The 56358-nt window shown below is 31.8% G+C and carries 66 protein-coding genes and 1 tRNA gene (2 of these 67 running past the window's edge); 24 read left to right on the forward strand and 43 right to left on the reverse strand.

Features of this window, described 5'->3' with window-relative positions; genetic code table 11:
- Positions 1-650, reverse strand: partial view of a hypothetical protein gene (locus CLU81_RS09470; RefSeq protein WP_099709566.1) — the 5' portion only. Its footprint begins 19 nt before the window's first position; the window shows 650 of its 669 coding nt (coding positions 1-650); the start codon lies at positions 648-650; its stop codon lies beyond the left edge, outside the window.
- Positions 651-875: 225 nt separating this feature from the next.
- Here CLU81_RS09470 and CLU81_RS09475 point away from each other — a divergent pair, with 225 nt between their 5' ends.
- Positions 876-2903: a M3 family metallopeptidase gene (locus CLU81_RS09475; RefSeq protein ID WP_099709567.1), complete on the forward strand. Its 2028-nt coding sequence runs from the start codon at positions 876-878 to the stop codon at positions 2901-2903.
- A gap of 123 nt (positions 2904-3026) precedes the next feature.
- Positions 3027-3686 (forward strand): vancomycin high temperature exclusion protein, encoded by a 660-nt coding sequence (locus CLU81_RS09480; RefSeq protein ID WP_099712717.1) that lies wholly within the window; start codon positions 3027-3029, stop codon positions 3684-3686.
- A 62-nt stretch (positions 3687-3748) separates the two neighbouring features.
- Here the strand turns inward: CLU81_RS09480 and CLU81_RS09485 are convergent, their stop codons facing one another.
- The 9 genes from CLU81_RS09485 to CLU81_RS09520 all read right to left on the reverse strand — a co-directional run bounded on the left by CLU81_RS09485 (position 3749) and on the right by CLU81_RS09520 (position 11889).
- Complete coding sequence (locus tag CLU81_RS09485; RefSeq protein ID WP_099709568.1) at positions 3749-4765, reverse strand: hypothetical protein; 1017 nt, start codon at positions 4763-4765, stop codon at positions 3749-3751.
- Between the two features lie 57 nt (positions 4766-4822).
- Positions 4823-5518 carry a hypothetical protein gene (locus CLU81_RS09490; RefSeq protein WP_099709569.1) on the reverse strand — a complete coding sequence of 232 codons (696 nt, stop codon included), beginning with the start codon at positions 5516-5518 and terminating at the stop codon, positions 4823-4825.
- A gap of 169 nt (positions 5519-5687) precedes the next feature.
- A complete protein-coding gene (locus CLU81_RS09495) occupies positions 5688-6002 on the reverse strand; it encodes a hypothetical protein (RefSeq protein ID WP_099709570.1) in 315 nt (104 codons plus the stop codon).
- Between the two features lie 338 nt (positions 6003-6340).
- A complete protein-coding gene (locus CLU81_RS09500) occupies positions 6341-6967 on the reverse strand; it encodes an AraC family transcriptional regulator (RefSeq protein ID WP_233209686.1) in 627 nt (208 codons plus the stop codon).
- A 41-nt stretch (positions 6968-7008) separates the two neighbouring features.
- Entirely contained in the window at positions 7009-7149 is a 141-nt protein-coding gene (locus CLU81_RS26775) for a hypothetical protein (protein WP_158235324.1), read from the reverse strand.
- Between the two features lie 414 nt (positions 7150-7563).
- The gene (locus tag CLU81_RS09505; protein WP_099709572.1) at positions 7564-8826 is read right to left on the reverse strand and encodes a sodium:proton antiporter; all 1263 of its coding nucleotides are present in this window, start codon (positions 8824-8826) and stop codon (positions 7564-7566) included.
- Positions 8827-9063: 237 nt separating this feature from the next.
- Positions 9064-9756: a hypothetical protein gene (locus CLU81_RS09510; protein ID WP_099709573.1), complete on the reverse strand. Its 693-nt coding sequence runs from the start codon at positions 9754-9756 to the stop codon at positions 9064-9066.
- Positions 9757-9835: 79 nt separating this feature from the next.
- On the reverse strand, positions 9836-11329 hold the full coding sequence (locus CLU81_RS09515) for a hypothetical protein (protein ID WP_099709574.1): 1494 nt from the start codon (positions 11327-11329) through the stop codon (positions 9836-9838).
- Positions 11330-11475: 146 nt separating this feature from the next.
- Positions 11476-11889 (reverse strand): DUF1842 domain-containing protein, encoded by a 414-nt coding sequence (locus tag CLU81_RS09520; RefSeq protein ID WP_099709575.1) that lies wholly within the window; start codon positions 11887-11889, stop codon positions 11476-11478.
- A 348-nt stretch (positions 11890-12237) separates the two neighbouring features.
- Between CLU81_RS09520 and CLU81_RS09525 the strand changes: the two genes are divergently transcribed.
- The 7 genes from CLU81_RS09525 to CLU81_RS09560 all read left to right on the forward strand — a co-directional run bounded on the left by CLU81_RS09525 (position 12238) and on the right by CLU81_RS09560 (position 17109).
- Complete coding sequence (locus tag CLU81_RS09525) at positions 12238-12741, forward strand: GbsR/MarR family transcriptional regulator (RefSeq protein WP_099709576.1); 504 nt, start codon at positions 12238-12240, stop codon at positions 12739-12741.
- 456 nt (positions 12742-13197) lie between these two features.
- Positions 13198-13545: a hypothetical protein gene (locus CLU81_RS09535; RefSeq protein ID WP_144444489.1), complete on the forward strand. Its 348-nt coding sequence runs from the start codon at positions 13198-13200 to the stop codon at positions 13543-13545.
- Positions 13542-14282: a YqjF family protein gene (locus CLU81_RS09540; protein WP_099709579.1), complete on the forward strand. Its 741-nt coding sequence runs from the start codon at positions 13542-13544 to the stop codon at positions 14280-14282. The genes CLU81_RS09535 and CLU81_RS09540 overlap by 4 nt, the downstream gene beginning before the upstream one ends.
- Before the next feature lie 35 nt (positions 14283-14317).
- Complete coding sequence (locus CLU81_RS09545; protein ID WP_099709580.1) at positions 14318-15139, forward strand: hypothetical protein; 822 nt, start codon at positions 14318-14320, stop codon at positions 15137-15139.
- 1 nt (position 15140) lies between these two features.
- Entirely contained in the window at positions 15141-16052 is a 912-nt protein-coding gene (locus tag CLU81_RS09550; protein ID WP_099709581.1) for a TIGR01777 family oxidoreductase, read from the forward strand.
- Complete coding sequence (locus CLU81_RS09555; RefSeq protein ID WP_099709582.1) at positions 16049-16453, forward strand: hypothetical protein; 405 nt, start codon at positions 16049-16051, stop codon at positions 16451-16453. The genes CLU81_RS09550 and CLU81_RS09555 overlap by 4 nt, the downstream gene beginning before the upstream one ends.
- Positions 16454-16638: 185 nt before the next feature.
- Complete coding sequence (locus tag CLU81_RS09560; protein ID WP_099709583.1) at positions 16639-17109, forward strand: SRPBCC family protein; 471 nt, start codon at positions 16639-16641, stop codon at positions 17107-17109.
- A gap of 9 nt (positions 17110-17118) precedes the next feature.
- Here the strand turns inward: CLU81_RS09560 and CLU81_RS09565 are convergent, their stop codons facing one another.
- The 3 genes from CLU81_RS09565 to CLU81_RS09580 form a co-directional block, all read right to left on the reverse strand.
- The gene (locus CLU81_RS09565; protein ID WP_099709584.1) at positions 17119-17667 is read right to left on the reverse strand and encodes an AidA/PixA family protein; all 549 of its coding nucleotides are present in this window, start codon (positions 17665-17667) and stop codon (positions 17119-17121) included.
- An 87-nt stretch (positions 17668-17754) separates the two neighbouring features.
- On the reverse strand, positions 17755-18303 hold the full coding sequence (locus CLU81_RS09570) for an inclusion body family protein (protein WP_099709585.1): 549 nt from the start codon (positions 18301-18303) through the stop codon (positions 17755-17757).
- 702 nt (positions 18304-19005) lie between these two features.
- Positions 19006-19443, reverse strand: a complete 438-nt coding sequence (locus tag CLU81_RS09580) for a hypothetical protein (protein WP_099709586.1) — start codon at positions 19441-19443, stop codon at positions 19006-19008.
- Between the two features lie 156 nt (positions 19444-19599).
- On the opposite strand from CLU81_RS09580, the gene CLU81_RS09585 reads away from it, so the two are divergent.
- Positions 19600-19998: a DUF1090 family protein gene (locus CLU81_RS09585; protein ID WP_099709587.1), complete on the forward strand. Its 399-nt coding sequence runs from the start codon at positions 19600-19602 to the stop codon at positions 19996-19998.
- Between the two features lie 364 nt (positions 19999-20362).
- Here CLU81_RS09585 and CLU81_RS09590 read toward each other — a convergent pair whose 3' ends face one another.
- Positions 20363-21169, reverse strand: a complete 807-nt coding sequence (locus CLU81_RS09590; protein WP_099709588.1) for a hypothetical protein — start codon at positions 21167-21169, stop codon at positions 20363-20365.
- Positions 21170-21304: 135 nt separating this feature from the next.
- On the opposite strand from CLU81_RS09590, the gene gcvP reads away from it, so the two are divergent.
- The 6 genes from gcvP to CLU81_RS09620 all read left to right on the forward strand — a co-directional run bounded on the left by gcvP (position 21305) and on the right by CLU81_RS09620 (position 28815).
- Positions 21305-24154, forward strand: coding sequence for an aminomethyl-transferring glycine dehydrogenase (gene gcvP / locus CLU81_RS09595; protein ID WP_099709589.1), 2850 nt, complete (start codon positions 21305-21307; stop codon positions 24152-24154).
- A gap of 310 nt (positions 24155-24464) precedes the next feature.
- Entirely contained in the window at positions 24465-25523 is a 1059-nt protein-coding gene (locus CLU81_RS09600; protein WP_099712718.1) for a 3-oxoacyl-ACP synthase III family protein, read from the forward strand.
- A 241-nt stretch (positions 25524-25764) separates the two neighbouring features.
- Positions 25765-26292 (forward strand): methyltransferase, encoded by a 528-nt coding sequence (locus tag CLU81_RS09605; protein ID WP_099709590.1) that lies wholly within the window; start codon positions 25765-25767, stop codon positions 26290-26292.
- 86 nt (positions 26293-26378) lie between these two features.
- The gene (locus CLU81_RS09610; RefSeq protein ID WP_099709591.1) at positions 26379-27227 is read left to right on the forward strand and encodes a glycosyltransferase family 2 protein; all 849 of its coding nucleotides are present in this window, start codon (positions 26379-26381) and stop codon (positions 27225-27227) included.
- 80 nt (positions 27228-27307) lie between these two features.
- Entirely contained in the window at positions 27308-28054 is a 747-nt protein-coding gene (locus tag CLU81_RS09615) for an ABC transporter permease (RefSeq protein ID WP_089351987.1), read from the forward strand.
- Complete coding sequence (locus CLU81_RS09620) at positions 28054-28815, forward strand: ABC transporter ATP-binding protein (protein WP_099709592.1); 762 nt, start codon at positions 28054-28056, stop codon at positions 28813-28815. The genes CLU81_RS09615 and CLU81_RS09620 overlap by 1 nt, the downstream gene beginning before the upstream one ends.
- 118 nt (positions 28816-28933) lie before the next feature.
- Here CLU81_RS09620 and CLU81_RS09625 read toward each other — a convergent pair whose 3' ends face one another.
- From CLU81_RS09625 to CLU81_RS09690, 14 genes are all read right to left on the reverse strand, one after another.
- On the reverse strand, positions 28934-29527 hold the full coding sequence (locus CLU81_RS09625) for a hypothetical protein (RefSeq protein ID WP_099709593.1): 594 nt from the start codon (positions 29525-29527) through the stop codon (positions 28934-28936).
- A gap of 138 nt (positions 29528-29665) precedes the next feature.
- The gene (locus CLU81_RS09630; protein ID WP_099709594.1) at positions 29666-30268 is read right to left on the reverse strand and encodes a SprT-like domain-containing protein; all 603 of its coding nucleotides are present in this window, start codon (positions 30266-30268) and stop codon (positions 29666-29668) included.
- Between the two features lie 37 nt (positions 30269-30305).
- Positions 30306-30830 carry a hypothetical protein gene (locus CLU81_RS09635; protein WP_099709595.1) on the reverse strand — a complete coding sequence of 175 codons (525 nt, stop codon included), beginning with the start codon at positions 30828-30830 and terminating at the stop codon, positions 30306-30308.
- An 11-nt stretch (positions 30831-30841) separates the two neighbouring features.
- Positions 30842-31519, reverse strand: coding sequence for an SDR family oxidoreductase (locus CLU81_RS09640; protein WP_099709596.1), 678 nt, complete (start codon positions 31517-31519; stop codon positions 30842-30844).
- Between the two features lie 35 nt (positions 31520-31554).
- Entirely contained in the window at positions 31555-32520 is a 966-nt protein-coding gene (locus CLU81_RS09645) for a M20/M25/M40 family metallo-hydrolase (RefSeq protein WP_099709597.1), read from the reverse strand.
- 29 nt (positions 32521-32549) lie between these two features.
- Positions 32550-33206: a hypothetical protein gene (locus CLU81_RS09650; protein WP_099709598.1), complete on the reverse strand. Its 657-nt coding sequence runs from the start codon at positions 33204-33206 to the stop codon at positions 32550-32552.
- A gap of 2 nt (positions 33207-33208) precedes the next feature.
- Entirely contained in the window at positions 33209-34243 is a 1035-nt protein-coding gene (locus CLU81_RS09655; RefSeq protein ID WP_099709599.1) for a D-alanine--D-alanine ligase, read from the reverse strand.
- Positions 34244-34254: 11 nt separating this feature from the next.
- Positions 34255-34965, reverse strand: a complete 711-nt coding sequence (locus tag CLU81_RS09660; protein ID WP_099709600.1) for an NRDE family protein — start codon at positions 34963-34965, stop codon at positions 34255-34257.
- Positions 34953-35441, reverse strand: a complete 489-nt coding sequence (locus CLU81_RS09665; protein ID WP_099709601.1) for a hypothetical protein — start codon at positions 35439-35441, stop codon at positions 34953-34955. Before CLU81_RS09665 ends, CLU81_RS09660 begins: the two co-directional genes overlap by 13 nt.
- 2 nt (positions 35442-35443) lie before the next feature.
- Positions 35444-35830, reverse strand: coding sequence for a DoxX family protein (locus tag CLU81_RS09670; protein ID WP_099709602.1), 387 nt, complete (start codon positions 35828-35830; stop codon positions 35444-35446).
- 8 nt (positions 35831-35838) lie between these two features.
- Entirely contained in the window at positions 35839-36297 is a 459-nt protein-coding gene (locus tag CLU81_RS09675) for a YHS domain-containing (seleno)protein (protein ID WP_099709603.1), read from the reverse strand.
- Between the two features lie 6 nt (positions 36298-36303).
- A complete protein-coding gene (locus tag CLU81_RS09680; protein WP_099709604.1) occupies positions 36304-36900 on the reverse strand; it encodes a peroxiredoxin-like family protein in 597 nt (198 codons plus the stop codon).
- Positions 36901-36990: 90 nt separating this feature from the next.
- Complete coding sequence (locus tag CLU81_RS09685) at positions 36991-37668, reverse strand: Crp/Fnr family transcriptional regulator (protein WP_099709605.1); 678 nt, start codon at positions 37666-37668, stop codon at positions 36991-36993.
- A gap of 104 nt (positions 37669-37772) precedes the next feature.
- Positions 37773-38915, reverse strand: a complete 1143-nt coding sequence (locus tag CLU81_RS09690; protein WP_099709606.1) for an acyl-CoA dehydrogenase — start codon at positions 38913-38915, stop codon at positions 37773-37775.
- 485 nt (positions 38916-39400) lie between these two features.
- Here CLU81_RS09690 and CLU81_RS09695 point away from each other — a divergent pair, with 485 nt between their 5' ends.
- From CLU81_RS09695 to CLU81_RS09705, 3 genes are all read left to right on the forward strand, one after another.
- Complete coding sequence (locus tag CLU81_RS09695; RefSeq protein ID WP_099709607.1) at positions 39401-39976, forward strand: chalcone isomerase family protein; 576 nt, start codon at positions 39401-39403, stop codon at positions 39974-39976.
- Positions 39977-40123: 147 nt separating this feature from the next.
- Entirely contained in the window at positions 40124-41350 is a 1227-nt protein-coding gene (locus tag CLU81_RS09700) for a Glu/Leu/Phe/Val dehydrogenase dimerization domain-containing protein (protein ID WP_099709608.1), read from the forward strand.
- A 361-nt stretch (positions 41351-41711) separates the two neighbouring features.
- Positions 41712-42611 (forward strand): hypothetical protein, encoded by a 900-nt coding sequence (locus CLU81_RS09705; RefSeq protein WP_099709609.1) that lies wholly within the window; start codon positions 41712-41714, stop codon positions 42609-42611.
- Between the two features lie 152 nt (positions 42612-42763).
- Here the strand turns inward: CLU81_RS09705 and CLU81_RS09710 are convergent, their stop codons facing one another.
- The 4 genes from CLU81_RS09710 to CLU81_RS09725 form a co-directional block, all read right to left on the reverse strand.
- A complete protein-coding gene (locus CLU81_RS09710; protein ID WP_144444490.1) occupies positions 42764-43201 on the reverse strand; it encodes a hypothetical protein in 438 nt (145 codons plus the stop codon).
- Between the two features lie 391 nt (positions 43202-43592).
- Positions 43593-44327, reverse strand: a complete 735-nt coding sequence (locus tag CLU81_RS09715) for a hypothetical protein (protein ID WP_144444491.1) — start codon at positions 44325-44327, stop codon at positions 43593-43595.
- Positions 44328-44378: 51 nt separating this feature from the next.
- Positions 44379-44774, reverse strand: a complete 396-nt coding sequence (locus CLU81_RS09720) for a biopolymer transporter ExbD (protein ID WP_089352007.1) — start codon at positions 44772-44774, stop codon at positions 44379-44381.
- Positions 44775-44777: 3 nt separating this feature from the next.
- Entirely contained in the window at positions 44778-45473 is a 696-nt protein-coding gene (locus CLU81_RS09725) for a MotA/TolQ/ExbB proton channel family protein (RefSeq protein WP_099709612.1), read from the reverse strand.
- Positions 45474-45604: 131 nt separating this feature from the next.
- Here CLU81_RS09725 and CLU81_RS09730 point away from each other — a divergent pair, with 131 nt between their 5' ends.
- Entirely contained in the window at positions 45605-46831 is a 1227-nt protein-coding gene (locus tag CLU81_RS09730; RefSeq protein WP_099709613.1) for a folylpolyglutamate synthase/dihydrofolate synthase family protein, read from the forward strand.
- A 178-nt stretch (positions 46832-47009) separates the two neighbouring features.
- A tRNA-Val gene (locus tag CLU81_RS09735) sits at positions 47010-47087 on the forward strand.
- Between the two features lie 127 nt (positions 47088-47214).
- On the opposite strand, the gene CLU81_RS09740 is transcribed toward CLU81_RS09735, so the two are convergent.
- Positions 47215-47538, reverse strand: a complete 324-nt coding sequence (locus CLU81_RS09740; RefSeq protein WP_144444492.1) for a hypothetical protein — start codon at positions 47536-47538, stop codon at positions 47215-47217.
- Positions 47539-47554: 16 nt separating this feature from the next.
- Positions 47555-48526: a hypothetical protein gene (locus CLU81_RS09745; RefSeq protein ID WP_099709615.1), complete on the reverse strand. Its 972-nt coding sequence runs from the start codon at positions 48524-48526 to the stop codon at positions 47555-47557.
- A 231-nt stretch (positions 48527-48757) separates the two neighbouring features.
- On the opposite strand from CLU81_RS09745, the gene CLU81_RS09750 reads away from it, so the two are divergent.
- The gene (locus CLU81_RS09750) at positions 48758-49153 is read left to right on the forward strand and encodes a helix-turn-helix domain-containing protein (RefSeq protein WP_099709616.1); all 396 of its coding nucleotides are present in this window, start codon (positions 48758-48760) and stop codon (positions 49151-49153) included.
- A gap of 110 nt (positions 49154-49263) precedes the next feature.
- Here the strand turns inward: CLU81_RS09750 and CLU81_RS09755 are convergent, their stop codons facing one another.
- A complete protein-coding gene (locus CLU81_RS09755) occupies positions 49264-50304 on the reverse strand; it encodes a DUF6438 domain-containing protein (RefSeq protein WP_099709617.1) in 1041 nt (346 codons plus the stop codon).
- Positions 50305-50537: 233 nt separating this feature from the next.
- Here CLU81_RS09755 and CLU81_RS09760 point away from each other — a divergent pair, with 233 nt between their 5' ends.
- Entirely contained in the window at positions 50538-51119 is a 582-nt protein-coding gene (locus tag CLU81_RS09760) for an HD domain-containing protein (RefSeq protein ID WP_099709618.1), read from the forward strand.
- 86 nt (positions 51120-51205) lie between these two features.
- Here the strand turns inward: CLU81_RS09760 and CLU81_RS09765 are convergent, their stop codons facing one another.
- The 7 genes from CLU81_RS09765 to CLU81_RS09795 form a co-directional block, all read right to left on the reverse strand.
- Positions 51206-51457, reverse strand: a complete 252-nt coding sequence (locus CLU81_RS09765; RefSeq protein WP_099709619.1) for an FUSC family protein — start codon at positions 51455-51457, stop codon at positions 51206-51208.
- Between the two features lie 75 nt (positions 51458-51532).
- On the reverse strand, positions 51533-51808 hold the full coding sequence (locus tag CLU81_RS09770; RefSeq protein ID WP_099709620.1) for a hypothetical protein: 276 nt from the start codon (positions 51806-51808) through the stop codon (positions 51533-51535).
- A 33-nt stretch (positions 51809-51841) separates the two neighbouring features.
- Positions 51842-52246: a VOC family protein gene (locus tag CLU81_RS09775; protein WP_099709621.1), complete on the reverse strand. Its 405-nt coding sequence runs from the start codon at positions 52244-52246 to the stop codon at positions 51842-51844.
- A gap of 126 nt (positions 52247-52372) precedes the next feature.
- Positions 52373-52978: a bifunctional 2-polyprenyl-6-hydroxyphenol methylase/3-demethylubiquinol 3-O-methyltransferase UbiG gene (locus tag CLU81_RS09780; protein WP_099709622.1), complete on the reverse strand. Its 606-nt coding sequence runs from the start codon at positions 52976-52978 to the stop codon at positions 52373-52375.
- An 83-nt stretch (positions 52979-53061) separates the two neighbouring features.
- Positions 53062-53799 (reverse strand): SDR family NAD(P)-dependent oxidoreductase, encoded by a 738-nt coding sequence (locus CLU81_RS09785; RefSeq protein WP_099709623.1) that lies wholly within the window; start codon positions 53797-53799, stop codon positions 53062-53064.
- Between the two features lie 78 nt (positions 53800-53877).
- Positions 53878-54447: a Crp/Fnr family transcriptional regulator gene (locus CLU81_RS09790; RefSeq protein ID WP_099709624.1), complete on the reverse strand. Its 570-nt coding sequence runs from the start codon at positions 54445-54447 to the stop codon at positions 53878-53880.
- 63 nt (positions 54448-54510) lie between these two features.
- Positions 54511-55134, reverse strand: coding sequence for a Pr6Pr family membrane protein (locus tag CLU81_RS09795; protein ID WP_099709625.1), 624 nt, complete (start codon positions 55132-55134; stop codon positions 54511-54513).
- A gap of 240 nt (positions 55135-55374) precedes the next feature.
- Between CLU81_RS09795 and CLU81_RS09800 the strand changes: the two genes are divergently transcribed.
- Entirely contained in the window at positions 55375-55809 is a 435-nt protein-coding gene (locus CLU81_RS09800; RefSeq protein ID WP_099709626.1) for a PepSY-like domain-containing protein, read from the forward strand.
- Positions 55810-55859: 50 nt separating this feature from the next.
- Here CLU81_RS09800 and CLU81_RS09805 read toward each other — a convergent pair whose 3' ends face one another.
- Positions 55860-56358, reverse strand: the 3' portion of a protein-coding gene (locus tag CLU81_RS09805; protein ID WP_099709627.1) for a DUF4256 domain-containing protein. Its footprint extends 65 nt past the window's final position; only the last 499 of its 564 coding nucleotides appear in the window; its start codon lies beyond the right edge, outside the window; the stop codon is at positions 55860-55862.

Genomic DNA, 56358 nt, shown 5'->3' on the forward strand with positions numbered 1-56358 from the left:
TCTTCCAAGACAGATTCAAATTCGTATTCTGTTATATCTTCCTTATTTATCCAATTCTCTGAAGTAACCAAACTATAATTTATATCGTCTGTTGTTGTCAATTCCCAAACTATATCTTCAGCTTCAGGAAACGGAATGTTTTGAGAGATTTGATTTTCGAACAATCTTTTAATTAGATTTCTGTCAGACAAACCGTTATTCAATAATTTCAGCACATTTTCAGCCGTCAATTTTTGTGGTTCATTATCATTTGGAGTCATTGAAAAATGAACAATAGAAGCTTTTGCATTTGGAAATTTCCCATTATAAGCTTTAAAAAGCAATTGATTAATGTGAAACAAAGTTCCTTGCATATCTATTTCTGGATATTCTTCACAAACTTTATCAATTAACATATTGTGTGCTATTTGCTCAATTTGCCCGTCGGTTAATCTATCAGGAAATTTATATTTCAAGACTATTTCTGCAGCTTCATTTGGTTCGTAATCCGAAATCGCCATTTCTAATAATTCCGGCAAACTTGCTTTGTCTGCTGTTGCTCCATCCGGATAATTAAATTTTTCTAATAACTGAACAAAATCTTCATCAGACCAATATCCTTCTACTTCGTTAACTGTATCTATTCTCTTTATTGCAATTTGATAATTCATCGTTTTTCTGTTTTACAATTTCTGATTAGTATTTTATAACTCTAATCCTATTTTTTTCAATTTACGTTTTTAAAAACGCGTACAGAAATAAATAACATATCTATAACACAATTTAAGAGGATTTTATGCCGAGAATCGATTTGGTTTAGACGATTACATTTTTATAAATTGCTATCTTTGGAATTCAAAAATTTGACTTCAATTAATAAAAAATATTATATCATAATGAACGTTTTACTTTCAAAATTTATAACTAAACATAATACCGCGCCTTTTTCGCAAATTAAAATCGAAGATTATTTTCCAGCTTTTCAAGAAGGAATTACTTTGGCTAAAGCCGAAATTGATGCGATCGTAAACAATCCAGAAGCGCCAACTTTTGAAAATACTGTTGTTGCAATGGATTTTTCAGGAGATATTTTAGATCGTCTTTCCAGTGTTTTCTTCAATTTGAATTCGGCTGAAACAAGTGACGAAATGCAAAAAATCGCTCAGGAAGTTTCGCCTTTATTATCTGAATACGGAAATGATATTACATTGAACGCAGCTTTATTTGCTAAAATAAAAACGGTTTACGATCAAAAAGAAACATTAAATCTAAATCCGGAGCAAACTACACTTTTAGATAAAAAGTACAAAAGTTTTTCTAGAAACGGAGCTAATCTACCTGAAGACAAAAAGGAAAAACTACGAGAAATCGACAAAGAATTATCGAAATTAAAATTACAATTTGAAGAGAATATTTTGGCAGAAACCAATGCCTTCGAATTGCATTTGACGGACGAGAAAGATTTAGCCGGATTACCGGAAGGAACTATTGAAGCAGCAAGATTATTGGCTAAAAATCAGGAAAAAGAAGGTTGGATTTTCACTTTAGATCATCCAAGTTATGTTCCGTTTTTGACGTATGCTGATAATCGCGAATTGCGTAAAAAAATGGCGATCGCTTTTGGAGCAAGATCATTTCAGAATAACGAATTCGACAATCAGGAAAATGTTTTAAAGATTGCCAAATTACGTTTCGAAAGAGCGAATTTATTAGGTTATAAAACTCACTCAAATTTTGTTTTGGAAGAAAGAATGGCCGAAAGTCCGGAGAAAGTTTTTTCTTTCCTGAATGATTTATTGGCTAAAGCAAAACCTGCTGCTCAAAAAGAATTTGCTGAATTGACGGCTTTTGCCAAAGAACTGGACGGAATCGAACAATTAGAAAAATGGGACGGCGCTTATTATTCTGAAAAATTAAAACAACAGCTTTTTAATTTAGACGATGAAAAACTGAAACCATATTTTCAATTAGAAAAAGTATTAAATGGAGCTTTTACAGTTGCCAAAAAACTATACGGATTAACATTTACAGAAGTTTTCGACATCGATAAATATCATGAAGAAGTTACAACATATGAAGTAACAGATTCAGAAAATAATTTAATTTCGATTTTCTATGCGGATTTCTTCCCAAGAAAAGGAAAAAGAAACGGCGCTTGGATGACTTCATTTAAACATCAATCTATAAAAGATGGCGTAAACGAAAGACCACATATTTCTAACGTTTGTAATTTTACAAAACCAACAGAAACAAAACCATCTTTATTGACTTTTAATGAAGTGACAACTTTATTCCACGAATTTGGTCATGGTTTACACGGAATGTTGGCGAACACAACTTATCCAAGTTTATCAGGAACATCTGTTTTCTGGGATTTTGTAGAATTACCAAGTCAGATTATGGAAAACTGGTGTTACGAGCCTGAAGCTTTGGCTTTGTTTGCGAATCACTACGAAACCGGAGAAATTATCCCGATTGAATATGTACAGAAAATCAAAGAAAGTGCAAGTTTTCAAGAAGGTTTGGCAACTTTACGTCAGTTAAGTTTTGGATTATTAGACATGGCTTGGCACGGACAAGATCCAACGCATATTACAGATCTAAAAACTTTCGAAACAGAACAATTTGCCAATACGCAATTGTATCCTGATGTAAAAGAAAATGCGATGAGTACAGCTTTTTCACATATTTTTCAAGGTGGATATTCTTCTGGATATTACAGCTATAAATGGGCTGAAGTATTAGACGCTGATGCTTTTGAATATTTCCAGGAAAAGGGAATTTTCAATCACGAAGTAGCAACAAAATTCAAAGATAATGTACTTTCAAAAGGAGGAACAGAACATCCGATGATTTTATACAAACGTTTTAGAGGTCAGGAACCAAAACCGGAAGCTTTATTAAAAAGAGCGGGACTTCTATAGACTTCTTAGAATATTAGATAATTAGAACCGAAGTAGAAATACTTCGGTTTTTTTATTTGATTTTATCTAACAATAAATTTAAGTATCTTCGTGTTTTTAAATCTTAATCTTACAAAAAATAAATTGAAAAAATATTTTAAAATCGCCCTTTACCTTGCAATTATTGGATTAATCTCAGTCATTTCTGTTAATTATTACGTGAAATCCACAACTAAAAAACACATCTATTACTCGCTTAAGAAATTTCCAAAAAATGATGTGGGAATTATTTTTGGTGCCGGAATCAACGGAGATCAACCCAGTAAATATTTAAAGGATCGCCTTGATGCGGGAATTCAATTATACAAAGCAAATCGAATCAATAAAATTTTACTTTCGGGAGATAATGGTCGTGACGAACATGACGAATTAACGGTAATGAAAAATTACTGTTTCAATCATGGAGTTGATACAACTAAGATATTTGTTGATTATGCCGGTTTTGATACATATTCTACAATGTATCGTGCAAAGCATATTTTCAAAATAAAAAAGGCGACTTTAATCTCTCAGGAATATCATTTAAACAGAGCGATTTATATTGGACAAAAATTGGGAATAAAATCGGTTGGATATTCTGCTAATAATGGAGAATATTTGGGATATAAATATGTTACTTTTAGAGAATATGGTTCTATTTTTAAATCCTTTTTTGATGTTTTAAGAAATCGAGAACCACGTTTTTTAGGAACTTCAATCGATATTAATGGTGTTTCAAATTATTCTAAAGAAGATAAACGATAAAAAAATCCGAGGTAAATTTTACTTCGGATTTTTCTTTTTTAGAAATTACAAATTTCAATTAATTATGCCCATTTAATAGTATAAAGCTCAGCAATATTTTTCGGACGGGTTTCTTTTCCATCAGCCGTTTCTTTAGTTTTAGAAGTACTGGCTGTATTTATAATTGTCGTCGAACTTTTATCCCCTGTTAAAATAGTCTTATCAATTGAAAAATCTAATCCATGATCGTGCTTAAGAAAAACATCTTGTTCTACAGTACTTACCTGATCTCCTTGGATTGTTCCTGTACCGGGTGGTTTTCTATTTGCAGCATCAGGATCAACCTTAGCACCATTGTTCCATGCTCTGCTGAAATATCCTCGCATATCGATAAGCATTGAATTTCCGCTTTGTCCCTTCCCAAATCTATTATTAATCACCGAATTTAGTCTTGAATAATCATTGCTAAGTTCTACTGGAGCCTGGCATAAAGACAATTCTTCAGCAGGAGGATTTTTGGTTGCAATATATTGTTTGCGTTCTCCTATAATACCTTGCACAATACACGGTAAATTTTCTATAGCAATTAACCCCACATTTCCATATACTTTTGAAACAGCAATTACAATCGATGTTGCTGACGAACTAATTGTTATCCAAACAGATTTAGCTTCTTTATTAACTTTTAATTCTACTTCAACTTCAAAATCTCCTATACCATTTTTCACAATAGTATTGGAATCAATACCATCCGAAAGTGTTATGTTTACGTCGCCGGCGATACTTAAATTCAAGGCTACTTTAACCGAAATATTTTTTTCTAAAAGCATTTGTTTCCATCTGGGAAATTCATGGAGCGCTTGCTTAAAAGTCATTAAGCTATTACCTCCGCTTTTCTTAATAATGCAACGTTCTGTATTTTTATCAAAATTAATACTCCCGTTTGCTCCATTATCTTCATAACACCAACCATCAGGAATTCCGTAATTAAATTCAATTTGATTACTGAAATATCTAAAATCATAATTATATACAAGATTTCGCTGTTGCAAGGCATATAGATAATCATCTATAGATCTTTTATTATCGAATGTTTTCATAAAATTTCAATTAAAAAAAGGGCCACTTAATATGCAGCCCTTTCAGATATTATATTTTTATACTCTTCCTGGAGTCACTAGCCAGTCTCCCGTAGCTGTCAAAGTAACGGTTGCTTCTAAGTTTTTAAAATCGCTTAATTCAACTTTTGCAGACTTTCTCGAAATTGTTGAAATATCAGCAAGTTCATAATTTGTAAATGAACCAGTAGCGATATAAAATGAAAACTTTGGAGTAATTGTGTTTTGATCATCTGGCGAAGGAGACCAGGTAACCCCTAAAAATCCATTTTGTGTCTGGATACCAAAGCTCATGTTACTAAACCACTTCCCATTTTCATTTACCTTTTTGTTAAAATTGTTAGACAATAGAGCAATCGTATCATCTGGACTTTTTTGACCTTGAACAAGATTCAATTCTGGTCCCTGATTAGGAGGTATAGTGGCGTATTTCGCTTCCCAAGTTTGTTTTAATTCAGCTTTTCTGAAAATACTGGTTTCAATTTGCACACCCAATCCTACTTCTTCGTTTGATGCACCAGCTGCCAAAGAGTATTGAACCGGAATGACAAACTTATTTGTTCCTCCATAATCTGGCACTACATTTAAAGTAGCAGATGAATTTGCAAAAACGGCACTATCTGGTACCCCAACTGGTTTTTCTAAAAAACACCAGAAATTTTTTGCATCACTACCTTCATTTTTTAAATAAATAGTATAATGATTTACCGAATTTAATGCTTCTAAATTTAACATAGTTTATAATTTTTGATTGTTTGTCCCTACTCGTAGGCTTTTCAGGTTTCGCCTCGCATTATTTCCTGAATGCGAACAGTCTGATTTTTTTAAGTGGTTGCTGTTCCACTAAAATGTATTAACATTTTTAATTCCCATGAACTAGTGTATCACATAATCTTTAACAATATCAGCTAAACAGATTATTTGCATCTTTTAGCGTTAAACCTGATATTAGACAATGATTTGGATTACTCGGTATTGGAGCCGTTAAAACCCTTCCGCCTTTTTGTATTATTTTTTCGGCTGTTGATGTTCGCGTTCCATAAGCATGCATTGCCGGCGCCATTCCTACCATAATTGCTGTAATATTGTTTGAGCCTTCAATGCTATTTACACTAGCATCTAATAATCGACCATGTTCGTCTACTTCCTCCTTGGAAAAAGGTTTGAGATCGGCATTTTTTAAGCCTCTAATTACAGTCCCTTTTTGAATATCTCCCATAATGATTCGTTTAATACTATTATAAGCTACATGCTTACAAAGTTTTTTATTAGCTACTAGACCCTCTAGTGTTTTTAGCTATAATGTCGAATAGTTTTTTAAACAAACTGTATCAATCAAACTGTACTTTTATTTTTTTTTTGGCATGAAAATCCCATTTACACTGTTGAACAGATTGTTTTTTTCTACTCTTGATTTAATCATTTCCTAATCTGCAGTATCAGGCCATGAAATTTTTTAGGTTCAATTTGTACAAATCCTGAATTCTAATAAGTCAAAATTATCAGTTTATTCCTTCTTCGTCTTGTACAGAATCACCTACTTTTTATCAATTTGAATCATAGCTGTTTTCTTAATAAATCAACAAAAGGAAATAAAATGATAGTTTCCTTATATTTACTGGGAGGACAGTCAAAACTTTGTTTAAAAACATGCGAAAAATGGGCGGTATCAAAAAAACCTGCAAGAGATGCTGCTTCAGTAATTGATTTTTTTTGTAACACTAATATTTCTGTAGCGTATTGAAGCCTTATATCACGCAACAGACGTATGACAGGGAATCCAAATAAAGATTTCACTTTGCGATTAAGATTTGATGAACTCATAAAAAGTTTATTAGACAAAATCTCAATAGAGAAAGCTTCGTTATCAAGATTATCAATTATAATGACCAGCAACTTTGCTAACCATATATATTCACTTTTTAACTGAATGAGTTTATTAAAGCATTCTTTGGTTAAAGGAATTTTCCAGTCATCCGGTTTAAATCCGGTAATTAATCCATTTTCACGATATGCTAAAGGAGAAAGACCAAACTCTTGTTTGAATTTACGGCTGAAATTAGTTGCGCCACTAAAACCACAATAAAGAGCAGTTTCTTCAATAGAAAGTTTATTTGCATTCAAAATATGCTTTGCCAGTTCCATCTTATAATACAAAATGAGTTTCCCAGGTGAGAAACTCATTTGATTTTGCATTTTACGATTAAGTTGGGCTTTACTGATTTTTAATTGCTCAGCCAGTTGTGAAACTCCAAAAGAAGGATCTGTTTTTTTTCTTGTATAATAGCATCAATTTGCTTTAAAAAAATTTCATCACAATAGCTATTTAAAGCAATGACGCTTTTTTTACTTTCGAATTCTTTCATAATTAGTAGGTTTTTTGAATAATAAGTGATCGTTTAAGCTTTATGGGAAAAAAGAGACAGAATAAATTTTTATTCCATATCTCTTATCTGCCTCAAAACTAACTGTAATCAAACCTAAAAAAGGAGAAAAATGCTACAAGACAAGTAAAAAAAGGCATAGGAACCAGTAAACATGTTACAAGATTTTTCTGACGATAACTATGAATCAAAAACGAATATTTAAAACTTATTTTTAAAAGTTTAAAAAAATTAAATGCTTTCACAATGACAGTAATTGTGAATCCTAATTATTCTAAAGATGACAAACTATAAAAAAAGCCTGCAAAAATATTTTTGCAGGCTTTTCCCTTTCAGTTAAATAATTTTAAAGAGAAAAACTTCATTCTATTCTCTTTACTCTATTTTCTATTTTCTTTACTCTTTCTCTAAAACTCTTTTTGCTAATTTACCAACGGTTAATCCTTGAACGACAATTGAAAATAATACTACAATATAAGTTACTTCCAGCAGGAGGTTTTTATATTCTCCTTCAGGCATAGAAAGTACAAGCGCAATTGAAACTCCACCACGGATTCCTCCCCAAACTAATACCATTAAAGAACCTTTGTTATAAGCAGATTTTATACCAAATATCTTAAATATATCGAAGAATTTCCAAGGTAAAACAATAGATGCAATTCTGGAAAATAACACGATAAAAATAGCCACAAAACCGGTTAGTAATTGTTTATTCAAATCAGGTAATAACAATAATTCAAAACCTATAAATAAGAATAAAATAGCATTTAATATTTCATCTATAAGTTCCCAAAATTTCTCTAAGTAATCTTTTGTTACTTCGCTCATAGCAACTTTTTTTCCGTAATTACCAATAATTAATCCTGCGACTACCATTGCCAACGGACTTGAAACATGTAAACTTTGAGCAATCAAAAATCCTCCCATTACGATAGAAAGCGTTATTAGAACAGAAACTTTATAATCGTCGATTTTCTTCATAACTCTCGATGCAGTATATCCTAAAACTGCTCCCAATAAAAGCCCACCAATTCCTTCTTTTGCAAACAACCAGGCAATAGAACCAAAACTCATATCAAATGTAGGATCGGTAGCCATTTTTAAAACAACGGCAAACATTACTACTGCTACTCCATCATTAAACAAAGATTCACCAACAATTTTAGTTTCGATTCTTTTAGGAACTTTTGCTTGTTTTAAAACTCCCAGAACCACGATTGGATCTGTTGGAGAAATTAATGTTCCGAAAACTAAACAATATATATACGGGATTTTTATTCCTAAAACAGGTGCGATATAATAAAGTAATACTGAAATAATTAAGGCTGACAATACTACACTAACTGTAGAATAAATCATAATAGGAACTTTTTGTTCTTTAAGATCAGACATATTTACGTGCAGTGCGCCTGCAAACAAAAGAAAATTCAACATTGCTCCCATTAAGATTTCGTTGAAGTCAAATTCTTTTATCAATTCAAAAAAATGCTTTGTAGTTGCCGGAAAATAAGAATCCCCTAAAAGGCGAATTCCTACCGAAACTAACATTGCAATAATCATTATTCCGATAGTTCCGGGAAGCTTTAAAAATCTTAAATTTAAATAGGCGAAGAAAGAGGCCAATACAATTAGTATTGAAAAAGTGTAGTATAATTCCATAAAAGTGATTTTTACAAAAATAAATTTCCATTATCTAATACAAAACTTCATTTCCTAAATTAACATAACTTTACAATTGTTAAAAACACTTTAAAAGCCTTAAAAATACAATCGATAAATAAAAAAGCCGAAGTAAAATCAAATTTACTTCGAGCTTTTTTTATGAATTTAATCATTATAATAATCTATGTATGGTTGTATTTGGACTTTATTTATAAAAAATCTAGATTATAGATCTTATATACGTTCCAATACTTTTCCTGATTCCACGATCCACTGTCCTCTATTTGTTAATGTGACCGTTACTTCCTGATTTCTAAAATCACTTAATTCAATTTTTGCAGCTTTTCTGGAAATAGTTTCAAGATCAGCAAGTTCATAACTTGAAAAATTACCCGTAGCTATATAAAATGAAAACTTTGGGGTAATTGTACATTGATCATCTGGAGATGGAGACCAGGTAACTCCTAAAAATCCCATTTCTGTCTGAATACCAAAGCTCGAGTTACTGTACCACTTTCCATCTTCATTCTTCGCTTTATCAAAAGAATTAGTAATCAAACTAATACTATTGTCAGGAGTTTGGTGACCTTGTACAGTATTTAAATTTGGCCCTTGACGAGGAGGTATAGTAGCATATCGAGTTTCCCAAGTTTCTTTTAGATTAGCACGTAAAATAATACTTGAATCAATTTGAACTCCAAGACCTACTGGCTGTTCTGCTGCACCAGCTCCTAAAGAATATTGAAGGGGAATGGCCAAACTATTTATTCCTCTATCATTTGAATCTACAGATAGAAAAGCTGATGAATTTGCATAAACACTTTTATTAGACAACCCTTCTGGTCTTTCTAAAAAGGCCCAGAAATTTTGGTTATTACTACTTTCATTTTTTAAATAAATAGTATAATTAGTTGATGAATTTGGCATAATTTATTAATATGGTTACTTATCCCTACTCATAAGCTTTTCGGGTTCCGCTTTGCATTATTTATTAAATACTTAGAGTTTATTTTTTTTGCTTTTCAGCATTGATAAAATCTAAAAGTTGTTGTGTTTTTAATCTCTCTATTTCCTTAATACGTTTCGCACGTGAATTATCTAAATTATTTGCATTCTTACCTGTAGAAGTTAATTGAGGTTTGGTAAATAGTAAATAATCTCCAAATAAATGACTCAAAAACAAAGGAGATTTTCCCGGTCTCTTTTTATCAAAGTTTGCAGATTTATGACAAGAAAAGCAATTTGCCAAATTATCATTTTTGATGCTGTGTATATCTTCCTGAAAGGTCTGCGTATAAGTTTCCATCGTAATGTTTGCCAAATTAACTGAACCTCTGGCTAACGAATCCGGAAGCGCACTTGCGAGATTTTTTGTTACAATTGCTTTCTTTTGGTTTTCAGAAGAAACTCCGTCAAAATTTAACCAGATAGAACCATTATAAAAATAATTTCTAAAAACATCCTTCAAATTAGCGGCTACACATTTATTGATATCCTCGATATTATTAAAATTAGCAGGTTCTGCCTGACTTGTAGTCATAAAAGCGCCAGTGTTTAAATCCTTTGGCACACCATATTCATAAAGAATAAATGCTTTATTTTCAAGAAATGGTTTTTTCGTAATAGTATCCCATCTAATTCCATTTATGCCAGAAGTAGTTCCTTTTTCATAAAACAACATTTCGTTTGCAGACGTTACCGAATTGTTTTTCTTATCATAAACAGGCGCCATATCTTTGTGTTCGAAAGTTGCCCAGATAAATTCAGGATGATTTTTTACAACTCCAACTACGTGCATACCTAATAATGCAACAGTCTTTTGAACATATTGTCCTTTGCTATTTTGAACAGCGGCCTTAGTTGTAAAATAATCTTGTTGCTGCGCTTTGGCAATTGCATCAATATTAATCCAGGAAGCTTTTAATTCTAAAGCGCCAACCGGAAATGTCTCTAAATTAGAAGCCGGCAATTTCTTACTGTTGATTAAGGAAGCCATTAAAACAGCTTTGTCTTTTAGCAGCGCATTAATATGAATGGAATAATAAACCGTATCTGCGGCATTATTAAATTTAGGATTAGAATGCAAAACTCCACTAAAACCGGCTTGATTAATAGAACTCAACGTAAGTTTAAGTCCCAATTGTGGCGCAACATCTTCCATTTGCGGACTAACCAAATCCAGAGAATCTAAAAAGAATGGATTCCCGTTTGGCAATGGTTTTGTAACCCACAAAAACTTTTGCCACGACCATTGGTGAAAATCACAGTTTGTAGTCGTTTCACTATCAAACGGACTTCCATCACCTTCTGCCGGCGCCGGAGTCTGATCATGAGGAAACCAACTTTTTTCACAATCACAGGTTTCAGATGATGCGCTGGCATACGAAGGCGAAGCACCATCTTTATATCCGGCATTATTTCTATTTAAAAGAAATAACCACAAAGCAACTGCTATTACAATGATAAGCAGCAAACTAATAACGACGTATTTTTTTTTCATTTTTTCATAGGTTTAATAATTATTCAGAATCAGGATTCCCTCAACAAAAAAGACCGCCTAAAACAGGCGATCTTTTAAATCAAAACTCGAATCGAGTCAGGAAGTTTTGTTATCCTGTTGAATTTGTTTTTGGGGAAATTTTATTTCTAAACTAATTCTTCTTTTAAATTTTTCGCTTCTTTAACTGGTACGTTTTCTATATTATGTTGGTAGTATGAGAAACCTCCAGTTCCGTTCCATTCATTATCGATTGCTAAATGAGCATCAAATTTTGCTAAAAAAGAACCCAATCCCGGAGGAGGAACAGAGTGAACATATTCTCCTTGAAGACCAACTACTTGTGTAACTTTACCAATTCCGGTTGCATATATTTTTCCCGTTACCTGAACAACAATACGGCTATCAGGACCTGGTATAGCCTGAGTAATTACAACTGTACCTGTCACAGAATGTTGCGATGGTACAACTACTAAACTAAATGTTGCGATTGGAGCGCCTGGTGTTCCAACATTTCCAATTGTGCCTTGTGCTAAATAAGCACCTGCTAATAAATCTGACATAATTTTTTTGATTTAGGTATTCCTACTCGTAAGGCTTTTCGGTACCGCCTCGTTTTTTTCAGTGGGTTCTGCTCCACATAATTAATTAATAATCAAATAGTTCAAAAACACCTTAACACACATTCTTGGACTATTTTCTATTTCAAAACTACAGCAAACAAGCAGGCGTTTTTCACAAAATGTTACAGAACCAAAATTATTGAGCACAAAACAGATAAAGAATGGCACAGGAAAATCTATTACGTAAAAACACTTGCTTTTATAAATTCTAAAAAAATAAATAACGCATTTAACAATAAAGTTTCATTTATTTTTGAAAGTTTAAAAACTTTTACTTACATTTGATCCATGGAATTCAAAGAAGCAAAAAATAAGTTTGTACAAACATGGGGAGCATTAGGTTCTCAATGGGGAATTAATAAAACCATGGCACAAATCCATGCTTTATTAATGGTCTCGAACGAAGCTGTTTCTATGGAAGACATCATGGAGGAATTGCAAATTTCGCGCGGAAATGCCAGCATGAATCTAAGAGCTTTAATGGATTGGGGAATTGTCTATAAAGAATATAAAGCCGGAGAAAGAAGAGAGTTTTTTACTGCCGAAAAAGATTTGGATGAATTGGCTTCTAAAATTGCCAGAGAAAGAAGCAAAAGAGAAATTAAACCTGCTCTTAAAATATTAAAAGAAGTTTCGACTATTGAAGCAAAAGATTCTGCTGAAGAAAAACACTTCGTAGATCAAACAACTAAATTGTATGACTTTGTTTTAAAAGCAGATAATATGTTGGATAAAATGACCGAATTTAATGAAAACTGGTTGGGACGTTTGGTTCTAAAAATTATGAAGTAAAAGATCAAACTAAAAAAATTTAATTAAAACTTTCATTTTTTTCTGAAAGTTTAAAATAATCAATAATTATGAAAACTATAAAAAAATTAAACAATTTCGCCCTTATACTCTGTTTTCTCTTTTATCTAACTTGCTATTTACGATTTGTAGGACAAGCATTTCTTACAATTATTCAAATACTTACAGCTATCTTTTTAACCGTAAAGATTTTTTCAAAACCAAATAATCTTTCGATCAAAAATCAAATAAAAACATATTGGATTATCACGATTCTGAATGCCATAATACTGTTTTCATTTTTCCATACTATAATGTGGAATGATTTTTTACAAGTCGCCTTTGTAACCATAATTCCAAATCTTACTGCTATTTATTTTTATAAAATATTACTTAAATACGAAAGCTTAAGATTTGAAAAAATAAAAATTGATTAACTCACTTAATTTCAACCTTATTATGAAAGCTATAAATTATCTCAATTATTTTTTTGTTGGTTTCCCCATATTACTTATTTCAATTGGATTAATTACTAATGAACAAAGCGGCGATTTAACCGGCTATGGTTTATTATTTACAATGCTTACCGGATTGTTTCAGGTGGTTTTTGGAATAAAAATGCTAATCGACGAACCTAATGACAAAAGTCTGCAGTATTACATAAAAGGAGTTGTTTTCTTTTTTCTCCTATGGTTTGTTAACAGTCTAATACTTAATTATCATTTTATCTACTTCATCCTATATACAATTCCGCCAATACTTGCAGTCTATTTTTCTACAATAACCTATAAAAAAGCACACTTATGAACTTCTTAAAAGCTGAATGGAAAAACTTAGCACTTTTCAATTATGAAGTTGATGCTAAAATCTTAGAAAAATATGTCCCAATTGGTACTGAAATAGATTTATGGAACAACAAATGTTATGTGAGTTTGGTTGGTTTCATGTTCAAAAACACAAAAGTCTTAGGGATTAAAGTTCCTTTTCATATCAATTTTGAAGAAGTCAATTTAAGATTCTATGTAAAACGTTTTGAAAATGGAGAATGGAAACGCGGCGTAGTTTTCATCAAAGAAATTGTTCCTAAAAGCGCTATTACATTTATTGCAAATACTTTGTATCAGGAACATTATGAAACTCAAAAAATGACACATAAAATTATTGAAAACGAAAACACAAACACTTTTGTTTATCAATGGAAAAACAAAGAAAATTGGAATACGATTCAATTAGAAACTCAAAAAAATCCAACAGAAATTGCAATCGATTCTGAAGCTGAATTTATAACGGAGCATTATTTTGGATATACTAAAATTGATGAAGAAACCACTTTCGAATATGAAGTTCAACATCCGAGATGGGAACAATTTGAGGTTTTGAATTATAACGTTGATATTGACTTTAAGAAAACTTACGGACGAGATTTTGAATTTTTACAAACCGAAAAACCTATTTCAGTTTTCCTGGCAAAAGGTTCAAAAATTAGTGTAAAAAACAAACGAAAACTCGAAACTATGTTAGCTCTGGAAGAAATTTACAACTAGAATTCCAAGTTATTATTAATCTAAAAAAAGGAATTATGAAAACGCTCGAAAACCAAACTTTACTTTATGATGAAGATTGTCCGCTTTGTAGTTTGTACACAACAGGATTTGTAAAAAGCGGAATGCTTGATGAAAATGGAAGAAAATCTTATTGTGAATTATCTCAAGAGGAACAAACTTTTGTAGATTTAAAACGCGCACCAAACGAAATTGCTTTGGTAGATAATAAAACTAAAACCGTTATTTATGGAATTGACAGCTTAATAAAAGTTATAGGATTTTCTTTTCCATTAATTGAAAAAATTGCAACAGTAAAACCCATTCATTTCATCTTGAGAAAATTATATTCTTTTGTTTCTTACAATCGAAAAGTGATTATTCCAGGTGGAAACATTAAAGAAAACAAATTGCAATGTACTCCGGATTACAATTATAAATATCGTTTCATTTTTATTGGTTTTGCATTAACGCTGACAAGTTTCGTTTTATTTGGATATTCTAATTTGATTCCCAATTTGCCAAAATCAAATATTCTAAGAGAATTCATTTTAGCATTTGGTCAAATTGTGTTTCAAAGTTTATTTCTTTTCAAAATGGACAAAAAAACAATTATCAATTATGCCGGAAACTTAATGACTATTTCTTTAATGGGATCTTTAATTTTGACACCAATCTTAATTCTTAATCAATTTATTAAGGTTCCGGAAATTCTTATTCTAGGTTGGTTCGGAATAACCGTTTTCATAATGTTTGCAGAACATTTTAGAAGAGTTAAAATTCTAGAACTTCCCTTTTATTTATGTCTCACTTGGGTACTTTACAGAATCATTGCTTTACTATTTATTTTAAATTTATAAAATGAAAAAACTAATCATCGCAGCCGGAACAGGTTTTTTAGGACAAGTTCTAATCAATCATTTCAAAGATAAATTTGAAGAAATTGTAATTCTAACCAGAGGAAAATCTCAAACCGTTGACGGAATAAAATATGTAAACTGGAATGCTAAAACTTTTTCGGGTTGGGAAAAGGAACTTGAAAACGCAATGGTTTTAATTAATCTCGCAGGAAAATCTGTTGATTGCCGTTATACAAAAGAAAACAAAAAAGCCATTTTATTATCCCGAATCGAAAGCACAAAGATTTTAAACAAAGCTGTTTTAAACTGTAAAAATCCGCCTAAACATTGGCTGAATTCATCAACTTCTACTATTTATCGTTTTTCTTTGGACAAACAAATGGATGAAATTGATGGCGAAATCGGAAATGATTTTTCTATAAATGTTGCCTTGTCTTGGGAGAAAGCATTCTTTAAAACCGAAACTCCAAATACTTTGAAAACTGCTTTGAGAACTTCAATAGTTTTAGGCAAAAATGGAGGCGCTTTTATTCCGTTAAAAACTTTAGCAAAAATTGGTTTTGGAGGAAAACAAGGAAAAGGAAATCAGTTTATAAGCTGGATTCACGAAGAAGATTTTGCGAATGCAATTGATTTAATCATTCAAAAAGAAATTACCGGCATTATTAATATCGTTTCTCCCGAACCAATTCGAAACGTAGACTTTATGAAAAAGCTTCGAAAAGCGGTTGGCTTCCCTTTCGGAATTCCCATGAATGCTTTTCTTCTGGAAATTGGCTCTTTCTTCATCCGAACAGAAACCGAATTGGTTCTAAAAAGTAGAAATGTGATTCCGAAGCGACTTTTAGAAAATGGATTTAAATTTAAGTTTGAAGATATTGATGAGACTTTTAAAAATTTATTAAGAAAATGAAAACACAAAATATAGATTGGAGTTATTTATTTAAACAATGGTTTTTTAGTTTGATAATAGGTCCGGTTATTTCTCAAATAATTGCCTTTATTCCTATTTTTTATCCAAGTCAAGCAGTTGGTTTATTAGGAATGTTTCCTGTAGTTTTTATTGTTAGTCTTATCTTTTCAGCGCCAACATATATTGTATATGCATTTGTTTACAATTATCTCGCTAAAAAAGATTTACCAATTTTATATTCAAAAGCCACTTTAATGTCAATACCTGTAATTGGAGTTTTTATAACTACAGCTTTCATTGGTGGTGCGTTATGGTATTTTATAGCTGTATCATATTCACTTTCATCGATTATTTGCGGACTATTATTTAATTTAAATTTTTACGAGGAAGAGAGTATATAATAGAATCTAAAGCTCCTTAGGAGCAAAATATTTATAGAAAACATATAAAGCGAGTCCTTCATTGAGCTCCGGAGGAGCGCCATATTTTTCTAAATATATCATCTCGATGAGATTCAATAACATATTATTCACTATAGTTCTATAAATATGACATCCCTACAGGATTTTAAATACACCAACAAATAATGACAACAATTAACCTTACAACAAAAATAAAAGCCCCAAAACAAATCGTTTTTGATGCTTCAAGAAATATAGATATTCATCAGCAATCTGCAAGTCCTTCAAAAGAAAAGGCAATTGCAGGAATTACATCCGGATTAATAAATTTAAACGAAACAGTAACTTGGCGCGGCAAACATTTTGGTTTTTATCTCACTCACAAAAGCCGAATTACTGCAATGAATCTCTATGATTATTTTGTAGATGAAATGGAAAAAGGAAAATTTAAATCCTTCAAACACGAACATTTTTTTGAAGAAAGAAATGGAATTACAATCATGAAAGACAAATTGGAATATGAAACTCCGTTTGGAATATTTGGGGAACTTTTTGATATTTTATTTTTAGAGAAGCATCTTACTAACTTTCTTTTAGAACGAAATAAGGTTCTAAAAGAAGTTTCAGAAAAAACAATTGTGGTCTTAGCCGAATAATTTTAAAAACTATTTAGCGGCATTATAAAATTTTATTTCCAAAGGAAACCAAAAATGACCATACAAATCTTGTTGATTACCATCTGAATTTAAATAATACAACGAGAAGCTTATTTTAATTTTACTTTTACCAAAATCAGAGATTGCAGATTCAAACCATATAAAATTTTGCATCTCACTTTCAACTGACGGTTCGTTATCATCGTTTTCGATATTGAAAACCGTATTTTTAGACAAACAAATTGGCTCAAATGAAACAATCTTCTTTTTCACTGATTTGTAATTTTGAATTTCATTTAGAATAATCGCGTCTGACGAATCTCCGTCAATAGAAATTCCTGAAATAATGATTTTGTCATTTCTTTTACAATCAATGTAAATTCCATGAACAGAATCATGTTGATTATTTTTTCTATAAATCGTAAAATAATTAGCCTTATCAATTTTGATTGGCTCATCTATATCATTAATAGAATATTTACTTTTAATTGAAACTGTATCAATAACAATCAAAATTTCATAAGTAGCTTGTTGGGTAACTGTAGAAGAGGTTTCCATTTTATTGTTTCTTAGATTAAAAAAACACGAACAAAAAATTAGTTCGTGTTTTTCAATAAATTTTATAAAAATTAAGTTGTACTAAAATTAAGCGGGTACAACTACTTGTGGATCCCAGTAATAATATCCGTATAATTGTTGTGTTTGTCCGTCACCTGCTAAGGTATAAACAGCGATATATACGTAAAAATTCTCTGTTCCTCCTCTTGCTATTTTAGAATCGTAGCTGGTGAAATTTTGAACCGTTTGAACCGGTGGAATACCATTTGCCTGGTCTGGATTAGGCTGTACGGCTCTGTTTCTTGTAACGATATCCGTTGTAAAATTGTTAAATACGTGATCTCCGTTCCAATATTTAATTCCGTAAAGAATTACAGAATCATCCGAGTTTTGTTGAATTGATGTCCCTCTAAAAGACACATAATCCCCAGCGTTAGCTCTAAAACTTAAATCTGCTGTACCTTGACCTGAAACAATCCCTCTTGGACTGTAACATATCATATATTGACTATTGTGATTTATTCCCTGTGGATTATTAGGGTCTGAATTCGCAGGAAAATTATTCTTAATATATTCTGTGTCTATTACGACAAGAATATCAATCTGTGCCGATGAGGCTGCTGCACTTTGTGTCATGATATTATATTATTTGTTTCCCTACTCATAAGGCTTTTCAGGTTTCGCCTTCGCTTTTTTCTGTACGAAACAGTTCGTTTTTTCAGGTGGGTTCTGCTCCACTTTTGGTTTGTTGTTTATTTAGGGTATTTCAATAAAAAAGAAATTTAAATTCTGATAAAAACTTAAAATCAGATTCTTAACAAACATCCTGGAATAAATAGTGGAAAATAACTGTAGCTAGCATATACTTATTTTCTTACATCAAATCTATATCTGATATTTTGATTTCGTAAAAAAAATGCTACAAGAAAAAGATTCTTTGTCATGAAACAAATAAAACAAGTCATGAGATTATTCTCATAAAAAAATACAGACCTAAAAATCAAACACTTAAAAATGAGTTATTTACAAAAACATAACGGTTTCGTAATAGAAAGAAAATCAAAAAAATAAAAGCACCCAAACAAATCGCTTTTGACATTGCAAGAAATATTGATATACATCAACAATATAGAAGTCCTTCAAACATGAACATTTTTTTGAAGAAAAAAACGGAATTACAATAATGAAAGACAAATTGCATTATTGTAATTCCGTTTGGAATATTTGGGAAATTTTTTGATATTTTACTTTTGGAAAAGCATCTTACTAACTTTCTTCCTGAACGAAATAAGGTTTTGAAAGAAGCTTTAGAAACAGATTTACTTTAGTTTTAAATACTCAATCATTATCTTCATCATCAAAAATAATAACTTCATCTAATGCATCCTGATCGTTTCTTTTATAAAACATCCTGTACATTAAAAAGATAGAAAACATGTTAATGGCAAGATGTGCCATATAAATCCAGAAATTCATGGGAATCCAGATACTGTAAATCAATGTGGCAAAAATAGCTATAACCACCAACATGAATTTCTGATAGAATCGGACAAGTGATCCATTTATAAAAGCCAATGCCAAAATCAGCAATCCCATCAATCTATTGAAAAGAGCAGCGAAAATAAAGGAAAATGCACATACAAAAATGGACATCAAACGATAAGATCCTATAATTAATGGCCAGACAAAACCCAGAAAAACCATCCAACAAATAAAGAATACAATGAACTGTGTGTTCGTGAATTTGAATCCAAAAAAAGAAATTTGTTTTTCCATGTGGTTATTTATTTTCAAATATACTTTTAATTATTTTCAGAATAAAAGATTTTTAGAAAAGTTAAACCGAACTTAAAACTGATTCAAAAGAAAGAATTAGTGAGAAAATTTACCTATTTTAGAACATTATATTAATCTTCTTAAAAAATTAAACTCATGACAATTAAGACTAAAATATTATCGATAGTATTCTTTGCCGTTTCTTTTATTGGATTTGCACAAAGTAATTGCAAGGATTTAAAAGGTTGCGAAAGAAAACTATGTGAACTAAATATCAAATTAACGGCAGCCAAAAAAGCCGGTAATCAAAACCAGATTAAAGGTGTTGAAGATGCAATTTCTCAAACCAAAAAGAACTGTACCACAAAAACAGTAAACAACGACCTTGACAAAAAAGTAAAAGAAAAACAGCAAAAAGTTAAGGAAAGAACTGACGATCTAAACAAAGCAATTAAAGATCAGGAAAGCACAGAAAAAATCAACAAGAAAAAAAAGAAACTAGCTGAAGCTAAAGCTGATTTGAATAAAGCATTGGCAGAGCAAAAAACAAAATAGTTTTTTCTAAAGATGAAAGAATATTTTTTCTCTCGCAGATTTAGCAGATTCGGCAGATTTCAAAATATTAATTTCAATTGCCTCCAGCTTTAGCTGGAGGTGATAATGAGTTTTCAATATGGCTTTAGCCGAAAGGTAAAGTTTGGCTGAAGCCAATGATATTCTATTACGTTTATCTCCAGCTGAAGCTGGAGTCTATTCACAAAAAATTAAATAGCCGATAAATCTTCTTTTGAAAATAAAATTTCTTGATTTACGGTTTGCGTGAGGGATTGAGGCGGTATCCTTTTATGAAGCGGAGCGGAATAAAAGATATAGCCGAAAGCCCGACCCGGAGGGGCACGCCCAAATTATTAAGCTTATTCTAAAGAAAAACAATCATAAGCCACCAAAAAATTGGAACGCTTTCGACCCAAAATGAAGTATAATATTTAGAACGATTTGGATTTGCAAATGCTATAAAAAGCATTAAAGTAATCACCATTATTAGATTTATGAGCAAATCATGAAGATCGAATGTCAATATACCAACAACCCAAAACGGAACCATCAGTGAAAAACCTAGAATTTTTGTTCGCCTTACGCCAATAGTTTGAGGAACGGTTTGCAAATGCGGATCATCGTTTGCTAAATCAATAATTTCGAAAACCAAAATCAGGACAAAAACCAAAACAAAACGCTGAATGCATTTAACAAAAAAATTGGTTGTTAATGAAACTTCGGCATTTATAGTTGGTAAAACCAACGTCGCTCCTACCCAACAAAGCGCTACTATATAAATTTTTACTCCTGCCCAATTTCGGGCATTTTTTTTATTTGGAAAAAACGGAAGTGTATAAAGTGCCGTTACGGCAAATATTCCAACAGAGACAATTTGAGTAATTCGCTTTAAATGGAAAAAATAATAGGCAACCAAAAACAATGAAATCAGACTTAAAACGGCAATAATTTTCAGCTGAATTCCGATTGGTTTTTGCTGCACGCGAACTAAAGCATCATATTTAACAAAATTATACCCCACAATTGTTCCAAAAAAAACAAATAGTGCCATTGGCTCATCATACTGAATATGAAACACATGAAACGTGATTCGCACAAGAGCATAACACGATAAAGCCACATGAATACTGCTATTCAGATAAAAATCTAAGATGCGTTTTGATACTATCATACCTCAAATCTAATCAATTATTAACAAATCAACTCTTTAGTTGTAAATTTCATAAAAAATGAAGTTAAAAATGCTAATTAAATTATTAATAATACTTAATTTTGCGCGACAAAAAAACAACACTATTACAACTATATGAAAACAGATGCTTTTGCTTTAAGACACATTGGTCCAAGAGAAACAGATCTTCAACACATGTTACAGACCATTGGAGTTGAATCGATCGAACAACTTGTTTATGAAACCCTTCCGGACGACATTCGCTTAAAAGCACCGTTAAACTTAGATCCTGCAATGACAGAATATGAATTCGCAAATCATATTCAGGAATTAGGCAAGAAAAACAAAGTATTCAAATCTTATATTGGTTTGGGTTATCATCCAACTATCGTTCCTGCTCCAATTCAAAGAAATATCTTCGAAAATCCAGGATGGTATACAGCTTATACACCTTATCAGGCAGAAATTGCTCAAGGTCGTCTAGAAGCAATTTTAAATTTCCAAACTACTGTTATCGAGTTAACAGGAATGGAAATTGCAAACGCTTCTTTACTTGATGAAGGAACTGCAGCTGCCGAAGCTATGGCTTTGTTATTTGATGTTCGTACACGTGATCAAAAGAAAAACAATACAAATAAGTTCTTCGTTTCTGAAGAAATTTTACCACAAACTTTATCAATATTACAAACACGTTCAACTCCTATTGGAATTGAATTAGTTGTTGGCAATCACGAAAACTTTGATTTTTCTAATGAGTTCTTCGGAGCCATTTTACAATATCCGGGAAAATACGGTCAGGTAAACGATTACAGCGCTTTTGTTGCTAAAGCAAAAGAAAACGAAATCAAAGTTGCCTTTGCTGCCGATATTTTATCACTTGCTGCTTTAACTTCTCCGGGAGAAATGGGAGCTGCAGTAGTGGTTGGAACTACACAACGTTTTGGTGTACCAATGGGTTACGGTGGTCCTCACGCTGCTTTTTTTGCAACTAAAGATGAATACAAACGATCTATGCCAGGTCGTATTATTGGAGTTTCTATTGATGTAAATGGAAACCGCGCTTTACGTATGGCTTTAGGAACTCGTGAACAACACATAAAACGTGAAAAAGCAACTTCAAATATTTGTACTGCTCAGGTTTTATTAGCAGTTATGGCTGGAATGTATGCGGTTTACCACGGACCAAAAGGATTACAATATATTGCAAATAAAGTTCACGCATCGGCGGTTACTACTGCTGAAGCTTTAAATAAATTGGGAGTTTTCCAAACAAATACAGCTTACTTTGATACTATTTTGGTTAAAGCAGATGCTCAAAAAGTAAAAGCTATTGCGGAGAAAAACGAAGTAAACTTTTACTATGTTGATGCTGATACGATTTCTATTTCGTTCAACGAAACAACTTCAATTACAGACATCAACCAAATTATTGCGATTTTTGCTGAAGCTTTAGGAAAAGAAACTTTCACTGTTTCTGAATTAGCTACTGCAAGTCAATTACCTTCTTCATTAGAAAGAACATCTCCTTTCTTAACGCATGATGTATTTAACAATCATCATTCAGAAAGTCAGATAATGCGTTACATCAAAAAATTAGAACGTAAAGATTTATCGTTAAATCATTCGATGATTTCATTAGGTTCTTGTACAATGAAATTAAACGCAGCTTCGGAAATGTTGCCTTTATCAATGCCAAACTGGAACAGCATTCACCCATTTGCACCAGTAGAACAAGCTGAAGGTTATATCACGATGCTTAAAAAATTGGAAGAGCAATTAAATGTAATTACAGGATTTGCCGGAACAACATTACAGCCAAACTCTGGAGCTCAGGGAGAATATGCTGGTTTAATGGCGATTCGTGCTTACCACTTATCTAGAAACGAAGGTCACCGTAATGTATGTTTAATTCCTTCATCTGCTCACGGAACAAATCCTGCTTCTGCAGCGATGGCCGGAATGAAAATCATCGTTACTAAAACGACTCCTGAAGGAAACATTGACGTAGAAGATTTAAGAGAAAAAGCGATTGAACACAAAGATGATTTATCTTGTTTAATGGTAACTTATCCATCTACTCACGGAGTTTTTGAATCTTCGATTATTGAAATTACTAAATTAATCCACGACAATGGCGGATTAGTATATATGGATGGTGCAAACATGAACGCTCAAGTTGGATTAACAAATCCTGCTACAATTGGTGCTGACGTTTGTCACTTAAACTTACACAAAACATTCGCTATTCCTCATGGTGGTGGTGGACCTGGTGTTGGACCAATTTGTGTTAACGAAAAACTGGTTCCATTTTTACCAACAAACCCAATCCTTAAAGTAGGTGGTGAACAAGCTATTACAGCGATTTCATCTGCACCTTACGGATCAGCTTTAGTATGTTTAATCTCTTATGGTTACATCACAATGATGGGAGCTGACGGATTAAAAAGTGCTACAGAACACGCTATTTTAAATGCTAACTACATGAAAGCACGTTTCGAAGGACACTATCCAATTCTTTATACTGGAGAATGTGGAAGAGCTGCTCACGAAATGATTTTAGATTGTCGTTCATTTAAAGAAAACGGAATCGAAGTTGGTGATATCGCAAAACGTTTGATGGATTACGGTTTCCACGCTCCTACGGTTTCTTTCCCGGTAGCTGGAACTTTAATGATCGAACCTACAGAATCTGAAGATTTAGCAGAATTAGATCGTTTTTGTGATGCTCTTATTTCAATCAGAAAAGAAATTGAAGCTTCAACAGCCGATGATAAAAACAATGTATTGAAAAATGCACCGCATACATTGGCAATGTTAACGACTGACACTTGGGATTTCCCTTATACTAGAGAAAAAGCGGCTTACCCATTAGAGTATATCGCTGAAAACAAATTCTGGCCATCAGTTCGTCGTGTAGATGATGCTTATGGTGACAGAAACTTAGTTTGTAGCTGTGCTCCAATTGAAGCTTACATGGAAAATTAATCTTAGATTATTTTTATATTATAAACCCGATGACGATTAAGTTATCGGGTTTTATTTTTTTTATAACATTCTTAAAGCTTTTCTCGTTTTCTATAACATTGTGAAATATTTTGATGAAATATTTTTTTTAATCGTCATTAATCTCAAACGTTTGAAATCTCGATAAAACTAAAAAATCATTAGAAAATTAACAGTATATTCAAGAAATAATTATTATTTCATAATTATATGCATGCATAGTATTTTTTATGACAGTTATCATGAATTTATTTATACTTTAGCAATAAATTTACCGGATAATCGAGGAATAATGAAAATAAAAATTATAGGTATAGGAAGTTACATTCCTAATAAAGAAGTAAGCAATACTGACTTTGGCGATCATGTTTTTTTAAATGAAGACGGAACTCCCTTCGGTTACCCTAACGAAGTTGTAATAAAAAAATTTAAAGGTATTACCGGTATCGAAAATCGCCGTTATGCCGAAGACCAACATACCTCATCTGATTTAGCATATTTTGCAGCAGAAAGAGCACTTGAAAATGCAAAAATCGATCGTGAGACTTTAGACTACATCATTTTTGCGCACAATTTTGGTGATGTAAAATCTGGAACAAATCAGTCTGATATTTTACCAAGTTTAGCAACACGTGTTAAAAACAAACTAGATATTAAAAATCCTAAATGTGTGGCTTATGATATTCTTTTTGGATGTCCAGGCTGGATTGAAGGTGTTTTGCAAGCAAATGCATTCATTAAATCTGGAATGGCAAAACGTGTTTTGGTAATTGGTGCCGAAACTTTATCAAGAGTTGTTGACGATCATGATCGTGATTCTATGATTTATTCTGATGGTGCGGGTGCTTCAATTTTAGAAGCTTCTGATGATGAAGCTGGTTTATTATCATACGAAAGTGCCACTTTTGCAAATGATGAAGCTAACTTTTTATACTTCGGGAAATCATATAATCCTGATTTAGATCCAGACATTAAATACATCAAAATGTACGGTCGCAAAATTTATGAATTTGCTTTAAGCCAGGTTCCTTGTGCGATGAAAAGCTGTTTAGATAAAAGCGGAATTGGAATTGATGACGTGAAGAAAATCCTGATTCACCAAGCCAACGAAAAAATGGATGAAGCAATTATTGCTCGTTTCTACAAACTTTACGACAGAACTGCACCAGAAAATATTATGCCAATGAGTATTCATGATTTAGGAAACTCAAGCGTGGCAACTGTACCAACTCTTTACGATTTATTGATTCAGGGAAAACTGGAAAATCACGAAATTAACAAAGGCGACGTTGTTATTTTTGCTTCTGTTGGAGCGGGAATGAACGTTAATGCATTTGTTTACCGATATTAAGATTAAGTAGCTATTTCCAGCTATTCATTACAAGTCCACATTTAAAAATTGTGTTTTTATTAAACCTTAAAAAGAGCTTCTTTTAGTCGCTTTTTTAAGATTATAAAAACTACAATTTTTAAATCGTGGGCTTTTCATTTCTATCTGGGCTAAAAAACATAAAAAAAGCAGATAACTTTGTATATTTGCGACCTAATTATAAAATCAAGAACGAGAGATTGTTTCGTTCCTCGCAACGACTATGTACGAAAAAGTGTTTCCAAATAAAAGATTCAAACTTACCTTAGAGTTTTTACAAAAACATGTTAAAACATCAGAAACTATATTTGATTTTGGTGTTCCAAATCCATTTTCTAAAATAATGGAAGAAAACGGTTATACCGTAAAAAACACAAAAGGCGAAGATTTAGACAACGATCAAACTGCTTTGCAAACAGAAGAATATAGCGTTTTTACGGCATTTGAAATTTTCGAACATTTACTAAATCCGTACACGATTCTGGAAAACGTAAAATGTGACAAATTGTTAATTTCAATTCCGTTACGTTTATGGTTTTCACCGGCATATCGTTCTAAAACTGATATGTGGGACAGACATTATCACGAATTTGAAGACTGGCAGTTAGACTGGCTTTTAGAAAAAACGGGGTGGAAAATAACTGATCGTCTACAATTTACACATCCGGTAAAAAAGTTTGGTATTAGACCATTACTAAGATATTTCACTCCAAGATATTATATTGTAGTAGCTGAGAAAATCAAGATCTAAGATTTTTGATTAACGATTTTTAATTTTTGATTTTTAGATTACACCAACAATCTAAAATCTAAAATCTAAAATCTAAAATTTTATAAATGAAATATTACATCGTCATTCCCGCGCATAACGAGCAAGACCTTATTGGTTTAACATTGCAATCTTTGGTTTCGCAAACTGTTTTACCATCAAAAGTTGTCGTTGTAAATGACAATTCAACTGATAAAACAGAAGAAATTGTATTGGGATTTGCAAAAGAAAATCCGTTTATCTCTGTTGTAAACAAAACTTCTGATGCGATTCACATGCCCGGAAGTAAAGTAATTCAGGCTTTTCAAAAAGGTTATGAAACGCTGGATTCTGATTACGATATTATTGTAAAAATAGATGGTGATTTAATTTTTCCTGCCAATTATTTTGAAACTATAATCAAACATTTTCAATCTGATCCAAAAATTGGAATGGCCGGAGGTTTTTGTTATATCGAAAAAAATGGAGATTGGATTTTAGAAAACCTAACCGATAAAGATCATATTCGTGGCGCATTGAAAGCCTACAGAAAAGAAACTTTTCAGCAAATTGGAGGTTTAAAACCTGCAATGGGCTGGGATACTGTAGACGAATTACTTTGTAAATATTATGACTGGAAAATAGTTACAGACGAATCTTTACATGTAAAACACCTAAAATCAACAGGTGCAAACTACAACAAAACAGCTCGTTATAAACAAGGCGAAGCTTTTTATACATTAGGATATGGTTTCTGGATTACATCAATTGCCTCTGCAAAATTGGCAATGATGAAGAAAAAACCACTTCTGTTTTTTGATTATATTAAAGGATTTTGGAAAGCTAAAAAAGCAAAAACTCCTTTGTTGGTTACCCCTGAACAGGCTAAATTTATTAGAAATTACCGTTTCCAAAAAATGAAACAAAAGTTAATTTGATTGGTAAAACAACCGAAAAACGGGAACTCATAACCCAAAACTCGTAAGTTCTTTTTACCTTAGCCAATATTTGTAAAACTATGATGCTAATTCGTTATTTATCTCAAATAGGAAGATATTTTTTAATGCTGAAGGAAATTTTCAATAAACAGACTAAATGGCCTGTTATGAAAAAATTGATTTTTAAAGAAATCGACGATCTAATAATCGACTCTCTTGGCATCGTTTGCTTTATCTCCTTTTTTATTGGAGGAGTTGTTGCCATTCAAACTGCACTAAACTTGACTAATCCCTTAATTCCAAAATATTTAATTGGTTTTGCTACACGTCAATCTGTAATCTTAGAATTTGCCCCTACTTTTATTTCGGTAATTATGGCCGGAAAAATGGGATCTTACATTACTTCGAGTATCGGAACAATGCGTGTTACAGAACAAATTGATGCGTTGGAAGTAATGGGAGTTAATTCATTAAACTACCTTGTTTTCCCAAAAATAGTAGCCTTATTAATGTACCCTTTTGTAATTGGAATCAGTATGTTTTTAGGAATTTTTGGTGGATGGCTTGCTTGTGCTTATGGAGGATTCTCGACTAGTCAGGATTTTATTCAAGGTGCTCAAATGGAATTTATTCCTTTTCATATTACATATGCCTTCATTAAAACTTTAATTTTCGCAATGTTATTAGCTACAATTCCATCATTTCACGGATATTACATGAAAGGTGGCGCACTTGAAGTTGGTAAAGCAAGTACAGTATCATTTGTTTGGACATCTGTTTGTATTATTCTTTTTAATTATATATTAACTCAATTATTATTAGGATAATGATCGAAGTAAAAAACATAGAAAAATCATTTGGCGACAGTAAAGTTTTAAAAGGTGTTTCGACGGTTTTTGAAACTGGAAAAACAAACTTGATTATTGGTCAAAGTGGATCCGGAAAAACTGTTCTATTAAAAACTTTGTTAGGAATTCATACACCGGATTCCGGAACAATTGAGTTTGACGGACGTGTTTACTCTGAATTAAATCCAGATGAAAAACGTGAATTAAGAACTGAAATTGGAATGGTTTTTCAAGGAAGTGCTTTATTTGATTCGATGACTGTTGAAGAAAATGTTGCTTTCCCTTTAAAAATGTTCACAAACGATAATAAAGCTAAAATTCAGGAACGCGTTGATTTTGTTTTAGAACGCGTTAATCTGGTTGATGCTCATAAAAAATTACCTTCTGAAATTTCCGGAGGTATGCAAAAACGTGTGGCGATTGCCCGTGCGATTGTAAACAATCCTAAGTATTTATTTTGTGACGAACCTAACTCCGGTTTAGATCCAAATACCTCAACTTTGATCGATAATTTGATTAAAGAAATTACTGAAGAATACAATATCACAACGGTAATCAATACACACGATATGAACTCTGTAATGGAAATTGGCGAAAACATCGTATTCTTAAAAAAAGGTATAAAAGCATGGCAAGGAACTAAAGAAGAAATCTTTAGAACTGACAATAAAGACATCGTGAAATTTGTTTACTCTTCGAACTTATTCAAAAAAGTAAGAGAAGCTTATTTGAAAGGATAAAACCTTTTTTAATTCCAAATTCCAATTCTGGAAGAACTCAATAAAAAAATTCCAAATTCCAATAACTAATGCAGTTGGAATTTGGAATTTTTCTTTTATTGGAATTTAAATTTTGTGTTTAATAGTTCTTTGGCAACCCAAATCCTATTACAAGTCCTACTCCCGCATAACTATACTTAGAAATGCTGCCAAATACCTTAAGACCAATACTTGGAGTTAATGCATTGAATATTAAATTAGATCTTCTCTTAGGATTAAACCACTTAAAGTTTGCTTCAAAAGGAACACCATAAAATCTTTTATATTGGTAATAGCGATTATGCTCAAAATCTCTATTGGTAAACTTTAAATTATTAGAATTTACTCCAACAGAAACACTATAAGAATGGCTTCTGGTTAACCATCTTCTTCCATATAAAATGGCATATTCATCATTATCTTCTACATTCGAAAAAGCAAAAACACTATCTTGTTTGACATATCCCGTTTCATGTGAATATCGCAAAGTAAAAAGATTTTTCTTATACTGATAATTTAATTCTCCTCCACCGGCAAAACCAAAATTTTGCATAACTGAAAAACCACCAAAAACCTCCGCATAAATAATTGGACTCTTTTTCTGTATTATTATTACAACATCCTTGGTTTCTTGTGCATAAATTGAATTAGAAAGCACTAAAACAAAAACAATCTTAAGTAGTTTTTTAATCATAATCAATTGAATATCTAGTTATAAAGAGGAAATAATTTTCAAAACACAAAGCAAATAATATACCAATTAAAAAATCCAAATTCCAATCTTAGTCAAAATTGGAATTTGGATTTTAAATATTGGGATTTCTACCAGATTTTAATTCGAGTTTATCAACTCTACCTCAGCATTTGGATTAAAAAGATACGTTCTTCCTGAACTAATCTCAATACATTCAAAACGTTTCGTTCTTACCGCTAATTTCTTGAAGATTTTTCCGTTTTTAATTCTGAACACACTTCCGTATGGAATTTCAAAAACATAGTTCTTATCACTATTTGCATCGTATTGTTTTAGCGCTAGAGACAAAGTTGTATCTGTATCGCTACTTGCAGACGGATTCTTAAAATGTCGCGCTAATAAAGGCAATAAACCACCCGGGAAAATCTCCGGACGAATAAAAGGAACCATCATTCTTTGAAAAGTAAGTTTCCATTCATTTCCGTGCGGTTTTATATTTCGTCCAAACCTTTCAAACGCTACTAAATGTGAGATTTCATGAATTAGCGTAATTAAAAAACGATATTTATTTAAACTCGCATTTACCGTGATTTCATGTTTACCACTCGGTCCTCTTCTGTAATCTCCATGACGCGTTTGGCGTTCATTTACGATTTTCAGATGAACCTGATTGGCAACAATCAAATCAAATACAGGCTTTACAGCATGTTCCGGTATATATCTTGCAAGAGTTTCGTTCAAAATAGTTATGAGTTATGAAGTATGAAGTATGAGTTTTTTAGTCATTTTTAAATTCAAATGCTCCAATTTTGGTTATTATTTCTTCCAAATCTGAATTTCGTAGGTTTATAATATTTAGCTTTTTTAATTTCTCATTCATAAACATTATATTCTTTTCAAGTGAAACTTCTGGTTCTGCTTTTATGAATTCAGTTTGCAAATCTATCATTATATCAATAATTTGAATATCTACCTTTTGAAAAATTTCGCGTCTTAAATTATTAAAAACCCAAATCGATTTTTCGTCATAATTCATTTCAGAAAACACTTTTGTATAATCTTCTCCTCCGTCAAAATTAATATGTAAAGCAATCATTGAATTTTTAATTTCCTTAACTTTTTTCCAAGGCCATCCGAAACCCCACCATCCAAATAAAATCGTTAAAACAGAATATTTTATTCCAGGCAAAATTGTACTTCTTCCATTTGATATTTCATAGACTTTTGAATTACTATAAAAGGAAAAAAAGAAAATATTTATGCTGGTTTTATATGTTCTGTATTTAACATTATTATCGTTCATATTATAATACACTACGGATTTGTAGAAGAAACTTCTAAAACTTTTCCGTTAAAATATTTATTTCCGTTTAATGTAAAATCATAAATATAAGTTGCCATTCCTTCGGCTGAAATTGGAGCTTGGTAACCCGGGAAAGCTTCGTTTAGCATTTCTGTCTGAACAGATCCCAAAGCCAAAACGTTGAATGAGATTCCTTGTTCTTTATATTCTTCGGCAAGTAATTCTGTTAAGGTAATTACAGCGCCTTTACTGGAACTATATGCGGCCAATCCTGCAAATTTAAGACTTCCTCTTACACCGCCAATTGAACTAATCGTTACAACATGACTTCCTTTTTGAAGATATGGCAAGCAAATTCTGGTAAGATTCGCAACTGCAAAAACATTCACTTTATAAATATTTTCAAAATCTGCCTGAGTGGTTTCTGCAAAAGGCTTTAACAACAAAGCTCCTGCATTATGAACTACTGCATCAACTTTTTTCCATGTTGAAGAAAGAAAGTTATTTACTTCTTCCAAAGCTGTTTCATCTGCCAAATCAACAGAAAGGCAAGTAACATTTTGATGCTCTAAAAGTGTTTGAGGTATTTTTCTTGAAATAGCCAAAACCTGATGACCTGCATTAGCAAATTTTAGCGCCAATTCGTAACCAATTCCTCGACTGGTTCCGGTAACAATAATATTTTTCATAAAGCAAAAATAAGCAAATCCAATAAAAGGAACGGTTATTTATTCATCGTTATTTCTTCTGTTGGCGTTATAGCGATTTTAGTCACTGCCGGCAAAAACTCCTGAATAAAAGAAGTCATATGCGGAATATCCATTACTTTAAACTCATCTGAAACATGGTGATAATAATCAAAATTCTCAAAATCAAAAGTACTTATCGACTGACATGGTTTTCCGAATTCTTTAAAAAACGAATAATTATCCGATCTGTAAAACAATTTATATTCGGCTTCTTTTGGTAGAAAACCAATCGTCTTTTTACCTGTATATTCATTTATTTTATCAGCCATATTTGATTTATCAAAACCGGTAATATAAGCCCGATAATCACGTTTCATTGGCACACCAATCATTTCAATATTCAATTGTGTGTACAAATTAAAATCTTGTTTTTTCAATTTCTCCACTAAACTTTTAGATCCAAGTAAACCTTTTTCTTCTCCGGCAAAAAACACAAATAGAATACTGCGTTTATTACTTTTGGTTTCACTAAAATACTTTGCCATTTGCGCAACGGCGGTAACTCCGGATGCATCATCATTTGCACCATTAAAAATTACGTCTGGTTGTTCTTTTGTCTCTAAACCAATATGATCGTAATGTGCGCTCAGAACTACAAATTCCTTTTTTAATTTAGGATCTGTTCCTTCCAGAACACCAACAATATTAAATGCCGGTTTATCAAAATTGGTAAGTGTATCGCGGTAGCTTTTAAAATAAGGCTTTACATTATTATTTTTGAAAAAATCTTCCAGAAATACTGCCGCTTTTTCAATATCTTTTGATCCGGTATCGCGCCCTTCTAATTCATCTGAAGAAAGATATTTTAGAAAATCCGAAACTTCGGTTTCACTAACTTTATAAGTGATTTCAATAGGTTTTGAAGTCGTTTCGGTTACTGCAGATGGATTTGATTTGCACGCTAAAAAAACAAATGGAAGAAAAAAATAAAGCTTATTCATAAAGGAAAGATTCAGTTTGAGCTTAGAGTTTAAACTTCTAAAGCTGATGGTTTAAAATATTTCTTATATACTTTGTATACCTGAATACTTCCTAAAACAATAAAAAATAACGGAATAAAAACAGGCATTATATACTTTGAAAATTGGTTTGTTTTTTGAAAAATGGTCTGTAAAATTACAATCAGACTAAACATTCCTAAAAAAACACCAATCAAAGTTCCTGCAATATAATAATATTTTAACTTTCTTTCAACTGTAATATACTTTCCGTTAAGCAAGTATAAATTCCAACTTGTCCAGAAAGGCAATTGCAAAAAATTAAAGCAATTTAAAACCACGCCAATTATAAATGGCGAATACATTAAATATTTACTTAAGCTATTATTTAAAGTTGTTGTCGAATTAAAATTGAAATAAAATAAATAAGCCAAAACAAACATAAATCCAACAGCAAAAAAGTCAATCACTTTCATTAATTTTTTATTTCTAATCAGTTGTCTCGCAAAAAGCAACGTAAAATAAATAACAAAAGTTTCGACAAAAATGACTCCAAATAAAAAGAAAACCAGATTATGAAGCCCTGATTTGGAGTAAATTTCTAAACCTACTAAATTCAAATATCCCAACGGAATTGAACCAATGAAACTCACCAGAAATCCTATTGAGATATTTTTTATCTTTTTCATCTTCAAAAATTTATAATCTTATTGTTTTGTGCCAAATGCAATCTGTATTCGCGAATTCCAACTTTATAATTTAAATACGGAACTCCCATTTTATGATTCTCAGCACTTATTTCATACATATAAGTAATGTGTCGCGCCAATTCTTTCCAGGCAAACCAAACGGAATGCTTCGGATCATAAATATGTGTTGGTTCACTTGCGGCGCCGTTAAGTTCTACGATTTGAAAATTTTCGCCACGTTCCAATTCTTCAAAAGTATTGTACATGATATCAAATCTTCCAAAATAGAATTCCGGAATTTTAGTCGCAACTTCGTTTATCATTGCGGTTAATTTTGGTGTAATCAAATTACTTCCGTCAAGAAATTTTGCTCCACGCGCATGATTCCCAAACGGCACTAAATTTATCATTTCGCCATTTTGCAAAACTTTATGCAACTGACTTCCGTATTCTTGTTGCAAAGCTTCGAGTTGTAATTTAAATCTTGGCGTTTTACAAATTAAATCTTCAATTGTCGAGATTCCGTCGCCGGTAACAATTAAAAATTCTTTAGAAACGATTCCGGTAATTCTTCCTTCTTTCTGATGTGGATGACGTACATAAAAAATACCAACTTCATTTTTGAACGGGATTAAATCCTGAATCAAAAAATCGAAATTTGCTTTCTTTGCATATTCGCCTAATTCATAAACATTTCTGATTTTCTTTACTCCAGAACCGCGCAAACCAATATCAGGCTTTGCTATAAAAGGAAAATAAACGCTGTTGTCAACAATTGTACTTACAATCTTTTTTAAATCTGTACTTTCTCTGATCAAAATAGTTTTCGGATAATGTTCTTTAGGAAGCAAATCATAAATCTGTTTTTTGCTTTCCATTATAAAACCGCCATTTTTAATCTTCGGATTTGAAGCATTAAAAAAGAAAACAGATCTTGCTTTGATTGCATAATATACCCAAAGAAAATAAATAGGAACGTACAAAACCTGAAACGGCCAATATTCCCAATTGCTGACTTTATGAAAAAATAGTTTCATCGTTATTTGTTTTAAATACTTATAAAAGAAGTCGAAAAATCTTCTGTTTTAATCAAATCAAAGTACTTCATTGTACCTTTATTTTGCTTAATTACAACCTGTGTCACACTTAGTGTTTTCAAGGTATTTTCTCTATTAATAATCAAACCGTTTTCAGAATCATCATTCTGGGTATTTCTATGAAAGTCCAGCATATCCAAAGTCGAAATTTCGTTCTTGTCTTTCAAAAAATTAAAAAACCATTGAGAACGCCTTTTTCTAATTTCTTCAGAATATAAAGTGACCGATGACCAAATATGATTTTTGGTCACATCCAATAATGTTTTCCATTTTGTAATCCCGTCCCAAATCAGTTCATACAATTCTTCTTTCTGATATAGAACCAAGGTAAATGGTTCTATATCTTCGAGATTAATTTCATTCCAGAAATCCTTTGGCGAAGCATTCGAAATAATATCAAGAGCAATTAATCCTCGACTTCTTCTATAAAGAAATAAGGAATCGTGCTTTTTAATTCCACCATTCAAAAGCACCAAAACGGTTCCGTTTTCATCAACTGCAAACCAGGTTCCTCCAGCTTTTTGATCTTTTGGATACATGATATTTTTACCGCCCATACAATAATTTCTTGGTGCAAGAGCTCCGGGACGAATTACTTTTTCATCACGATTGGAAGTTATAATCACAACTCCATTATTATTTATAAAGCTTACTGTACACATTGTTTTCTATATTCTATGGTGGAACGCGCCACACCAAAGTTCTCATTAACCGAAATATTATTTAGCTGCAAAACAACTACTTTTATCAAAGCCTGATGATGAATGCAATGTTCCAGATTATAAAGTAATTCTCTATAATAATTGCTCTGAATTCTGATTGCAAGTCCATCAATTTCCTGTTCGAGATAAATGATTTTGTTTTCGCTTTTCAAACCCATTTTTATCTCAGTTATAAACTGTTTTGCAAATTCAGTTTCGGTTTGAAGACGAAGATTTCTTTCGCGATTGTCATAGTTTAAAATTCCCGATTCGTAACCATTTTCAAGACATTGATACATTTCGAGAATATGTCTTACATGTTCTCCAATTGTTGCGTTGCTCAAAGCTTCGCAAGATTGTGCATAATCCTGATCAGATAATTGATCTAATAGAGAAATTAATTCCTCTAAACTGTGGCGTATTGATTTTAGTAACATGGCTATTTTAGTTTTAGAAGATTAAACAATTTATTTTTATCGAAATAAAGCAATGTTAAACAACATATTAAGGTAATAATGGCTAACAAAAACAAAAATCCTCCGTCATTTTCGACTACAATTCCTAGGACAAATAAATGAGACAAAATTGCTCCGGTCATTATTCCGCTCGCACCAAAGGCTCCAATCCAAGTGGTTCTTGGAATCAGAATTAAAATGGCACAAATTAATTCGGCGATTCCTGATCCAATTCTTCCGTAAGGTTCTATTCCTAAAGTCGAAAAAATATAAATACTTTCTGCTGCTCCGCTAAACTTAAAAAACAAAGTCTGCAATAAGATTCCCGCAGCGACGACTCTTAAAATCCAGGCTAATTTTGCTGTTTTCATGATCGTTATTATTTATATATGTTTTTCCAGTTTGTATCTGCTTGCGACTTTAGTTTCGTCTCTTCTTTATTCCAACTTTTCAAAGTATTGTTAAAATAAGCGTTGTAAAATAAATAGAGTTTACCGTCGACAATCTTGAAAGTTTCAGGATTTATTTCGACTTTTTCGCCGGCACTTCCCATTGCATAAGCACACCATCCGCCATATTGAGGTTCATATTTTGACGGATTTTTTAAGAACGCATCTTTATTTTCGCTTGACGAAAATTTATAAATTACACCTTGATAAGAAGCTGAAATTTCTTTTTTTCCTTTGATTGCTTTTCCCTGATTAAAATATCCAACCGGATCATAACCCTGAATTGCAACTTTATTTTCTAAGTTATATTGATTAATTCGTTTCGCGTCGTTTTGAGCAAATGAAATACCTGAAACCAAAATCAACACAAATAATACTAGCTTTTTCATCTTATTTTATTTGATATTTGTTAATACTGAAACAAGTAAATTGGTCGAAATACGCTGCTTAAAATCAGGAGAAATATATTCGAATAAAATATCAGATTCCGGGTTTAGAACAAAAACAGACGGAACTGGTAAGAAATTGGTATTGGCTCCTTTAGAATGTACGTTAATTACTGATTTATAGTTTTCCGGAGCTTCATAAGCAATTCCTACAGCTTTGATAAGTTCTCCTTTTGAATCAGAAAGTAAGGTATATTTTACTTTATCTTTTTCTTCTGTAATTTTTAAATTCTCGGGTGCATCAGGACTAACGGCAATAATTTGATATCCCAAATCGAGAATTTGTTTTTCGGCTTCAGCCAAAGCTTGCAAATGCATATTGCAATATGGACACCAACCGCCTCGATAAAAAACTAGAACTGTTTTTTTCTTTTTAACTAAGTCAGAAATTTTGACAACTGTATTTTCAGCTGTTTTTAAAGTAATGTCGGGAATTTTCTCTCCTATTAATAAAGGAGCAATATCTGTCGCAGATTTTGGAATCGCGTTTTGTGCATTAGCAACCGTAGTGAAGGTCACTAAACAAATAAGGATTAATTTTTTCATAGTTTTTCGTGTTACATCTTTTTGATGATGTAAAATTACTTTGCTATGAAAAAGGAAAATGTCGGCTAATTTACACTTCGCCTAAAATAATTATATTTTGGTAATATCCGGAATGATAATTTCTTTTCTATTGTACGCCAAAAGATTATTCGTTTCCATTTCATTCAACAATTGTGTGGCGGTTTGCCTTGATGTACAAATGATTTGAGCAATATCACTTTGAGTAAGATAATTATCAAGTACTACAGTATTTCCATTTTGAATACCTTCCTTTTCCGCCCAATCTTTAAGAAACTGATGTAATCTTGTTTTTGCATCTTTAGAAATTAAATTGGCATAACTATTCTTGATGCGCTTCATTTTAAGACCAACAAATTTGGTATATGAAAGTGCTAAAGTTGGATTTCTAAGCAATAAATCTTCAAAATCCGACATTAGAAAACTACAAATTGCGACATCGTCTGAAAGGACTTTTGCATATTCTTCGTTTTTAGAATCAGTTTCTAAAGTCAATTCACCAAACAAATCTCCTTTCTGAATAATATCTTTTATGGTTTCGTTGCCATCTTCATCAATAGCTACAATTTTGATGTTTCCTTTTTTAAGTAAAAAGATTCGGGGTAAATCTGAAGTGGAAAAATAAATAATTTCTCCTTTTGAAGCTTTTTTAAAACCTGTAATAATACACAATTGCTTGATTTGTGAGTAACTCAACGTTCTAAACAATTTATGATCTCGTAAATACCAATATTTTAAATCTTCGTACATAAAAAAGTTTCTTTATGTAAAGATAACCAAATTAAAATCCAAACAAAAAACCCTTTCAAACTCAAACGCTTGAAAGGGTTTTATTTTATATTATTATAAGAAAATTATCCTGCAATAACTGATCTTGAAATTACAATTTTTTGAATCTCTGATGTTCCTTCATAGATTTGAGTAATTTTTGCATCACGCATAAAACGTTCTACATGGTACTCTTTTACGTAACCGTTACCTCCGTGAATCTGCACTGCTTCTACCGCCGTGTCCATCGCCACTTGAGAAGCAAACAATTTTGCCATTGCTCCACTTACATCATAATTTTTATGTTGGTCTTTATCCCAAGCCGCTTTCATACACAAATGACGCGCTGCTTCGATATTAACTGCCATATCTGCCAATTTGAAAGCAATTGCCTGGTGATTGCAAATTTCAGTTCCAAAAGCTTTACGTTCTTTAGAATATTTTAAAGCTAATTCATAAGCTCCGGAAGCAATTCCTAAAGCTTGAGAAGCAATACCGATACGACCTCCGGCAAGAGTTTTCATCGCAAATTTGAATCCGAAACCATCTTCTCCAATTCTGTTTTCTTTAGGAACTTTTACATCACTAAACATTAAAGAGTGTGTATCAGAACCACGGATTCCCATTTTTTGTTCTTTTGGTCCAATAGAAAAACCAGGCATATCTTTGGTCATGATCAAAGCATTAATTCCTTTATGTTTTAATTCAGGATGCGTTTGAGCAATTACCAAATAAAGTGATGCTGTGTTTCCGTTTGTAATCCAGTTTTTTGTTCCGTTTACAATATAGTGATCTCCCATATCAACCGCAGTTGTTTTTTGAGAAGTTGCATCACTTCCTGCTTCTGGCTCGCTTAAGCAAAAAGCTCCGTGAATTTCACCTGAAGCCAGACCCGGTAAATATTTTTGTTTTTGTTCTTCAGTTCCAAATTCTTGTAATCCCCAACAAACTAATGAGTTGTTTACAGACATTACTACAGAAGCAGATGCATCGACTTTAGAAATTTCTTCCATCGCAATTACATACGAAATTGCATCAAGTCCACTTCCGCCATATTTAGGATCAACCATCATTCCCATGAATCCTAATTGTCCCATTTTTTTTACTTGTTCCGTCGGAAAAATTTGTTTTTCGTCACGTTCAATAACACCTGGCAACAATTCGTTTTGAGCAAAATCTCTAGCGGCTTGTTGAATCATTAAATGTTCTTCGGTCAGATTGAAATCCATAGTCTTTGTAGTTTTATTGTTTTTGAAAACCAAAATTCAGAAAACTTCGTTTATAGAATTGTTCGGTTTTATGTTTTTATTGTTTTTGTTTTTTTTTAAAGGCTTCCAAAGATAATTTTTAAAACTCAATTTAACAATGCGCGCATATAAATTTAATAGATCAGCAACAATTACGATAACGTTTTCGTAATAATAACGAAATTTGGCGCAACTAACATAAACTTTGCAACGTTTTCTTTAAAATTTAAGAATATAATTGCCTAATAAATTTTATAAAACACAAAAAAATAAGACGATTTTCATCCTAAAAAGATTAAACAAACCTTAAAACGGGTAAATACACGTAAAACAACTCTTACTAAATTGATTACTAATTACATACATTGAAAAAAATTAAAAATCAGAATAAAAAAACATGTCCAATAACAACTTAAAATTAATAAATTAACATTATTTTTGCCCAAAAACAAAATTATCGACAGAATATGAAAAAGATTTTACTATTACTTACACTACTTTTAAGCGTCCAATTTTCGACGGTTTCTGCACAAGCTACACTTGATGTAAATGGCGTTACTGTTCCTAGAAAAATTGAAGTTCAAAACAAAACCATGCAGCTTAATGGTGCAGGTGGAAGATCAAAAATGTGGTTGGAAGTTTATGTGCAGGCATTGTATTTATCGCAATTAAGTCAGGATCCAAAATTCATTATTGACAGTGATACTGAAATGGCGATTAGAATTGAAATTACCTCAGCAATGGTTTCTTCAAACAAATTGACAAAAGCAATGAATGCCGGTTTTGAGAAATCTGCGGGAAGCAATTTTGAAGAATTACGTCCAAGAATTGAGGATTTCAAAACCTTATTAAGCGATGTTATAAAAGAAAAAGATGTCTTTATTTTATGGTACAATCCATTAGACCAAACTGTGAGCGTGATTAAAAATGATGTTTCTAAAGGAAAAATCCCTGGATTTGATTTCAAAAAAGCATTATTCGGAATCTGGTTATCTGATAAACCAGTTGACGAAACATTAAAGAAACACTTATTGGGACAATAATAATTATCCCAATTTTATATAAAATTCTTAAGCCGAAAGCATATTGTTTTCGGCTTTCTTTTTTTTGTTTGATAAATTTGATATAAAATACATTATTCGCATTATTCTATTTTATACTTTTACGCAAACTAAACATATCTCAACAAAATGAAAGATTTATTACAGCAATTTGAAAATAAAGCACCTGAAATTGTTTTTAACTGGAAAGATTCTGAAACAGAAGCTGAAGGATGGACCGTTATTAATTCACTACGTGGAGGAGCTGCAGGTGGAGGAACAAGAATGAGAAAAGGCTTAGATATGAATGAAGTTTTATCATTGGCCAAAACAATGGAGGTTAAATTTTCGGTTTCAGGACCTGCAATTGGAGGCGCTAAATCAGGAATAAACTTTGACCCAAATGACCCGCGCAAAAAAGGAGTTTTGCAACGTTGGTACAAAGCTGTTTCACCATTATTGAAAAGTTATTACGGAACTGGCGGAGATTTAAATGTAGATGAGATTCACGAAGTAATTCCTATGACGGAAGAATGTGGCGTTTGGCATCCGCAAGAAGGAGTTTTCAACGGACATTTTAAACCAACTGAAGCGGACAAAATTAATAGAATTGGACAATTACGTCAAGGTGTTATCAAGGTAATCGAAAACCCAAAATTCTCACCGGATGTTACCAGAAAATATACTGTTGCCGACATGATTACAGGTTACGGTGTTGCCGAAGCTGTTCGTCATTTTTATGCTACTTATGGCGGAGACATTAAAGGTAAAAAAGCAATCGTTCAAGGTTTTGGAAACGTAGGTTCTGCTGCGGCTTTTTACCTTGCAGAAATGGGCGCAAAAGTAATTGGAATTATTGATCGTGACGGAGGATTAATTAAAGAAGAAGGTTTTTCTTTTGAAGAAATCAGAACTTTATTCCTTAATAAAGACGGAAATAAATTGGTTGCCGATAATATGATTCCGTTTGAGGAAATCAACTCTAAAATCTGGACAATTGGTGCTGAAATTTTCACGCCTTGTGCTGCGTCAAGATTAGTTCAACAAAGTCAAATTGATAGCTTAATCGCAAATGGATTAGAAGTTATTTCTTGTGGAGCAAATGTTCCTTTTGCTGACAAAGAAATTTTCTTTGGTTCGATCATGGAAGAAGTGGATCATAAAGTAAGTTTGATTCCTGACTTTATTTCAAACTGCGGAATGGCGAGAGTTTTTGCTTATTTCATGGAGAAAAAAGTTCAAATGACGGATGAAGCGATCTTTAACGATACATCTGAAATTATAAAAAATGCGATTGTAAAAGCTCACGCTTTAAATCCATCAAAAACAAATATCAGTGCAACTGCTTTCGAAATTGCATTGAAACAATTAGTATAATTTTCTTTATACTTCAATTCTAAGCGGGCTAAATTTTAGCTCGCTTTTTTTATTTAAAATTTAACCGCAAAGTTCGCAAGGGTTTTACGCAAAGCGCGCTAATTTATTTCTCGCAAAGACGCAGAGTCGCAAAGTTTTTCTTTTTTAAGTTTTTCTTTGCGACTCTGCGTCTTTGCGAGATTAGATAAAAAGCTTTGCGAACTTAATAAACTTAGTTTGAAACAACTCAACAAAACTTTGCGAACTCTGCGTAAACCTTAGCGACCTTTGCGGTTAAATTAAGCCCAGCACTTTCAATCTAAACAATTTTTACTACTTTTAAACGTTTTTATTTAATACTATTACAAAACTCAGAATCAAAATGACTTCTACGGATTCTTCAGATAAAAAGAAATCTCTATTAATATCTACGGCAATTTATGCTGTATTACTGTTGCTTTTATTTTTCATTCGCTTTTGGCCTCCTTATAATCCTGAAAACAATGTTGCACTTGCAGAAGGTGGCGGCGGTGGCGGTGTAACGGTAAATTTTGGAGACAGTGATTTAGGTTCTGGAGCAAATTATAAAAGTGAAGTTCTGGAAGTAAAAAATCAAGCCAAACAAGCTCCTGCAAAAGCAACTCCAGACGAAGCTATCATTACGCAAGAAAACACAAATGATGATAATGACGTTGTAATTCCGACGAAAGAAAAACCTAAAAAAGCAACTCCGGTTGTTAAACCTGAAGTAAAACCTGTACCTCAAAAACCAAAAGTTTCGAATTCTACAAATGATGCTTTATCGAGCATTCTAAAAGGATCAAACAAAGGCGGCGATGGCGATGATAAAGTTGCAGGAAATAAAGGAAAAGCAAACGGAAGTTTAGGATCTAGCGGTTATTATGGCACTGGAGGTTCTGGTGGCGGAACTGGCGGAGGAAACGGGACAGGAAATGGTATTGGCACCGGAAGTGGTTACGGAGCCGGAAGCGGCGGTGGTTCTGGTGGCGGATCTGGATATTCTCTTGGAAACAGAAAAGCACTATCTAAACCTGCACCAAAATATACTTGTGACGAAGCCGGAAAAGTGGTTGTAGAAGTTACAGTTGACCAAAACGGAAAAACAATTAGCGCAACACCAGGAATAAAAGGAACAACAAATACAGCAAAATGTTTACTGGATCAGGCAAAAATTGCAGCAATGAATACTAGATGGGATGCTGACAGTAATGCTCCAGCCAAACAAGTTGGTAAGATTATCTATAATTTTAGTTTAGATTAAAACACGAATTGCACGGATTTACACCAATAGAAAAAGGCTTTCTGGAATATTTCAGAAAGCCTTTTTTATTTAGTCTTCGCATTATAAGGCAATTTATTTTTTATATTACTTCATATTTCTGGCACTAAAGAATATAACCTTTTATTTAGCTGTCACTTAATACGAATTAAAATACCCGTTTCTTCAGTTTTTTCGATTTGGTTCCCGTATGTTTTTCTGTATTTCAAGTTTTCTGTATCTTTCTTATTTATCTCGAAGACAGTTGAACCTAAGTTTTTATACCAATGTTTTACTCCAATATATGACGAATCTTCTTTTTCATTTATATCTTTTATATAGTCATGCCCATTTTTAAGAATCATATCATTACAAACAAGTAAGATTCTTTCTGAACTTAAGCGAACCACTTTAAATTTTCCCTTTGTACTAGAACCACTTTTATATACACTCGTATAAGATTGATTATCCATATCAAAAATATAATCACTGTCTTTATTGAGATTTGTTTTATAAGTACCCGTCATTTTATCTTTTGAAGCGCAACTAATCATAAAAAAGCAAAAAAGAGCCAGTAAAAGTAAATTCTTCATAAATTAAGTCTTTAATTATAAAATTCTGCAGATTAATACGCATTATTTCTTCTCAATCGAAAGACAAAAATAACCAATTTCACGCTTAATTTGCTTTTTGTCGTGAGATTGCTTCGTTCCTCGCAAGGACAAATTGCTGCGTAAAGATTGTGTGTTTTTGCGTGAGGGATAGAAGCTTGCTACCGAAGTAGCGTGAATAGCCCGACAGCATTTAAGAAAAGGCCTAATGATCGCAACGAAACTTAGGCCTTTTTTTAAATGGTGGCACGCCCTAATGATAATTTTACTTTGCATTAAAACATGAATTTCACTAATTAATACAAATAGAAAAAGGCTTTCTGGAATATTCCAGAAAGCCTTTTTTATTTAGAAATTAATGTCTACAAATAATTTATTTCATTAATTCATATTCCTTGATACCAACAAAATTTTCAGTAAGATTAATTTCAGGTCTACCTAAAACGATTCCCATATTAACGGCACATCTTACAAAATATTCCTTTCCTTGTTCTATATTTATTTTTACTTCTTCTTTTGTTTCTAATACTCCGTAGAAAGTCTGTGCTCCAAATTTCTTTGTTTTATAGGCAAACTTCTCTCCGTTTCTTAATCTTCCAACAATAGAATCATTTACATCTTTAATTTTATATCCTAACAAACCTCCGGCTCCATTGCTTGGTCTGTAAAAATAAACTACTGCATAATCTGCATTTTCAGGAAGTCTTGATTTATTCTTTAAGCTTCTTTTTTGAGCCAATACAGATAAAGCTTCGGCATCTACATTTCGATATAATTTTGCTTTAATTCTATAACAGGTACTTCCAAAAGTACTCGGTTTTTTAAGTTCTGTAATTTTAATAATATTTGCTCCTGCATTTCTTGCTGCATTTGTAGCATCGGCAATAACTTTATCATAACCACAATCTGTTGTGAATCCTGAGTCTCCAATTTTTAAATCTCCAATAAGATCGGAACTATTTGGTACTTCTTCTTTTTCATCAAGAACAATTATTGGACTACTATTTTCTAGTTTCTGAAAATTTTTATTTACTATTTTCGTCGAAACACTAGTTGAACAACTAACTAACAATATGGATGTGACAATTAAAAAAACTAATCTCTTCATTTTTTAAATTAAAGCTTTTAATACATTAAACAATTATTTGATAACACGAACCTACTTCGGACTTGTAGCAATAACAAACTTCAAGTTGTTCTTCACTCCTATTTGCAGTACATCTACTAAATCCTGAACTTGTAAGTTAAACGGAATTCGAACGACAACGGTTTGCTGTTTATCGGCTCCAATTTTTGACATTAAAGTCGTTTCGAGAGCGTCAAATTCAACTGGTTCTTTGTCGATGTAGAATTTTTTATCTTCGGTAACGGATAAACTTATTAGTTGCTTGTTTGTTTTTTCATTTGATTTCGCTTTTGGCAAAGTCATTTTGATAACATTAGGATTTGCAAGTGTTGAAATAATTAAGAAAAACAACAGCAAGAAAAACATAATATCACTCAATGATGAAGTTGCTACTTCGGCATGAAATCTTCTTTTTCTTTTAATAGACATAACTTACGATCTTTGAATTATGTTTACAAATTCTAGTATTTGTTTCTGAATTTTTAAAGCAAAATCATCAATTTTTCCGTTTAATAAATGGTAAGCGCTATAAGCGATAATACCAACAATAAGTCCTGATCCGGAACTAATCATTTTCTCGTATAAACCTCCGGAAATGTTTCCGATACTGATATTTTCTGTAACCGAAATACTGTAGAAAATCTTGATAACTCCAGAAATTGTTCCAATAAAACCAAGTGTTGGCGCGATACCGGCAATTAATCCAAGGTGACCTAAACGGCGTTCCATTTCTCCAATTTCGATATCGGCAGCACGATCCATGTTGGATTCGATTTCGGCAATTGGTCTTCCAATAACCAGAACTCCTTCTTTCAGGATATTTCCTGCTGCAGTATTACTTCTTTCTACAATTGTTCTTGCAAGTTCGATATTACCAGAATTTAGCTTATCGCCAACATCCTGCATTAATCTGCTGTCAATTTTTGAAGCTTTACTGATGTATAAATAACGTTCTATGATTACATAAAAAGTATAGAATAGTAAGATGGCAATTGGAATCAGGAAAAAACCTCCTTTTAAGATAAATCCTAAAACTGAGATTTCGGTATTTGGAGCAATTTTTTCAATAACTACGTTAGAAGCGGCGTTTGCAATGGTATCTGTTTGTACTTGTATAAAACTAAACATACATTAATTCTGGTTTTTAATAATTAATTCTAAAAAATATTTGAAATTTGCAATAAAGATAATTTTCGCTGTAATATAAAACTAAAAAAAACGAAAATTATTTCAATCAACAACACTTTTATCCAAAATAAATGAACTATCAGGAAACTACCAATTGGATGTTTAATCAACTCCCAATGTACCAACTACAAGGCGCTTCGGCATACAAAGAAGATTTGACCAATATTAAGTTGCTGGCAGCACATCTTGATAATCCTCAAAATGGGCAAAAATACATTCACGTTGCAGGAACCAACGGCAAAGGATCTACTTCGCATATGTTGGCTTCGGTTTTGCAGGAAGCGGGATATAAAGTTGGATTATACACTTCGCCACATTTAAAAGATTTTAGGGAAAGAATTAAAATCAACGGCGAAGAAATATCAGAAGATTTTGTTTGTGAATTTGTCGCAAAACACAAAGATTTTTTTGAAGCCAATGATATGAGTTTCTTCGAAATGTCTGTTGGTTTAGCCTTTGATTATTTTGCTTCAGAGAAAACAGATATCGCGATTATTGAAGTTGGCCTTGGCGGAAGACTTGACGCTACCAATATTATAACGCCATTGGTTTCTGTGATTACAAACATCGATTTAGATCATACTCAGTTTCTTGGAAATACTCCGGCATTAATCGCTGGCGAAAAAGCCGGAATTATAAAACCTAATGTTCCGGTTGTTATTGGTGAATATACTGCGGAAACTCAACCTGTATTTTTGGCTAAAGCCGAAGAAAACAAAGCGCCAATATATTTTGCTTCAGATTTGATTTCCGAAGTTTATCCGTCTGATTTAATTGGAGATTATCAATTTCATAATAAGAAAACGGTTCAGGAAACTATTACTGTTCTAAATTCTCAAAATGAATTTAAAGTTTCAAACGAAAGTCTAAAAACTGGTTTATTGAACGTTGTAAAAAATACAGGTTTACAAGGAAGATGGCAGCAATTGGGAGAAAATCCGAAAATCGTTTGTGACACCGCACACAACAAACACGGATTGGCTGTTGTGATGAACCAAATTAAAAATGAAACTTTTGAGAATCTTCATATTGTTCTTGGAGTTGTAAACGATAAAGACTTGGATTCTATTTTGCCTCTTTTTCCTAAAAAAGCGCAATACTATTTCTGTAGTCCAAATTCTTCGAGAGGTTTAGGCGTTGAAATCTTAAAGGAAGCTGCCAAAAGTCACGATTTATTGGGAGAGAAATATGATTCTGTAGTCGAAGCTTTTACTGCTGCGAAGGAAAATGCTGCTCAAAATGATTTTATCTACGTTGGCGGAAGTACTTTTGTTGTTGCCGAATTGCCATCAAACTAACGGATTTTTAAATTGTCTGAAAAAGACTAAAAAAACTTCTTTTATAATAAATTCAATTACAACGAGATAGGAAAAACTTTAAAAAAACTTTAAATTTTTAGCATCTTTTGTTTGCAGAACTGAAAAAGTGGCTTATATTTGCACTCGCAATCACAAACGATAGCAATCTAGTAAAATAGGGCGATTAGCTCAGCTGGTTCAGAGCACCTCGTTTACACCGAGGGGGTCGGGGGTTCGAACCCCTCATCGCCCACCAAGAAACTCCTTAAGAAATTAAGGAGTTTTTTTATACCATTTTCGAATAGTACGCACGAAGTTAGAGATGTTTCCACGGTATTTCACAATAACACTTCGCAGAATTGAGTAAAGAAATAATAATTAGTCTAGTTCAAAATTTCTTCTAATTTATCCATGACTTTCAGAGAATAACTGTAAAACTCACTTTCTTTTCTTAAACCTGTACGCTCCATATATTCTTTATTATTTTCATAATTCACATCTTCTTGATCGAATATTACTTGATAAAGAACTTCATGTCTTTTTACAATTCCTATGAAACTATCTATAATTTCAGCGACACGTTTATCATTCTCTTTGACTTTTGTGTAGTATTTCAAATCATTAATATTCTTTCTCCATTTCTGGAAAAACTCCTCTCTTAGATCATACAATTCGTTATATATCTCTTCCCAATTTTCTTCTTCCATAATATCGCATATTAGTTTAAAAAGGTTTTTGACCACCATATCTTTTTTTTAATTCTTCAAAAACTTTTACAATATAAATACTAATATTTTTTTCTTTATATTCTTCAATTAATTGATTAGCTTCTAATAGATTTTCAGCAAATGTTTTTTTATTTAATTCACAAATATAATTAACCGCATTAATCATGAAAGTTTCCGCTAATATATCAGCAATTTTTTTTGACAATGTATCATAGAATTCCTCTGGGCCAACAATTATTTTAGATGATTTATCTGTAATAGAATTTACGCAATCTCCAAATAAGCGCACATCTTCATTTTTTAACTCTTCTGTAAATAATAGTATTATTGCTTCACAGAAATAAAAAATGTATGGATTTTTTATATCGTTAGAGGTCGCAATAAATTTACTTTTTTCCGAATATTTATTAAAGTTGATTAAAATTCTAAATTCTTCGATTCCATATTCTCCTTTCGTATCATGATTATATAAAAAGTCATTTAGAAACTTTTTAATTTTCAACAAATCTTTTTCCTCAAGATAGCTATCATTATCTTCAATTTTATAAACACAACAAAATCGAAATATAATTGAGTAAAAATATGCTTGAATCTCAATATTTGAGACTTTTTGAGGTTCAAATATTTCAAAATTCAGACTTGAATCATAGTACTTAAAATTACTCAGGTATTTTTGGTTTCTAAATTTTTGTAAAAATTCAGATGCAAATTTTGATTCTAAAGTGGCTAATTTTTTTTCACAAACTTTGCATAAAATATAATCTCTCTTATAATCGTTTGGTTTAATTTCTGTCGAAGTATTTTTAAGATTGTCTCTTCCGAAATAAACATTTATTTGTGCATTTTTAGAATCAATATTGTATGATTCTTCTTTGTAATGCGCACCTACGCAATTTTTGATTAAACTAGCTGGTATTAAATGAGAACCAACTTCATTAGCAATTTCATCACATATTATACATTTCATTTTTCAGGACTATTTGGCAATAAATTATAACAAGCATAAAACAACATTACTACATCTTTTTTTAGTTCGTTTTACGAAATAATTTGATTTTTCTTTAAACGAATATAAGAAATATTTTTACTACAAAATATTAACTTTTTTTGAAATAGAAATAAAAACCGTATCTCACAATTTCAAACCTGTTTTTTACCAATTGGGAAATTTCTGAGAAATTTTAAATATCTTTGAACTATGAGCACACTAATAAAACCAAATCACATAGGGCGAAAAATTAGCCGTATTCGTGAACTTCGAGATATGAAACAAGAAGCTTTGGCGCAAGCTTTAGGAACAAGTCAACAAACTGTTTCGGCTATTGAAAACAGTGAAACTATTGATGATGAAAAACTTGCCGAAGTTGCAAAAGCATTAGGTGTAACAGTAGAAGCAATTAAAAATTTTTCGGAAGAAAATATGATTAATTTTTTTAATACTTTTAATGATGCTGTAAATAATAGCCACTTTGCAAGCACTAACTACAACTGTACTTTTAATCCTCTTGATAAAGTTGTAGAACTTTACGAACGTTTAGTTCAATCCGAAAAAGAAAAAGTTGAATATCTGGAAAAAATAATAAAAGGGAAATAACCTTTTAGAAAAGCAAAAACTCCTTAAGAAATTAAGGAGTTTTTTATTCACGTCTTTTCTAGAAAAGTAAATTCAGATAAAAGAAACCAAAACGCATCTTACTGAATGTATTACTTTTTCTTCCATTTTTGATTAAATCTCAATTCTGCTAGTTTTTCATAAAGAATTTTTAATCCATAAGTTCCAATCATTCCATAGTCACTGATCATTTTCACTTTGCCATTATTAAACGTTATTTTCAAATATCCAGTTTGGTCATCAGTATGCATTACATAATATTCTTTGTTTAAATTTTCAAAATCACAATAATTTAAAAGTTCTTCTAATTTATCAAATTCTACTTTACTGATTTTTGTCGAAAAAACACCTTCTTCTTTACCATAACCAACATCGTCTTTTTTATTGAAGTTATAATATTGAGCATTAAATACTGATAAGGAATCCCGATTTAATGTTAGTTTATAAACTGGGCAAGAACCAAAACAACCGGAAGTTCTAAATTCAATTTTGGTAATTTTATTCTTTTTTGGATTTTCATTGTATTCGATAAAATCTCCAAATTTAAAAGTCAAAATAGCTTTTGAATCTGCATATTTCTTTTTTTTCTCATCCACTAATTTCTGTTTATGAATAACTAAGAAAGGCTGAGAATTTATATATTCAACTTTTGGGACAATTGGGCTTTCGAATTCTTTATCAATATGAAAAATTTTTGGTTTATTTTTCCCATTATTCATTAATACGATTGGTGAAAAACTACATGATTCTTCCCCTTCAATTCCCGGTCTAAAACTTATACAATCATGATTGTCTCCAATAGCAAGCAAATCAGTGTAACCATCATTATTAAAATCAGCTTTTGTGTAAAATGTTTTGACATTAAGTTTATTTGCTAAAATCTTATTTACGCTATCATAACTATTACTTCTGTTAAAATCCTGAAGCTTTTTTAATTCATATTTCTTGTAATTTGTATCACTTTTTCGAATGAAGTTTTCTATTTCTGATTTAGTTTTTAGTCGATCTATTTCTGATTGGACAATTGGAGTTTGGACAAAAGGGGTTTTGATTACGGGAGTTTGGACAGATTCAGTTTCTTTTTTACAGGATGCGAAAACTAATAGAATTAAAAATAGCTTTATGATTTTCATTTTTACGTTTTTATTAAATATCCTGTCTAAACTATTATGCTTTGCAAAATATGTCGGATTTTACTTTGTACGAATATAATAAATTACAACTAATTAAAAATCGAGCGTACAATCTCTACAAATAATCATATCCAGAAAGTCTAGATTATTAAATCAAATATTGAAGAGATTCCAAAAAAAAGCAATAAATTACATCAATAAAATAACAGCCTATATTAATTCAAACATCACAAATGGAACAACAAAAACAATGGTCAATCGATGAAATTCAAAAAATATGGCAATTGGCTTCAAAATTACACAACGGACAAAAATATGGTGGTTTTAGTGATGGTGAACAAGTTGAGTATCTAAATCATATTGGAAGTGTTGTCTTTGAGGTTTTAAATGCAATTCAACACACAGAAAACATCAATTCTGATTTAGCAATTAAATGTGCAATACTTCATGATACGATCGAAGACACAGCAATTACATACGAAAAAGTAAAGGCTCTTTTTGGTCATGAAGTTGCAAGTGGAGTTCTTGCGCTAACGAAAAATGACAAAATTGAAGGATCGCTTGAAAAAATGCTAGATAGTCTGAAACGAATTAAAGAACAGCCAATCGAAATTTGGGCTGTAAAAATGGCGGACAGAATTACAAATCTATACGAACCTCCGTTTTACTGGAAAGACGAAAAAAAGTTACTATATATGGAAGAAGCCGAAATTATCTACGACGAATTAAAAGATGGAAATAAATATTTGGCGGGAAGATTAAAAACAAAAATTAAAGAATATAGCCGTTTCCTGACTACGTCTCAAATTAATTAGCATTCATATTTTATAAAAATCACAAAAAACTCCTTAATTTCTTAAGGAGTTTTTGTATCTAAAATATGGTTTATAAATCTTAGAGATTATTTCAAACCTCGCGCTTTTAGGATATTTTCTAATTCCTTATCATCATATTTTGATTTATTAACTAATTTGTAAATAAGAAATAAAGGTATTAACGTTAGAAAACCCCAAGTGTTTTTTGCAACGCTGTAAACTACAATTCCTACTAGAAATCCAATTAAGAAAGCATTAGTTATAGAAGTTGATTTCCTTTTTTTTGCTTCCTGCAACAATTCCTGATCCGTTAATTCTGATAGTATTTTTTTCTCCATTTATATTATTTGGTTTTGGTTATCTAAAATAAGTGGCTTTTGTTCCAGCTAATATAAAAAATATTATTTCTACAATTAGTCCTTTCTCGATAGTTTTACTAATCTGACCATTTGATAAATAGCGTGATTTTTCAAAGACAATGATCTTGCAATTTCCGGAATGCCTTGCATATGTACTTCGCACAAATAACCAAACTCGAGTTCAGAAACTATTTTAGCATGTACTGAGATTATTTCGCTTATTTCGTTGCTTCTTTCCGGCACTTCTACATATACTAAATAAAAACCTTCTGAGTAATCTAACGGGTTTGCTATATGTTGCAGCAAAGCATTATAATCCTTGTTTTCCATGTTAATCGATGGTTTTAGTTTTGAATATTATAATTAAGCCGGTTCCCAAAGTTCTATTTTATTGTCATCGGCATCGAGAATATGCACAAATTTTCCGTAGTCATAAGTTGCAATATCATCCAGTATTGTTACGCCGTTTTCTTTAAGTTTAGCTACAAGTCCTTCGATATTCTGAACTTGATAATTAATCATAAATTCTTTTTTGGATGGAGAAAAATATTCGTCTCCTTTTTTGAAAGGACTCCACTGAAGTGAATTTACTTTGTCTGGATTATTAATATCTCGGGATTCAAAAGTCGAACCCCAATCATTGGTTTCCAACCCAAGATTTTTAGAATACCATTCTTTTGTTTCTTTTGGATTGTCTGAAAAAAAGAAAATACCTCCAATTCTGGTAACTTTTGGTGTTGTATTGTTTGGCAAATTTGAATCTTCCATATTTGGTTGTTTTTTAGTTGTCTATCTACAAATTTAAGAACTATTATAATCGATCTGATGATTAATTAAACTTTTGATTTGATTTAAAAAAAAAACTCCATTATCGCTAATGGAGTTTTCAAAATTCTATTTTGTCTTTTTACATTTTATAAAAAAGAACGGGAAGCTTTCGTCTAATTCTATGATTTCAAATAATCCAAATTTATCAAACTCCTTATAAACTGATTCTTTATCATAAAAAAACATTTTAACTCCCTCAAATATTTCGTAGCGATCCTTGCTAATAAACTTACCCTTGCCATATGTCTGGGCTTCTTTTGTAATTGCTGTAAAAATCATAAAACCATTCTCTGACAATTGATTATAACAATCCCGAATCAGTTTTTCTCTTTCTGCACTATCTAATAAATGAATTAATGCATAACAAAATATTCCATCATAGTGGTAATTATCAAATGGCATATCGGTCACAGAACCATGATGAATTTTTAAATCTGATCCGTAATGTTTTGCTGCAAGATCAATCGCCGTTTTTGATATCTCAATTCCTGTTACAGCAATTCCGTTCTCTTTAAAGACTTGTGCATTTCTTCCGTAGCCTATTCCGGGAATTAGAATGTTTTTTACTAAATTCTCAACAAAAAAATCCTTTGCCAATATTGTCGATTTTGAAGGTTCAAGCCCCCACATTTCTTGTTTTTCAACAAAGTTTTTTTCCCAGAATTCTGCCATGATACTATTCTTTTTATTTATTCCTTTTATTTTCGAAAAACCTTAAAACAGCTTATTCTTTCAAATTTTAAAACATACGTCAATTACCACGGACTAACTTCTGATTCATCATCAATATCATTACTGAAAAATTTTCCTGTTGGCGCTTTATCATCCGTAACGGTATGTTTAATAATAAAACTTGCTGCACTTTCTACAGTTCCCGGACCTGAATGATGATTAAAATCTGTGGAAGTATAACCCGGATCGATTGCATTTACCTTAAATGGTAAATCTTTCAACTCATACGCCAATCCAATCGTAAAAGCATTCAGCGCCGCTTTTGAAGTCACATAACTTGTTGCTTTAAAATTATAATATTTCCAATTAGGATCACTGTGTAATGTCAGAGATCCAAGTCCTGAAGTTATATTACTAATTCTTGGACTTTCTGATTTTTTAAGCAATTCGAGAAATGCCTGAGTAACACTAATAACGCCATAAAAGTTTGTATCAAATACATGTTGAATATCCGCAATTGCTGTCGTTGAAGCGCTCTGAGGAAATTCTCCACTTATTCCGGCATTGTTAATCAGAATATCTAATTTTCCTTTTTCGCTTTCTACTATATTTTTTGCAGCCAAAATTGTATCCGGATTTGTAACATCAATTTGAATCGCTTTAATATTTTCGAATCCGTTTGCGTTTAGTTCTTTTACAACTGTGTTTCCTTTTTCAAGATCGCGCGTTCCTAAATAAACGAATAAACCTTTTTGCGAAAGTTGTTTTACCAATTCTAATCCTATGCTTCTATTTGCTCCTGTAATTAATACTGATTTCATTTTTTTTCTTTTTTAAATTATTTAAACAAAGGTCATTCGTTTAAAAACAAAATCATTTGCCATTTGGCAAAAAGCGATTTAACTGATATTTTTTCTGATTCGGCTCAAAGAAGATTGTGTAATTCCTAAATAAGACGCAACATAAGATAACGGAACTCGATTGATAACATTAGGAAAGTTTTTTAGAAATGTCAAATATCGCGTGGTCGCATCTTCTGCAACCAAAGTGCTTATTCTTTCCATTTTTTGTCTCAATGTTTTCGAAATAACTTTATGTACAATAGCGTCCCAGCCTACAATAGTATCTAAAAGTTCTTCCCAGTCTTTTTTAGAAAAAACCAATATTTTGCAATTTGTAATCGCCTGGACGTAAACATTTGAACAAATATCATTTTCAAAACTTTCCAGATCTACCACCAGATTGTTTTCAACGGGGAAATATTTGGTAATTTCTTCGCCTTTATTATTGTAATAACAAACGCGCATAACGCCTTCCAGTACAAACCCAACTTGTTGTGCAACTTTGCCTGCTTCTGAAAAATACGAATCTTTTGGAAGTTCTAATACGCTTGTTTTCTTAGAAATTAGCTCAATTTGCTGTTGGTTCAAATTCCCAAATTGCAATACATATTCTATAAATTCTTTCATACATGCAAGTTAGTGAAAGATATTAGGAGAGAATTTGTCATATGGCAAAAAAGTCAATTAAGGCTAATATTTATTTTTTATAAATCTGTTATTGATTGCAATTAGTAACAATCCAACGATAAAAAACAGAATTATCATAACACTAACATTCATAAAAACTTTTGTGTAACCTAGATTTGTCACATTCAAAAAAGGATAAGGATACCAATTTACAATTGATCCGCGAATTAAAGAATAAACTAAATAAGCCAAAGGAAAAAGAGTCCAATAAAGACCATTTTTCCAATTTAATTTTTCCTTTGGAGCAAAAATCAACCAATACAAAATGTATAAAATTGGATTTAAAACATGAAGCATATTATCAACAATCCATTGCAGTCCGGTTACAATCCAAATACCTCGCAAAACAACATTATAGACTACAGCAACAATAAATATATAAAGGGCTATTGCTGTTTGAACAGAATTACCAGAAAAAAATATTCCTGTTTTAGTTTGTGGTAAAAAGAATGAAAATGTAAGACCTATTGCAATTAATAAATTAGACAAAATAGTAAAATAGCTAAAAAAATTAGCTACAGTTCCTTCTGTAATACAAAGCTGTAAAACAACAGCGAGCCATGCAGAAAAAGCTGTTATTAAAACAAAAAACGTTCTTGTGCTTTGGCTGTTTTCTATACTATTCATATCTAAATTAATTCGTTTTTAAAGGTGTATTGTTTTTCACAAATCTATTGTTAACTAAAATACAAATTAAAATTATTGCTATTTCCTTTTCAACATTCTTTATTACTTGTCAAACTAAAAAACTTGAAATCTAGTTGTTTCCCAAAATTCAATACACCTTTAAAAATTTCTTAAATCCATTTGAATGCATTTTTGCTTATTGTAAATTAGCTTTTACGACAACCTCAAAATACGCAAACTATGAAAACGAAAATCATTTTTGCCGCTTTATTACTGGGTTTTGTAATATCGGCTTCAGCTCAAAAGAAAATCGAAGTTTCTGAATTGCCAAAACCGGCACAGGAATTTCTAAAAAAATATTTTAGCCACACGACAATTGATATCGCCAAAAAAGATGCAGAGCATGGCGAAAAAGGATATGAAGTCATTCTTAAAGATGGTACCGAAGTTGAATTCTGGAAAGATGGTTCTTATCGCGAAGTCGATGGCGATCATAAACCAATTCCAACCGAATTTATTCCTCAATCTATTAAAGATTATGTCGCAAAAAATTATCCAAACGAAAAAATCACACACATCGATTACGGACATAAAGATGTTGATGTCGACTTAACCAACAAAATTGACCTCGAGTTTAACAAAGATGGAAAAATTTTAAAAGGCAAAAAAGATTAAAACTAAAAACTCCAAAGTCATCTGATTTTGGAGTTTTTTATGTTTTGTATTTATATTCTTAATGAACCGCGAAATCCTCTGGCAGCATAATAAGAATCTGCTCCGTTGTGATATACAAAAACGGTATCATAACGGAAATCTGAAAAAATGGCGCCGCCCAATTTCCTGATATTTGCCGGAGTTTGAATCCAACTTGAAGTTTTGGCATCGAATTTACCCAATTGCTGAAGTTCGCGATATTGTTCTTCGGTCAGGATTTCGATTCCCATTTCTTCCGCCAAATTAATAGCGCTATTTGCAGGTTTATTTTCTTTCCTTTTTTCTAAAGCTTCGTGATCGTAACAAATGCTTCGGCGTCCTTTTGGACTTTCTGCTGAACAATCATAAAAAATATATTCTCCAGTTTTAGCATCAAAACCTACAACATCTGGTTCTCCTTCGGTTCTTTCCATTTCATCAAGTGACCAAAGTTTATCTGGATTTGCTTTTAGCTTTGCTTCAACTTTTGACCATTCAAGACCTTTATGACGTTGCATATTTTTTTCGAAA

Origin of the sequence: Flavobacterium sp. 9, from assembly GCF_002754195.1 — a bacterium.
In the GTDB taxonomy this organism is placed as follows: domain Bacteria; phylum Bacteroidota; class Bacteroidia; order Flavobacteriales; family Flavobacteriaceae; genus Flavobacterium.

Excerpts from the sequence above, each read along its gene's own strand:
- CLU81_RS09475 (WP_099709567.1), top strand. The coding sequence starts at position 876 with ATGAACGTTTTACTTTCAAAATTTATAACTAAACATAATACCGCGCCT.
- CLU81_RS09485 (WP_099709568.1), bottom strand. The coding sequence starts at position 4,765 with ATGAAAACATTCGATAATAAAAGATCTATAGATGATTATCTATATGCC.
- CLU81_RS09490 (WP_099709569.1), bottom strand. The coding sequence starts at position 5,518 with ATGTTAAATTTAGAAGCATTAAATTCGGTAAATCATTATACTATTTAT.
- CLU81_RS09495 (WP_099709570.1), bottom strand. The coding sequence starts at position 6,002 with ATGGGAGATATTCAAAAAGGGACTGTAATTAGAGGCTTAAAAAATGCC.
- CLU81_RS09500 (WP_233209686.1), bottom strand. The coding sequence starts at position 6,967 with ATGAGTTTCTCACCTGGGAAACTCATTTTGTATTATAAGATGGAACTG.
- CLU81_RS26775 (WP_158235324.1), bottom strand. The coding sequence starts at position 7,149 with ATGAAAGAATTCGAAAGTAAAAAAAGCGTCATTGCTTTAAATAGCTAT.
- CLU81_RS09505 (WP_099709572.1), bottom strand. The coding sequence starts at position 8,826 with ATGGAATTATACTACACTTTTTCAATACTAATTGTATTGGCCTCTTTC.
- CLU81_RS09510 (WP_099709573.1), bottom strand. The coding sequence starts at position 9,756 with ATGCCAAATTCATCAACTAATTATACTATTTATTTAAAAAATGAAAGT.
- CLU81_RS09515 (WP_099709574.1), bottom strand. The coding sequence starts at position 11,329 with ATGAAAAAAAAATACGTCGTTATTAGTTTGCTGCTTATCATTGTAATA.
- CLU81_RS09520 (WP_099709575.1), bottom strand. The coding sequence starts at position 11,889 with ATGTCAGATTTATTAGCAGGTGCTTATTTAGCACAAGGCACAATTGGA.
- CLU81_RS09525 (WP_099709576.1), top strand. The coding sequence starts at position 12,238 with ATGGAATTCAAAGAAGCAAAAAATAAGTTTGTACAAACATGGGGAGCA.
- CLU81_RS09535 (WP_144444489.1), top strand. The coding sequence starts at position 13,198 with ATGAAAGCTATAAATTATCTCAATTATTTTTTTGTTGGTTTCCCCATA.
- CLU81_RS09540 (WP_099709579.1), top strand. The coding sequence starts at position 13,542 with ATGAACTTCTTAAAAGCTGAATGGAAAAACTTAGCACTTTTCAATTAT.
- CLU81_RS09545 (WP_099709580.1), top strand. The coding sequence starts at position 14,318 with ATGAAAACGCTCGAAAACCAAACTTTACTTTATGATGAAGATTGTCCG.
- CLU81_RS09550 (WP_099709581.1), top strand. The coding sequence starts at position 15,141 with ATGAAAAAACTAATCATCGCAGCCGGAACAGGTTTTTTAGGACAAGTT.
- CLU81_RS09555 (WP_099709582.1), top strand. The coding sequence starts at position 16,049 with ATGAAAACACAAAATATAGATTGGAGTTATTTATTTAAACAATGGTTT.
- CLU81_RS09560 (WP_099709583.1), top strand. The coding sequence starts at position 16,639 with ATGACAACAATTAACCTTACAACAAAAATAAAAGCCCCAAAACAAATC.
- CLU81_RS09565 (WP_099709584.1), bottom strand. The coding sequence starts at position 17,667 with ATGGAAACCTCTTCTACAGTTACCCAACAAGCTACTTATGAAATTTTG.
- CLU81_RS09570 (WP_099709585.1), bottom strand. The coding sequence starts at position 18,303 with ATGACACAAAGTGCAGCAGCCTCATCGGCACAGATTGATATTCTTGTC.
- CLU81_RS09580 (WP_099709586.1), bottom strand. The coding sequence starts at position 19,443 with ATGGAAAAACAAATTTCTTTTTTTGGATTCAAATTCACGAACACACAG.
- CLU81_RS09585 (WP_099709587.1), top strand. The coding sequence starts at position 19,600 with ATGACAATTAAGACTAAAATATTATCGATAGTATTCTTTGCCGTTTCT.
- CLU81_RS09590 (WP_099709588.1), bottom strand. The coding sequence starts at position 21,169 with ATGATAGTATCAAAACGCATCTTAGATTTTTATCTGAATAGCAGTATT.
- gcvP (WP_099709589.1), top strand. The coding sequence starts at position 21,305 with ATGAAAACAGATGCTTTTGCTTTAAGACACATTGGTCCAAGAGAAACA.
- CLU81_RS09600 (WP_099712718.1), top strand. The coding sequence starts at position 24,465 with ATGAAAATAAAAATTATAGGTATAGGAAGTTACATTCCTAATAAAGAA.
- CLU81_RS09605 (WP_099709590.1), top strand. The coding sequence starts at position 25,765 with ATGTACGAAAAAGTGTTTCCAAATAAAAGATTCAAACTTACCTTAGAG.
- CLU81_RS09610 (WP_099709591.1), top strand. The coding sequence starts at position 26,379 with ATGAAATATTACATCGTCATTCCCGCGCATAACGAGCAAGACCTTATT.
- CLU81_RS09615 (WP_089351987.1), top strand. The coding sequence starts at position 27,308 with ATGATGCTAATTCGTTATTTATCTCAAATAGGAAGATATTTTTTAATG.
- CLU81_RS09620 (WP_099709592.1), top strand. The coding sequence starts at position 28,054 with ATGATCGAAGTAAAAAACATAGAAAAATCATTTGGCGACAGTAAAGTT.
- CLU81_RS09625 (WP_099709593.1), bottom strand. The coding sequence starts at position 29,527 with ATGATTAAAAAACTACTTAAGATTGTTTTTGTTTTAGTGCTTTCTAAT.
- CLU81_RS09635 (WP_099709595.1), bottom strand. The coding sequence starts at position 30,830 with ATGAACGATAATAATGTTAAATACAGAACATATAAAACCAGCATAAAT.
- CLU81_RS09640 (WP_099709596.1), bottom strand. The coding sequence starts at position 31,519 with ATGAAAAATATTATTGTTACCGGAACCAGTCGAGGAATTGGTTACGAA.
- CLU81_RS09645 (WP_099709597.1), bottom strand. The coding sequence starts at position 32,520 with ATGAATAAGCTTTATTTTTTTCTTCCATTTGTTTTTTTAGCGTGCAAA.
- CLU81_RS09650 (WP_099709598.1), bottom strand. The coding sequence starts at position 33,206 with ATGAAAAAGATAAAAAATATCTCAATAGGATTTCTGGTGAGTTTCATT.
- CLU81_RS09655 (WP_099709599.1), bottom strand. The coding sequence starts at position 34,243 with ATGAAACTATTTTTTCATAAAGTCAGCAATTGGGAATATTGGCCGTTT.
- CLU81_RS09660 (WP_099709600.1), bottom strand. The coding sequence starts at position 34,965 with ATGTGTACAGTAAGCTTTATAAATAATAATGGAGTTGTGATTATAACT.
- CLU81_RS09665 (WP_099709601.1), bottom strand. The coding sequence starts at position 35,441 with ATGTTACTAAAATCAATACGCCACAGTTTAGAGGAATTAATTTCTCTA.
- CLU81_RS09670 (WP_099709602.1), bottom strand. The coding sequence starts at position 35,830 with ATGAAAACAGCAAAATTAGCCTGGATTTTAAGAGTCGTCGCTGCGGGA.
- CLU81_RS09675 (WP_099709603.1), bottom strand. The coding sequence starts at position 36,297 with ATGAAAAAGCTAGTATTATTTGTGTTGATTTTGGTTTCAGGTATTTCA.
- CLU81_RS09680 (WP_099709604.1), bottom strand. The coding sequence starts at position 36,900 with ATGAAAAAATTAATCCTTATTTGTTTAGTGACCTTCACTACGGTTGCT.
- CLU81_RS09685 (WP_099709605.1), bottom strand. The coding sequence starts at position 37,668 with ATGTACGAAGATTTAAAATATTGGTATTTACGAGATCATAAATTGTTT.
- CLU81_RS09690 (WP_099709606.1), bottom strand. The coding sequence starts at position 38,915 with ATGGATTTCAATCTGACCGAAGAACATTTAATGATTCAACAAGCCGCT.
- CLU81_RS09695 (WP_099709607.1), top strand. The coding sequence starts at position 39,401 with ATGAAAAAGATTTTACTATTACTTACACTACTTTTAAGCGTCCAATTT.
- CLU81_RS09700 (WP_099709608.1), top strand. The coding sequence starts at position 40,124 with ATGAAAGATTTATTACAGCAATTTGAAAATAAAGCACCTGAAATTGTT.
- CLU81_RS09705 (WP_099709609.1), top strand. The coding sequence starts at position 41,712 with ATGACTTCTACGGATTCTTCAGATAAAAAGAAATCTCTATTAATATCT.
- CLU81_RS09710 (WP_144444490.1), bottom strand. The coding sequence starts at position 43,201 with ATGAAGAATTTACTTTTACTGGCTCTTTTTTGCTTTTTTATGATTAGT.
- CLU81_RS09715 (WP_144444491.1), bottom strand. The coding sequence starts at position 44,327 with ATGAAGAGATTAGTTTTTTTAATTGTCACATCCATATTGTTAGTTAGT.
- CLU81_RS09720 (WP_089352007.1), bottom strand. The coding sequence starts at position 44,774 with ATGTCTATTAAAAGAAAAAGAAGATTTCATGCCGAAGTAGCAACTTCA.
- CLU81_RS09725 (WP_099709612.1), bottom strand. The coding sequence starts at position 45,473 with ATGTTTAGTTTTATACAAGTACAAACAGATACCATTGCAAACGCCGCT.
- CLU81_RS09730 (WP_099709613.1), top strand. The coding sequence starts at position 45,605 with ATGAACTATCAGGAAACTACCAATTGGATGTTTAATCAACTCCCAATG.
- CLU81_RS09740 (WP_144444492.1), bottom strand. The coding sequence starts at position 47,538 with ATGGAAGAAGAAAATTGGGAAGAGATATATAACGAATTGTATGATCTA.
- CLU81_RS09745 (WP_099709615.1), bottom strand. The coding sequence starts at position 48,526 with ATGAAATGTATAATATGTGATGAAATTGCTAATGAAGTTGGTTCTCAT.
- CLU81_RS09750 (WP_099709616.1), top strand. The coding sequence starts at position 48,758 with ATGAGCACACTAATAAAACCAAATCACATAGGGCGAAAAATTAGCCGT.
- CLU81_RS09755 (WP_099709617.1), bottom strand. The coding sequence starts at position 50,304 with ATGAAAATCATAAAGCTATTTTTAATTCTATTAGTTTTCGCATCCTGT.
- CLU81_RS09760 (WP_099709618.1), top strand. The coding sequence starts at position 50,538 with ATGGAACAACAAAAACAATGGTCAATCGATGAAATTCAAAAAATATGG.
- CLU81_RS09765 (WP_099709619.1), bottom strand. The coding sequence starts at position 51,457 with ATGGAGAAAAAAATACTATCAGAATTAACGGATCAGGAATTGTTGCAG.
- CLU81_RS09770 (WP_099709620.1), bottom strand. The coding sequence starts at position 51,808 with ATGGAAAACAAGGATTATAATGCTTTGCTGCAACATATAGCAAACCCG.
- CLU81_RS09775 (WP_099709621.1), bottom strand. The coding sequence starts at position 52,246 with ATGGAAGATTCAAATTTGCCAAACAATACAACACCAAAAGTTACCAGA.
- CLU81_RS09780 (WP_099709622.1), bottom strand. The coding sequence starts at position 52,978 with ATGGCAGAATTCTGGGAAAAAAACTTTGTTGAAAAACAAGAAATGTGG.
- CLU81_RS09785 (WP_099709623.1), bottom strand. The coding sequence starts at position 53,799 with ATGAAATCAGTATTAATTACAGGAGCAAATAGAAGCATAGGATTAGAA.
- CLU81_RS09790 (WP_099709624.1), bottom strand. The coding sequence starts at position 54,447 with ATGAAAGAATTTATAGAATATGTATTGCAATTTGGGAATTTGAACCAA.
- CLU81_RS09795 (WP_099709625.1), bottom strand. The coding sequence starts at position 55,134 with ATGAATAGTATAGAAAACAGCCAAAGCACAAGAACGTTTTTTGTTTTA.
- CLU81_RS09800 (WP_099709626.1), top strand. The coding sequence starts at position 55,375 with ATGAAAACGAAAATCATTTTTGCCGCTTTATTACTGGGTTTTGTAATA.